Annotated in this window: 35 protein-coding genes and 1 riboswitch (1 of these 36 running past the window's edge); of the genes, 14 read left to right on the plus strand and 21 right to left on the minus strand. The window is 61.2% G+C overall.

Going from position 1 to position 57,671, the window contains the following annotated elements:
- Positions 1–132: 132 nt before the first annotated feature.
- Positions 133–2,043 (minus strand): carboxypeptidase-like regulatory domain-containing protein, encoded by a 1,911-nt coding sequence (locus LJ738_RS15010; RefSeq protein ID WP_227787211.1) that lies wholly within the window; start codon positions 2,041–2,043, stop codon positions 133–135.
- 194 nt (positions 2,044–2,237) lie between these two features.
- The gene (locus LJ738_RS15015) at positions 2,238–3,236 is read right to left on the minus strand and encodes an aspartate-semialdehyde dehydrogenase (RefSeq protein ID WP_227787212.1); all 999 of its coding nucleotides are present in this window, start codon (positions 3,234–3,236) and stop codon (positions 2,238–2,240) included.
- A 208-nt stretch (positions 3,237–3,444) separates the two neighbouring features.
- Here LJ738_RS15015 and LJ738_RS15020 point away from each other — a divergent pair, with 208 nt between their 5' ends.
- The 4 genes from LJ738_RS15020 (at position 3,445) to LJ738_RS15035 (ending at position 10,220) form a co-directional block, all read left to right on the plus strand.
- Positions 3,445–6,039 (plus strand): lamin tail domain-containing protein, encoded by a 2,595-nt coding sequence (locus LJ738_RS15020; protein ID WP_227787213.1) that lies wholly within the window; start codon positions 3,445–3,447, stop codon positions 6,037–6,039.
- Positions 6,040–6,338: 299 nt separating this feature from the next.
- Positions 6,339–7,880 (plus strand): DUF1800 domain-containing protein, encoded by a 1,542-nt coding sequence (locus tag LJ738_RS15025; RefSeq protein WP_227787214.1) that lies wholly within the window; start codon positions 6,339–6,341, stop codon positions 7,878–7,880.
- 227 nt (positions 7,881–8,107) lie between these two features.
- The gene (locus LJ738_RS15030) at positions 8,108–9,325 is read left to right on the plus strand and encodes a DUF1501 domain-containing protein (protein ID WP_227787215.1); all 1,218 of its coding nucleotides are present in this window, start codon (positions 8,108–8,110) and stop codon (positions 9,323–9,325) included.
- A gap of 79 nt (positions 9,326–9,404) precedes the next feature.
- Positions 9,405–10,220: an energy transducer TonB gene (locus tag LJ738_RS15035; RefSeq protein WP_227787216.1), complete on the plus strand. Its 816-nt coding sequence runs from the start codon at positions 9,405–9,407 to the stop codon at positions 10,218–10,220.
- Between the two features lie 12 nt (positions 10,221–10,232).
- Here the strand turns inward: LJ738_RS15035 and LJ738_RS15040 are convergent, their stop codons facing one another.
- Both LJ738_RS15040 and LJ738_RS15045 read right to left on the minus strand, forming a co-directional pair.
- On the minus strand, positions 10,233–11,000 hold the full coding sequence (locus LJ738_RS15040) for an alpha/beta fold hydrolase (protein WP_227787217.1): 768 nt from the start codon (positions 10,998–11,000) through the stop codon (positions 10,233–10,235).
- Positions 11,001–11,110: 110 nt separating this feature from the next.
- Entirely contained in the window at positions 11,111–12,178 is a 1,068-nt protein-coding gene (locus tag LJ738_RS15045; RefSeq protein ID WP_227787218.1) for a LacI family DNA-binding transcriptional regulator, read from the minus strand.
- 328 nt (positions 12,179–12,506) lie between these two features.
- On the opposite strand from LJ738_RS15045, the gene LJ738_RS15050 reads away from it, so the two are divergent.
- The 3 genes from LJ738_RS15050 to LJ738_RS15060 all read left to right on the plus strand — a co-directional run bounded on the left by LJ738_RS15050 (position 12,507) and on the right by LJ738_RS15060 (position 17,683).
- On the plus strand, positions 12,507–13,502 hold the full coding sequence (locus tag LJ738_RS15050) for an arabinan endo-1,5-alpha-L-arabinosidase (protein ID WP_227787219.1): 996 nt from the start codon (positions 12,507–12,509) through the stop codon (positions 13,500–13,502).
- 248 nt (positions 13,503–13,750) lie between these two features.
- Positions 13,751–16,573 carry a bifunctional transaldolase/phosoglucose isomerase gene (locus LJ738_RS15055; protein ID WP_227787220.1) on the plus strand — a complete coding sequence of 941 codons (2,823 nt, stop codon included), beginning with the start codon at positions 13,751–13,753 and terminating at the stop codon, positions 16,571–16,573.
- Positions 16,574–16,651: 78 nt separating this feature from the next.
- Positions 16,652–17,683: a glycoside hydrolase family 43 protein gene (locus LJ738_RS15060; RefSeq protein WP_227787221.1), complete on the plus strand. Its 1,032-nt coding sequence runs from the start codon at positions 16,652–16,654 to the stop codon at positions 17,681–17,683.
- 216 nt (positions 17,684–17,899) lie between these two features.
- Here LJ738_RS15060 and LJ738_RS15065 read toward each other — a convergent pair whose 3' ends face one another.
- The 13 genes from LJ738_RS15065 to LJ738_RS21520 all read right to left on the minus strand — a co-directional run bounded on the left by LJ738_RS15065 (position 17,900) and on the right by LJ738_RS21520 (position 41,057).
- Positions 17,900–20,056: an alpha-galactosidase gene (locus tag LJ738_RS15065; RefSeq protein ID WP_227787222.1), complete on the minus strand. Its 2,157-nt coding sequence runs from the start codon at positions 20,054–20,056 to the stop codon at positions 17,900–17,902.
- 234 nt (positions 20,057–20,290) lie between these two features.
- Positions 20,291–22,336, minus strand: a complete 2,046-nt coding sequence (locus tag LJ738_RS15070) for a glycoside hydrolase family 127 protein (RefSeq protein ID WP_227787223.1) — start codon at positions 22,334–22,336, stop codon at positions 20,291–20,293.
- A gap of 66 nt (positions 22,337–22,402) precedes the next feature.
- Positions 22,403–24,241 (minus strand): NPCBM/NEW2 domain-containing protein, encoded by a 1,839-nt coding sequence (locus LJ738_RS15075; protein WP_227787224.1) that lies wholly within the window; start codon positions 24,239–24,241, stop codon positions 22,403–22,405.
- 185 nt (positions 24,242–24,426) lie between these two features.
- On the minus strand, positions 24,427–26,514 hold the full coding sequence (locus LJ738_RS15080; RefSeq protein ID WP_227787225.1) for an alpha-L-arabinofuranosidase C-terminal domain-containing protein: 2,088 nt from the start codon (positions 26,512–26,514) through the stop codon (positions 24,427–24,429).
- Between the two features lie 162 nt (positions 26,515–26,676).
- Complete coding sequence (gene araA, locus LJ738_RS15085; RefSeq protein ID WP_227787226.1) at positions 26,677–28,164, minus strand: L-arabinose isomerase; 1,488 nt, start codon at positions 28,162–28,164, stop codon at positions 26,677–26,679.
- Between the two features lie 134 nt (positions 28,165–28,298).
- Positions 28,299–29,000: an L-ribulose-5-phosphate 4-epimerase gene (locus LJ738_RS15090; protein ID WP_227787227.1), complete on the minus strand. Its 702-nt coding sequence runs from the start codon at positions 28,998–29,000 to the stop codon at positions 28,299–28,301.
- Positions 28,997–30,724, minus strand: a complete 1,728-nt coding sequence (locus LJ738_RS15095) for a ribulokinase (protein WP_227787228.1) — start codon at positions 30,722–30,724, stop codon at positions 28,997–28,999. The genes LJ738_RS15090 and LJ738_RS15095 overlap by 4 nt, the downstream gene beginning before the upstream one ends.
- Before the next feature lie 157 nt (positions 30,725–30,881).
- A complete protein-coding gene (locus tag LJ738_RS15100; RefSeq protein ID WP_227787229.1) occupies positions 30,882–32,084 on the minus strand; it encodes an aldose epimerase family protein in 1,203 nt (400 codons plus the stop codon).
- Between the two features lie 57 nt (positions 32,085–32,141).
- Positions 32,142–33,884, minus strand: a complete 1,743-nt coding sequence (locus LJ738_RS15105) for a family 43 glycosylhydrolase (RefSeq protein WP_227787230.1) — start codon at positions 33,882–33,884, stop codon at positions 32,142–32,144.
- Positions 33,885–33,936: 52 nt separating this feature from the next.
- Entirely contained in the window at positions 33,937–35,019 is a 1,083-nt protein-coding gene (locus LJ738_RS15110; RefSeq protein WP_227787231.1) for a glycoside hydrolase family 43 protein, read from the minus strand.
- Between the two features lie 106 nt (positions 35,020–35,125).
- Positions 35,126–36,658 carry a RagB/SusD family nutrient uptake outer membrane protein gene (locus tag LJ738_RS15115; protein WP_227787232.1) on the minus strand — a complete coding sequence of 511 codons (1,533 nt, stop codon included), beginning with the start codon at positions 36,656–36,658 and terminating at the stop codon, positions 35,126–35,128.
- A 40-nt stretch (positions 36,659–36,698) separates the two neighbouring features.
- Positions 36,699–39,872, minus strand: a complete 3,174-nt coding sequence (locus LJ738_RS15120; protein ID WP_227787233.1) for a SusC/RagA family TonB-linked outer membrane protein — start codon at positions 39,870–39,872, stop codon at positions 36,699–36,701.
- A gap of 606 nt (positions 39,873–40,478) precedes the next feature.
- Positions 40,479–41,057: a T9SS type A sorting domain-containing protein gene (locus tag LJ738_RS21520; RefSeq protein WP_227787234.1), complete on the minus strand. Its 579-nt coding sequence runs from the start codon at positions 41,055–41,057 to the stop codon at positions 40,479–40,481.
- Between the two features lie 1,544 nt (positions 41,058–42,601).
- Here LJ738_RS21520 and LJ738_RS15130 point away from each other — a divergent pair.
- Both LJ738_RS15130 and LJ738_RS15135 read left to right on the plus strand, forming a co-directional pair.
- Entirely contained in the window at positions 42,602–44,032 is a 1,431-nt protein-coding gene (locus tag LJ738_RS15130) for an amidohydrolase family protein (RefSeq protein WP_227787235.1), read from the plus strand.
- A gap of 470 nt (positions 44,033–44,502) precedes the next feature.
- Positions 44,503–44,856, plus strand: a complete 354-nt coding sequence (locus LJ738_RS15135) for an ASCH/PUA domain-containing protein (RefSeq protein WP_227787236.1) — start codon at positions 44,503–44,505, stop codon at positions 44,854–44,856.
- 68 nt (positions 44,857–44,924) lie between these two features.
- Here the strand turns inward: LJ738_RS15135 and LJ738_RS15140 are convergent, their stop codons facing one another.
- Complete coding sequence (locus LJ738_RS15140; RefSeq protein WP_227787237.1) at positions 44,925–46,052, minus strand: alpha/beta fold hydrolase; 1,128 nt, start codon at positions 46,050–46,052, stop codon at positions 44,925–44,927.
- A gap of 226 nt (positions 46,053–46,278) precedes the next feature.
- Here LJ738_RS15140 and LJ738_RS15145 point away from each other — a divergent pair, with 226 nt between their 5' ends.
- On the plus strand, positions 46,279–47,406 hold the full coding sequence (locus tag LJ738_RS15145; protein ID WP_227787238.1) for a Gfo/Idh/MocA family protein: 1,128 nt from the start codon (positions 46,279–46,281) through the stop codon (positions 47,404–47,406).
- Between the two features lie 302 nt (positions 47,407–47,708).
- On the opposite strand, the gene LJ738_RS15150 is transcribed toward LJ738_RS15145, so the two are convergent.
- Together LJ738_RS15150 and dxs are read right to left on the minus strand one after the other, a co-directional pair.
- On the minus strand, positions 47,709–48,572 hold the full coding sequence (locus tag LJ738_RS15150; RefSeq protein ID WP_227787239.1) for an aldo/keto reductase: 864 nt from the start codon (positions 48,570–48,572) through the stop codon (positions 47,709–47,711).
- A gap of 113 nt (positions 48,573–48,685) precedes the next feature.
- Positions 48,686–50,632 carry a 1-deoxy-D-xylulose-5-phosphate synthase gene (gene dxs / locus LJ738_RS15155; RefSeq protein ID WP_227787240.1) on the minus strand — a complete coding sequence of 649 codons (1,947 nt, stop codon included), beginning with the start codon at positions 50,630–50,632 and terminating at the stop codon, positions 48,686–48,688.
- Between the two features lie 306 nt (positions 50,633–50,938).
- Here dxs and LJ738_RS15160 point away from each other — a divergent pair, with 306 nt between their 5' ends.
- A complete protein-coding gene (locus tag LJ738_RS15160; protein WP_227787241.1) occupies positions 50,939–53,875 on the plus strand; it encodes a TonB-dependent receptor in 2,937 nt (978 codons plus the stop codon).
- Positions 53,876–53,929: 54 nt separating this feature from the next.
- On the plus strand, positions 53,930–55,015 hold the full coding sequence (locus LJ738_RS15165; RefSeq protein ID WP_227787242.1) for a lysylphosphatidylglycerol synthase transmembrane domain-containing protein: 1,086 nt from the start codon (positions 53,930–53,932) through the stop codon (positions 55,013–55,015).
- 84 nt (positions 55,016–55,099) lie between these two features.
- On the opposite strand, the gene LJ738_RS15170 is transcribed toward LJ738_RS15165, so the two are convergent.
- Entirely contained in the window at positions 55,100–55,477 is a 378-nt protein-coding gene (locus tag LJ738_RS15170) for a hypothetical protein (RefSeq protein WP_227787243.1), read from the minus strand.
- 228 nt (positions 55,478–55,705) lie between these two features.
- Between LJ738_RS15170 and LJ738_RS15175 the strand changes: the two genes are divergently transcribed.
- Complete coding sequence (locus LJ738_RS15175; protein WP_068190818.1) at positions 55,706–55,996, plus strand: LysM peptidoglycan-binding domain-containing protein; 291 nt, start codon at positions 55,706–55,708, stop codon at positions 55,994–55,996.
- Between the two features lie 226 nt (positions 55,997–56,222).
- Positions 56,223–56,339, plus strand: a riboswitch (SAM riboswitch).
- Positions 56,340–56,726: 387 nt separating this feature from the next.
- Positions 56,727–57,671 carry the 5' portion of an O-acetylhomoserine aminocarboxypropyltransferase/cysteine synthase family protein gene (locus LJ738_RS15180; RefSeq protein ID WP_227787244.1) on the plus strand. Its footprint extends 435 nt past the window's final position, so only the first 945 of its 1,380 coding nucleotides appear in the window; it begins with the start codon at positions 56,727–56,729; its stop codon lies beyond the right edge, outside the window.

The following is a 57,671-nucleotide window of genomic DNA, read 5'->3' on the forward strand; positions in this document are numbered from 1 at the left end:
CCGCGCCCCCCCCCCTCCCGCCCTAAAGCGACGACGCCCAAACGCCCTACCGGCGCGGACGCCGAGACGCGAAGTGTCGCGTCTCTACACCGTGCTGTAGGCTGGCCTTCAACCCCATGTAACTGACAACATCTAACGCAACCGGTAGAGCAGCCCGAAGTTGAGCAGCCAGCGGTTGGGCTGCCACGGTACGGCGGAGGTCAGCTGCTCGTTTACTTGCAGGCTTACGTCGGAGTTAGGCAGGGTAATGGCGGCGGAGCTACGGGTCAGGAAGAAGCCGCTTTCCTCGTTCACTTGCAGTTGGGTGCGATTGTGGAGGGGCCACAAGTAGCCCAGGTCGGCCACCAGCTCAATTTTGTGACTTAACTCCAGGCCCAAACCCAACTTGGGCTGAATGGCATCGGCCACGGACTGCACCTGCAAGCTCAGCTCGCGGGCCGTGAGGGTGGCGCCGGCCACGGGCACGCCGCCAATGGCATTATCGAAACTGCCCAAAGTGCGGGCTACGGTTTGGCGCGTGTAGGCCAGACCCGCGCGGCCGTATAGGGGCCGGTGGCGGGGGTTGAGGTTGTGCTCGTAGCTCAAGCCGGCTTCCCAGCCCTCGCCGGTGAACTGCCGGAACACGTTCCTTGTAGCCAGGCGCACGGCCAGCGCAGGCGTTACATCAAACTGGTATTCGGCGCTCCACCAGCCGGTTAGGGCCTGCGCCGCTACGTTGGTGGTGGCCTGGGCCCGAAAGCTGGAGCCGGCCGGGGCAAAGCTTACGCCCAGGCCCGCAGCCGGCACCGCCAGCGGCCACGCCCCTGCCGAAGCGCCGTATCGAATGCGGCTGAGCCACTGCATGCCGCGCCGCGCGGGTGCCTGGGCGGCCGCGGCCGGCACCGCGGCAGGGTGGCGAAACAGCGAATCGGCCCGTTGCTGGCGCTGCTGGTCGAGCAGGGCTTGCTGCACAGCCTCGGGCGGCAGCAGGGTGGTGTGGCTTTGCCAGAACGCCGAGTCGTAGGGCACGGCATTGTTCAGAAACACGTCGTAGTACTGTGCCCGCTCCAGGTAAGGGGGCCGCGGGGCCTGGGCCGTGTCGATGGCCGTGGTCAGGAATTCGCCGAAATACTGGAGCGGCTCGCCCACCGGTGGGCGGTAGCGGGTTTGCCACCACACGGTTTTCAAATGCCAGCGCCCGGCGTAGGGCTGGTAAGCCACGCGCAGGGCCCGGGCATCGGCCCGGTGAATGCCGGCGCGCAGGCCGGCGGGCGTGTAGTGCCACTCGGCCCCCAGAAAGGCGTAGCTGTCCTGGTCGATGTACATGCGGCCGGCGAAATCGGCGCGGCGGTTGCCGGGCTTCGGTGCGAAGGTGACGACGTACACCGGCCGGTCGGCGTAGGTGCTGCCAGGGGCGAGGCGGTAGTCGTAGTCGCGGAAGTGGGCCGGGTCGATGAACTGCGCGCGGCGGTGCACAAAATCGGCTAGGTGCGCGATAAACGGCCCGCCGGCCCAGTCTATCTGCACCAGCGCGTGCGGGCGCAGGTCCACCTTGCGCGACTGCTGAATCTGCACTTCGCCGTCGTCGGCCCGCTGCTGGTAGGGCGCCTTAAACACCGTGAGCAAACCCTCGACGAGGTAGCGCGGCCGGCCGGCCGGGTCGTTGTCGGACTCGCGGTAGAAGCCCGTGAGGCGGGTGGGCCGCGTGGGGTAGTTGCGCGGAATGCGCGCCACGGCCTCCCGCACAATGCCCACCACCGACGCCGTGACCTGCACCTCGCCCAGCGCGGCCGGGCTGAGGCGCAGCTCAATGCGCAGCTCCGGGCCGGGCAGCGGCGGCAGCGCCTGGCTGAATTTGCGGTAGCCCAACAGTGCCACTTCCAGCTGCTCCTGCTGGTATTGGGCCGGAATGCTCAGGGCAAAGCGCCCTTCCTCGTTTGTGCTCGTGCCAATGCGGTTGCCGGCCACCCCCACCTGAGCGTTGGGAATGGGCTGGTGGGTTTCAGCGTCGAGCACCCGGCCACGCAGCACCACGGGCCCTTGCGCCCGGGCGGCGGAGGCCATCAGTACCAACCAAATACTCAGTAGCCACCGCATGCCTAGCGCTTGAAAATAGTCCGCAAAGAAAGAACGTCATGCTGAGCGAAGCCGAAGCATCTCTACCGGAGGAGTAAACCAATCACAAGGATTACTTACGCAGTAGAGATGCTTCGGCTTCGCTCAGCATGACGTTCTATGAAAACGTTTCGAACCAAAAATCAGCTCACCGGCTCCAGCTTGCCCACCAGGTACTCGGCAATCTGCACGGCGTTGGTGGCGGCGCCTTTGCGCAGGTTGTCGGCCACCACCCACATGTTGAGGGTGCGGGGCTGGGTTTCGTCGCGGCGCAGGCGGCCCACCAGCACGGCGTCTTTGCCGTGGCTGTCTTTGGGCATGGGGTATTGATTCTGGCTGGGGTCGTCCACTACCTCCACGCCGGGCGTGCGGGCCAGGATTTCGCGCACCTCGGCCAAGTCAAACTCCTTTTCAAACTCCACGTTCACGGCCTCGGAGTGGCCGCCCATCACGGGGATGCGCACGCAGGTGGCCGTCACGCGGATGTTGTCGTCGCCCATGATTTTCTTGGTCTCGTTCACCATTTTCAGCTCCTCCTTGGTGTAGCCGTTGGGCTCAAACACGTCGATGTGGGGCAGCACGTTCAGGTCGATGGGGTGCGGGTAGGCGGGGTTGCTGGCGGTTTGGCCGGCGCGCTCCTCCAGGAGTTGGTCCACGGCTTTTTTGCCGGTGCCGGTCACGCTCTGGTAGGTGCTCACCACAATGCGCTGCACGGTGTAGGCTTTGTGCAGTTCGTTGAGGGCCACCACCAACTGAATGGTGGAGCAGTTGGGGTTGGCAATGATTTTGTCGTCGGCCGTGAGGGTGTCGGCGTTCAGCTCGGGCACCACCAGCTTCTTGGTGGGGTCCATGCGCCAGGCCGAGGAATTGTCGATGACGGTGGTGCCCACGGCGGCAAAGCGCGGGGCGTGCTCCTTACTAACTGAGCCGCCCGCCGAGAAAATGGCAATGTCGGGCCGAGCCGCAATGGCGTCGTCCATGCTCACCACGGGGTATTTTTTACCTAGAAATTCAACCAGCTGGCCCACCGATTTGGCCGAAGCCACGGGCAATAATTCAGTTAAGGGAAACTGGCGCTCGGCCAGCACTTTCAGCAGCTCGGTACCAACCAGGCCGGTGGCACCCACAATTGCAAGTTTCATAGAATATCCAAAAAGGTAAAAAACCAGCGCCACCGCTGGGCGCAGGATTACAAATATCGCCACAATTGGGCTACTTTCGGCACCCTGTTCGCAGGTTTTGACGCTTACCCTGGTTGCCTAACCCGCAAACAGGCAGGCGCTAGGAGCGCACCTTCCCGCCCCGCCTGCCTTACCCGGGCCCCCGCTCTGTCCTTTTCTACCCCGTCGTTTGAAACACCTTTACCTGTTCCTCCTGCTTGTGCCGGCCTTGGCGCAGGCCCAGTTGCGCGACGACTTCGCCGACGGCAACTTCACCACCAACCCCGCCTGGAGCGGCGACGCCGCCAGTTTTCAGGTCACCGCCCAGCAGCTGCAGAGCAACGGCCCGGCCGTGACCGGGTCCCAGATTCAGCTCAGCACACCCAGCCGGGCCAGCACCGGCACAGTGTGGGAGTTTTGGGCCAATCTGCGGCTGGCCACCAGCTCCGGCAACCTCGCCGACGTGTGGCTCATGGCCTCCCAAACCGACCTGAAAAATCCCAACAACACCGGCTATTTCGTGCGCCTCGGCGGCACCGACGACGAAGTGAGTCTGTTTCGGAAAGACTCGACCCGCGCCGCCGTGCCGGTCATCGATGGCCTCAACGGCACCCTGGCCAGCACTACCAACAACCTGGTGCGCGTGCGCGTGACCCGCAGCCCAGCCAACCGCTGGACCCTGGAACGCGACCTCACCGGCGGCCGCACTTTCGTAACCGAAGCGGTCCAGCCCACCGACGCCACCTACCAGCGCAGCATTGCGTTCGGCGTGTCGCTGCTGTACTCCGCGGCCAACAACCGCAACTTCTACTTCGACGACTTTGCCGTGACCGACGCCACCGCGCCACTCCTGCTGCGGGCCGTGCCCCTGGATTCGCGCCAGCTCGATGTCGCCTTCAACGAAGCCGTGGCCCCAGTCAGCGCCACCACCCCGGCCAACTACCGCCTGCAAAGCGGCGCCGTGCCCACTTCGGCCACAGTTTTGCCCAACAACCCGGCCGTGGTTCGCCTCACCTTCGGCACCGACTTCGCGGCCCAAAACCTACTGGAAGTCCGCAACCTGGCCGACCTCTACGGCAATATGGCCAGCGGCCCGCTCACGGCCACGTTCGTAGGGCCGCCGGTGGCGCCACAAGTGGGCGAATTGATTATCAGCGAAATATTCGCCGATGAGACCCCGCAAGTGGGGCTGCCGCTTTCCGAGTACGTGGAGATTTACAACCGCAGCACCTCCCACGTGCTCAGCCTGGGCGGCGTGCGCCTGGGCAAGCCGGGCAGCACGGCCGCTATTTTTCCCGATACCGCCCGGCTGCTGCCCGGCCAGTACGCCGTGGTGTGCGGCAGCACCCGCACGCTGCAATTTGCCACCTACGGCAAGGTATATGGCCTCACCAACTTCCCCGCGCTCAACAACAGTGGCGACCAGCTGGTGCTGCGCGGGCGCGACGGGCGCACGCTGTTTGAGGTGACGTATGCTGATACCTGGTACCGCGACGCCCGCAAAAAAGACGGCGGCTGGAGCATGGAAATGATAGACGCCAACAACTACTGCGCCGGCGCCGACAACTGGTCCGCCAGCACCGACGCCAGCGGCGGCACACCCGGCCGGCTCAACTCCGTGCGCGCCGCCCACCCCGATGCCGTCGCCCCGGCCCTGCTGCGCGCCGCGGCCCTCACGCCCACCACCGTACGGGCCTACTTTTCGGAAAAGCTGGACAGCACCACGGCCGCCATTGTGAGCCGCTACTCGCTGGCGGCGCCTGGCCCAACCATTGTGCGAGCCGCGCCCGTGGGGCCCGATTTCCGGCAGGTAGACCTCACTCTGAGCGCACCGCTGCTGCCCAGCCGCCCCACCACCCTGTCCGTGCAATTGGCCACCGACTGCGCCGGCAACGCCAGCGGGCCGTTGCAGTCAGCCATGTTTGCCCTGCCCGAAGCGGCCGTGAGCGGCGACGTGGTGCTGAACGAGCTGCTGTTCAACCCGCGCGTGGGCGGCGTCCGGTTTGTGGAAATCCTGAATCGCAGCAACAAATTCATCGACCTGCAGGGCTGGCAGATTGGCAACCTCAAACCCGACGGCAGCGTCGATGCCGACGTACTCAGCGCCGGCCCGCTCCTGCTGGCACCGGGGCAGCTGCGGGCCTTCAGCACGAGCACCAGTATTCTACAAGCGCAGTACCCAACCGGCAGTGACGCCGCCAACCTGGTGCAGATGGCCCGCTTGCCCACCTTCCCGGACGTGGGCACGGTGTTGCTGTTCGACAGCCGCGGCCTGGAAATCGACCGGTTTGCTTACAATAAAAACCTGCACCTGAGTTTGCTGGCTTCTCAGGAGGGCGTGTCGCTGGAGCGCATCCGGGCAAACGGTCCAAGCCTGGGCAGCAACTTCCACTCGGCTGCCGGAGCCGTGGGCTACGCCACGCCCGGCCGGCCCAACTCGCAAGCCCAGGACACGCCCGGCGGCAACCAGGAACTCACCGTGGAGCCCGAAGTCTTCACCCCCGACGACGATGGCCAGCAGGATTTCGCCACCCTCACCTACCACCTCGACCAGCCCGGCTACGCTGCCTCCGTGACGGTGTACGATGCTCTGGGCCGCCTCACGCGCCGCCTCGTGCGCAACGAAACCCTGCCCACCACCGGTTTTCTGCAATGGGATGGCATTGATGACCACGGCCACAAAGCCGCCGTGGGCTACTACATTTTGTTGGTTGAGCTATTCAAAGCCAGCAGCGGTGAGAAGCGCGAATACAAGAAGACCGTAGTGCTCGGCGCCCGGTTTTGAGGAAGCTTGAACGCTGAAAGTTCAGCCCGTCATGCAGAGCGCAGCATCTCGCGTGGGGGTAGTAGCTCAATCGGCTGTCAACAATCGTCTGTCATGCAGAGCGCAGCGAAGCATCTTCTCAGGTAAGCGCGAGTCGTTCCGCCGTGATAAGATGCTTCGCTGCGCTCTGCATGACAAATGGCGCCAGCATGACAAAAGGCGCGGTAGAGATGCTTCGGCTCTGCTCAGCATAACGGTCACGTGCCTCCTCGCAATGACAGCGCGTTAAACTCCGTCATATTATTACCGTCTCAGAAGGCATGAACAGCACGCTGCAACTTCAGCATCTTTACTGGCGGGCGGGGTTTGGGCCGCGCCCGCAGGACCTGGCCGCTGGCCTCAGCCCCCGCAAAGCCCTGCGGCAGCTGCTGCACGATTCGGAGAAGTACGAGCCGCTGACCGGCCCCGGCCTGAGCTACACCGAGCCGCAGGGCATGGTGATGGCCGAACCTACGATGGCCAAAAAGCCGGTACCGGACGGCACCGTAACCACCCCGCCCGACCAGCCATTGGCGCCCATGCAGCCGCGTTCGGCGCTACGCGGTGGTATCGCGGCTGGCGTGCCCCGTCTGCGCCGCGCCGACCTCACCCCCGAACAGCGCAAAATGCAGAACATGGGCATCCGCGATGCCTTCGAGAACATGACCACGGCCTGGATGGACCGCATGGCCACCTCGCCGGCGCAGCTGCGCGAGAAAATGACGCTGTTCTGGCACGGGCACTTTGCATGCCGCGTGCGCCAGCCCAACGCCGCCCTCAGCCTACACAACACCACTCGCCGCTACGCGCTGGGCAAATTCCCGGACCTGCTGCTGGCCGTGAGCCAGGAGCCGGCCATGCTGCAGTTCCTCAACAACCAGCAGAACCGCAAGCAGCACCCCAACGAAAACTTCGCCCGCGAAGTGATGGAACTGTTTACCCTGGGCCGTGGCCACTACACCGAGCAGGACGTGAAAGAAGCCGCCCGCGCCTTCACCGGCTGGGGCTACGACTACGAGGGCAACTACAAATTCCGGGAGCGGGAGCACGACGCTGGCGCCAAAACCTTCCTGGGCAGCACGGGCAATTTCTCGGGCGAAGACGTGCTGCAGCTCATCCTGAAACAGCCGGCCGCGGCCACGTTCCTGGTCACGAAAATCTACCGCTTCTTTGTGAACGACGTGCCCAATGCGGCGCACATCGAGCCCCTGGCCGCTGCCTTCCGCAAAAGTGGCTACGACATTGCCGACCTGATGGAGCGGATGTTTTCGGCCGACTGGTTTTACGAGCCGGCCAATGTGGGCACGCACATCAAGTCGCCGGTGGAGCTGCTGGCGGGCATCCGCCGCACGCTGAACGTGCAAATCGACAACGACAAGCCGCTGCTGGGCTACCAGAAAGCCCTGGGCCAAACCCTGTTTCAGCCGCCCAACGTGGCCGGCTGGCCCGGCGGCCGCAACTGGATAGACTCGTCATCGCTGCTGCTGCGCCTGCAGCTGCCGGCTATCCTATTCAAAAACGCCGAGTTTGCCGTGGCCCTCAAGCAGGACGAAAACGACATTGCGCCCAACCTCAGCAAGGCCGAGCGCACTGTGCGGCCCGGCGCAGGCGCCCACCTGCCCCTGGCACCGCTCCAACAGCTGCTCGGCGCCACGCCCGCCCCGCAGCAGCCCGAGAAGCTGAGCGCCTTCCTGCTGCAAACCGCCATACGTCCCGAAAACCTACAGCTGGTGCAGCAAGCCGCGCAGCAAAAAGAGCCCGCCCAGGCCCTGCGCGCCACGCTAGTGAGCCTGTTGAGCCTGCCCGAATACCAATTGGCGTAAGTAAACAACTCCCCTCCTTGGATAAGGAGGGGATGTTCGAACCGCAGGTTCGGACGGGGGTGGTTGGATTCGTTGAACCGAAGGTCGGCGTAGCCAACGACACCCGAACGATTCCAGCGCGCGTCGTTCAACGATTCAACCACCCCAGTTTAAGCTGAAGCTTAAACGTCCCCTCCTTGGTAAGGAGGGGAGTTTGATGTTCATTCAACCTAATTGTTTCTATCAACATGTCCTCCACCCGCCGCGACTTCCTCCGCACCTCTGCTCTGGCCAGCTCACTGCTGCTGGTGCCTAAGTTTCTGCACGCGCTCGACCGGGGGCCGGGGCTGGCCCGGCTGGCCGATGCGCCGGGTGCGCGGCGCCTCATTGTGGTGCAGCTCAGCGGCGGCAACGACGGCTTGAATACGGTTATCCCTTTCCGGAACGACTTGTACTACAAGGCCCGGCCCACGCTCGGCATCAAGGAAACCGATGGGATTCTGGCGATGGAGAAGGACCTGGGCCTCCACCCGGCACTGAAGGGCCTGAAGGGCCTGTACGACCAGGGCCATTTGGCCGTGCTCAACTCGGTGGGCTACCCCAACCCGGACCGCTCGCACTTCCGCTCCATGGACATCTGGCAGAGCGGCTCCAGTGCCGACCAAGTGTTGAGCACTGGCTGGCTGGGCCGCTACCTCGACTCGAACTGCCCCGATTGCCAACGGCCCTACAATGCGCTGGAAGTAGACGACACCCTGAGCCTGGCGCTGAAGGGCAGCCAGCGCAAGGGCCTGGCCCTGAAGAACCCCGGCAAATTTCATCAGCTCAACCAGAACCGCTTGCTGGCCAAAGTGAGCCAGGAAACCACGCCCGTGCACCAGGAACAGGTAGATTACCTCTACAAGACCCTGGCCGAAACGGCTTCCTCGGCCGACTACCTGTACGACAAGTCGAAGATTTACAAGTCCAGCGTGGCTTACCCAAATTCCGACTTCGGCAAAAACCTGAAGACCACGGCCGAGCTGATTAACTCTGGCGTGGAGTCCCGGGTGTATTACCTGGCCTTATCCGGCTTCGACACCCACGTGCGGCAGCAGGAGCAGCAGCAGCGCCTCCTCACCGACCTCGGCGACGGCCTGGCGGCGCTGGCCGATGATTTGAAGCAGAACAACCAGTGGGCCAACACCCTCGTGCTGGTGTTCTCAGAATTCGGGCGCCGGGTGGGCCAGAACGCCAGCAACGGTACCGACCACGGCACCGCCAACAACGTGTTTCTGCTGGGCGGCGCCCTCCAGAAAAAAGGCGTGCTCAACAATGCCCCCGACCTGGCCAACCTCGACCAGGGCGACCTGCGCCACCAGGTGGACTTCCGCAGCATCTACGCTACCCTGCTCAAGGACTGGCTCGGGGCCGATGACGCGGCCATCCTCGGCACTGGCTTCGAGCGCCTGAGCGGGCTGGTATAAGGGTTGATGAAAGCGGAGCGCGCTTTTCTGTATCTGATTATACAGTAGCTTGCATGCTTCCGCCCCATTATCTACCCTAATGACAAACCCGTTTACCAAGCTTCTTACTGCCGTACTGCTGCTGGCCGTGGCTTCCACTGCCTCAGCCCAAGCGCCGGCGCCACCGGCTGCTTACCAAGGGCCACGCTATCCAGGCGGCCCCGATTCGTTGCGGGCCTTCGTGTACCGCAGCACGCGGTTACTTATGCCAGCCCCAGCCGGCCGCATGCTGGCGAAGTTTGAGCTGCAACCCGATGGACAGCCCCACCGCTTCAGCGTCGTGCGCCCGCCGGCTCCGCTGAATAAATCGTTAATCAAGGTGGCAGCATCCGTGCTGCCAGACCTGGAGGCGCGCATGCCGGCCTGGCAGCTTGGCACTCCTGCCCCCAAAGCTGCTCCTGGCACCGCGCCCAAAGTCACTCTGCTGCTGGACTTTAGTACTCCCCAGGCCGCGCAGCCCTACAGCTACGCTGACCAAATGCCTCAATTTGACCCGGCCATGAGCGTGTGGCTGGCCAAGCGCCTTGCCTACATCGACCGCAAACTAGAGAACCCGGCCCAGGCTGCGGCATTCGCTTCATCGCCCCAGGGCCTGGCGAGCTACATTCAAATGCAGGTTAGATACCCAGCCGAAGCGTTGCGCGCCGACCAGCAGGGCGAGGTAAACGCCTATTTTGAAGTGGCCGAAAACGGAGCCATTGAAAACGCCCAAATTCTGGGCACGGCGGGCCAGGCACTGGATGCTGAGGTATTGAGAGTGGTGCAGAGGCTCCCCGCCGCTACGGCGCCGGCCCTGCTGCGCGGGAAGCCGGCCCGGGTGTACTACGTACTGCCCGTCACGTTCAAAATCCAGTAAATCAATCGGCTATTATCGCCCAAACACGGCGCCGGCCAAGGCCAGCACGCTCCGGCGCGTTTGCTCCGGCTGCTCCAGATACGCCTGGTGCCCACTGCATTCCAGAAACAGCGCGTGGCCCTCGGCGGGCAGCGCGGCTTGGCGCACAGCGTCTTCGAAGTGCACGGCTACGTCGTGCTTGCCCGCTACCATCAGCACCGGGAATTTGGCGTTGCTGAGCACGGCCGTGCGGTCGGGGCGGGCGGCCATGCCGCGCAGGGCCCCGGTGATGGTGGTGGTCGGGGTTACCTTGCCAATCTCCTCCAGCAGGGCGCGGGCATCGGTGAGCTTGTCCCGATTGGTGGGCGCAAAGAGCGGGCGCACAAAGGATTCCATGAACTTGGCCACGCCATATTTTTCTACGAAGCCGATGTTTTTCTCGCGGTTCTGGCGCTTCTCGTCGGTGTCGGCCAGGGCCGAGGAATTGATGAGAGCCAGGCCGGCCACGCGCTGGGGCCAGCGCTCGGCCAGGGCCAGGGCCACGTAGCCGCCCATGCTGTGGCACACCAGCAGCACGGGCTCGGAGCAGCCTTTCTGGTTGAGGTAATCGATAACGTAGCGGGCCTGGGCCTCCATCGAGAAGTCGGGCACGGGCGCCAGGTTGGTGCCGTGGCCGGGCAGGTTGGGCGCCAGCAGCCGGTAGCCATCGGGAAAGGAGCGAGTGAAATCGGACCACACCTCCCGGCTTTCGGCAAAGCCGTGGAGAAACACGATGGTGGGCTGGTTGGGCGTAGCAGACATGAAGGCAAAAGTAGCGCCTCGCAGCAGCCAATAGCTATTGCGGGCAAGAAGTAGCAGCCCGGCGCTTCCGGCTGCAGCCTTTCACGCTGGTAATGAGGCTTACTGCCTCCTCAGGCGTGGTCGGTGCGCAACGACGAGGCCCGCACAAACAGCTGCGGCTGCAGCACCACTTGTCGCTGCGAAAACGCCGTTCCCTCGGCATCGACCAGGTCCTTAAACAACCGGAAGGCTGCCTGGCCCATTTCCTCGCAGCGCTGGTCCACGGAGGTGAGCATGGGCTCGGCCACGGAGGTCAGGGCCTCGTTGCTGAAACCAGCCAGGGCCACGTCCTGCGGCACGCGAATCCCGCGGCTCTTCAGCAGTTGCAGCGCCCCTAGGATGGCCGAGTCGCCGGCCGAGAACACGGCGTCGGGCGGGTTGGGCAGCTCCAGGAGTTGAGCCATGCAGGCGGCGCCGCCTTCCAGGGTCATGTCGCAGTCCACTATCAGGCTTTCGTCGGGCGCGATGCCAAAGCTTTCCAGGGCGTCGAGGTAGCCCTGACGGCGGTTTTTGTAGATGTTCAGGTGCAGCGGGCCGGCCAGGTGCGCAATCCGGCGGCAGCCCTGCTCCAGCAGGTGCAGGGTGGCTTGGTTGGCCCCGCCCCGGTCGTTGAGCACCACGGCGTTCACGTTGTCGCCCTCCAGAATGCGGTCGAAAAACACCAGCGGCACGCCGTGCTTGCGCACCTTCTCGAAATGCCGGAAGTCCAGCGTATTGCGCGACACCGACACCAGAATGCCGGCCACCTGCGCGCTCAGCAGCGTTTCCACGTTTTTGCGCTCCTGGACCACGTCTTCGCTCGACTGGCAGATAATCACGCTGTAGCCGGCCTTGCTGGCAGCGGTTTCGATGCCGTGCACCACGGAGGCAAAAAACCGCCCCTCGATGTATGGCACGATGACTCCCAGCAGCTTGCTCTTGCCTTTGCGCAGGGCCGCCGCCAGGTGGTTGGGCTGGTAATTGAGCTTTTTGGCTAGCTTGAGCACGGCCTGTTTGGTGGCCGGCCCAATGCTGTGGTGGTCGCTCAGCGCCCGCGAAATCGTGGTCATGGACACGCCCAGTTCCCGAGCCAAATCGGCCATAGAAACGGGGCTGCTGGCCGCGTCGGTTGGTTTCGGAAGGTTTTGGCGTGCTGCCATTTTGCTAGAGCAAAGAGGGTAAAAAGTCGTGTAAAGTTACTGGTCCTAATAGTAAAGTAAGCGCTACCGTAACGCACCGGCCATGGGGCCTGGGCCAAATTCTGCGCAGGCCGTTGGGCCGATGGAAAGCGGCTGTTGATGCGGTAAGGCCCGGCGCCTGGTTGTTTTTGGCGTAACACCGGTTTCCTCTTTTTTTCATCAGAAGAAACAGCAATTTAAAAAATATTTCACACAAACGATTGTGAAAAGATATAACTTTGGCTGGCTGGCAGATACTGCAAGCGCCTACAGGCTCTGCACAACCGCTAATCCATCTTACCGCTAGGTTATGCCCAAACTGCTTCTGCTTGCGCTGCTGCTAACCTGCCTCGGGGCCACTGCCCAAACTGCGCCCGCTACTACGGGAGCCATTCCGGCCCACGACCCGGTCATGATTCGGCAGGAGGGCACGTATTATTTGTTTTGCACGGGCATGGGCATCGCGGTGTGGTCGTCGGCCGACCGCAAAACCTGGAAGGCTGAGAAACCGGTGTTTGCTGCGCCACCGACCTGGGCCGTGGCGGCCGTGCCGGGCTTTAAAGGCCACGTGTGGGCACCGGATATTTCCTTCGCCAACGGGCAATACAGTCTGTTCTACTCGGTATCGGCTTTCGGCAAGAATACCTCGTGTATTGGGCTGGTCACCAACAAAACGCTGAATCCAGCCTCGCCCGACTTTAAGTGGGTCGACCACGGCCGGGTCATTCAGTCGGTGCCGGGCCGCGATATGTGGAACGCCATCGACCCCAACCTGGCCCGCGACGCGGCCGGCGCGCCCTGGCTTACGTTCGGCTCGTTTTGGGACGGCATCAAGCTCGTGAAGCTGCGGCCCGACCTCACCGCCCCCGCCCAGCCCGAGCAGTGGCGCACCATCGCCCACCGCCCGCGCGACCCCAAGCTCAACGACTCGCTGCCCGGCGATGGCGCCATCGAAGGCCCGTTCATCTTCAAAAAAGGCGGTTTCTACTACCTCTTCACCTCATTCGATTACTGCTGCCGCGGGCCCCAAAGCACTTACAAAATGATGGTGGGCCGCGCCGCCAGCATCACTGGCCCGTACGTAGACCGCGCCGGCTTGGCGCTGGACCAGGGCGGCGGCACGGTGGTGCTGGCCGGCGACAGCAAGTGGTACGGCGTGGGCCACAACGCCGTCTGCACGTTCGACAACGTGGACTACCTGGTTTTCCACGGCTACGATGCCTCTGACCGGGGCCGCCCCAAACTGCGCATCGAAAAATTGAGCTGGGATAAGGACGGTTGGCCCGCCGTGGCCGTCGGGCAATAACCGATTGGCATGGCTTGCGTCTGCCCGTCGTCTGTCATGCAGAGCGCAGCGAAGCATCTTCTCACGCCTCAACGACTTGCGCTAATCTGAGAAGATGCTTCCTTCGTCAGCATGACAGACGGCGCGAGAAGCCTCGGTAGTCTCGGCATGATGGGCTTATCGCAGCTTCTTTCCACAATTCCACCAACCGTAATTGAAAACAAAGCGGTTCTTTCCGGACCTTTGGCGCACTTACTAACTGAAATTCTATGAACCCTCTCGTTGCCATTCGCGAGTTTGACCAGAGCCTCTGGTTGGACTTTATCAGTCGTCCCATCCTGATTGACGGCAAGTTGCAGCGCCGCATCACCGACGAAGCCCTGCGCGGGGTGACGTCGAACCCGGCCATTTTTGCCAAATCCATCGGCGACAGCACCGACTACGATTCGGCCATCAAGGCGCTGGCCCTGCAAGGCAAAACGACCGACGAAATCTATACCAGCCTAGCCGTGGCCGACGTGCAGCAGGCCTGCGACCTGTTTCGCCCGCTGTACGACCGCGAGCACACCAGCAGCGACGGCTACGTGAGCCTGGAAGTATCGCCGACGCTGGTAAACGACACGGAAGGCACCATCGAGGAGGGCCTGCGCCTGTGGAAAACCGTGGACCGTCCCAACGTGATGATAAAAGTGCCGGCCACGCTGGAAGGCCTGCCCGCCATCCGCCGCCTCATTGCCGAGGGTGTGAACGTGAACGTGACCCTGATTTTTGGGCTCGAGCGCTACCGCTTGGTAACCGAAGCCTTCTTGGCCGGCCTGGAAGACCGCGCGAAAGCCGGCTTGCCGCTGGCCCGCATCGACTCGGTGGCCAGCTTCTTCCTGAGCCGCATCGACGTGCTGATTGACCCCATGCTGGAAAAAATCGCGGCCGAGGGCGGCGAAAAAGGCGCCCTAGCGCAAAGCCTGGTGGGCGAAGTGGCCCTGGCCAGCGCCAAGCTGGCTTACCAGATGTACAAGGAGATTTTCTCAGGCCCACGCTGGGAGGCGCTGCAGGCCCAGGGTGCCGAAACCCAGCGCTTGCTGTGGGCCAGCACCGGCAACAAAAACCCGAAATACGACGACCTGAAGTATGTCGAAAACCTCATCGGCCCGAAGACGGTGAACACCGTGCCGGTGGAAACGCTCGACATTTTCCGCGAACGCGGCCAGCCCGCCGTGCGCCTCGAAGAAGGCATCGACAAGGCCCGCGAAGTGCTGCGCCGCCTGCCCGAATTGGGCATCAACCTGGAAGAGCAAACCAACTTCCTGGAAGTGGACGGCGCCAAGAAATTCAACGAGCCCTTCGGCAAGCTGATGGAGTCGATTGAGAAGAAGCGCGTAGCGGCCATGACCCAGACTGTGGTTGCACAGGACCTGCAGTTGGGCCAGTACCAGGCCGCCGTGGATGCGAAGGTTCAAGAGTTAAACGACAAGAATTTCACCGCCGGTTTCTGGGACAAAAAAGCCGACCTCTGGGTGCAGGACGAAGCCGGGCAGCACAGCATCCGCAGCTACATGGGCTGGCTGCGCGTGGCCGAGACGATGGTGGGCCGCGTGCCCGAAATTGAGCAGTTTGTACACGAGATAAAGGCCGCCGGCTTCAAGCACGTGGTGGTGATGGGCATGGGCGGCAGCACCATGGCGCCCATTGTCTTCAAAGCCGCGTTTGAGCAGGGCCCGAACGGCCTGCCGATGTCGGTGCTCGACACCACAGACCCCGGCACGGTGCGCCAGATTGAAGCGTCGGTGCCGCTGGCCGAGACGCTGTTTATCGTGGCCAGCAAATCCGGCACCACGGCCGAGCCGCTGGCTTTCGGCGACTATTTCTACGCCAAGCTGAAGGAGCTGAAGGGCGACAAGGCTGGCGAAAACTTCGTGGCCATCACCGACCCGGGCTCCAAGTTCGTGACCGATGCCACGGCCGCCGGCTACCGCCGCATCTTCCTGAACTTCCCGGAAGTGGGCGGGCGCTTCTCGGCCCTCTCCTACTTCGGGCTGGTGCCGGCCGCGCTGTACGGCCTGCCCATCGGCGAGCTGCTGGAGCGCGCCATTCTGATGATGCGCGCCTGCGGCGCTTATGGTGCGGTAGAAACCAACCCCGGCCTGGAGCTGGGCGCTGCACTGGGCGTACTGGCCGAGCAGGGCCGCGACAAGCTCACGCTCGTCGTGCCCGATTCTTTGGCCGACCTGGGCCTGTGGCTGGAGCAGCTCATCGCCGAAAGCACCGGCAAGGAGGGCAAAGGCATTCTGCCGGTGGCCGGCGAGCCGCTCGGCGACGTAAGCATTTACGGCAACGACCGGGTGTTTGTGTACGTGGGCTACGAGGGCCAAGCGGATGCCGACAACACGGCCCGGCTGCAGCAATTGCAGCAGGCCGGCCACCCGGTCATCACCATCCTGATGAAGGACGCGCTGGACCTGGGCCAGGAGTTTTACCGCTGGGAAGTGGCCACGGCCGTAGCCAGCGCCGTCTTCGGCATCAACCCCTTCGACCAGCCCAACGTGCAAGCCGCTAAAACCGCCACCGACGGCCTAATGAAGGTGGTGGAAGAGCAGGGCAGCCTGCCCGAGAAGAGCCAGCCCGTTGCCAGCGAAAACGGCGTGTCTTACTACTCGGCCGTGAGCGGCAGCAATGCTTCTGAAGTATTGAAGGCCTTTTTTGCCCAAGTCCGCCCCGGCGACTTCCTCTGCTTGCAGGCCTACCTGACCGAAACACCCGCCGTGAGCGAGTGCCTGCAGGAGCTGCGCCGCCGCGTGCAGCAGGCCCTGCACATTGCCACCACCTCGGGCTACGGTCCGCGCTTTCTGCACAGCACCGGCCAGTACCATAAGGGCGGCCCCGACACCGGCCTGTTTGTGCAGTTCACCGACGACAACCCGCAGGACCTGGCGCTGCCCGGTCGCTCCTACACCTTCGGCACTTTCAAGAATGCCCAGGCCCTGGGCGACCTGGAGGCGCTGCAGAGCTACAACCGCCGCACTCTACGCGTGCACTTGGGCAAGGATGCCGAAGCCGGGCTGAAAGCGATGCTGGCGGCACTGCCAATGGCGTAAAGATTAATTGAAAAAGGCGGCGGAGCATAGAGCCCGCCGCCTTTTTCAGCCCAATTTACACAATCGATAATCTAACGAATGCAGGCTCCTCAGATTACTCACAAACCGGCTGTTCGCTCGGTATTTGGCCTTCGGCTGACCGGCTTGCTTGGCCTTGCCCTGGCAGCATCGGCCGCGGTGGCGCAAACCGTGCCAGCGGCCCCTGCTACGCTGGGCGCGACGGTGGGCGGCAACCCCATCATCAAGAGCAAATACACCGCCGACCCCAGCGCCATGGTGCAGAAGGGCACCGTGTACCTATACACCGGCCACGACGAAGCCCCCGCCCGCCAGGAGCGCTACGTGATGCACGAATGGCTCTGCTTCTCCTCGACCGATATGGTGAACTGGACTGAGCACCCGGTGCCACTCAAGGTGTCGGATTTTGCCTGGGCCAAGGACGACGCCTGGGCCTCGCAAGTGATTGCGCGCAACGGCAAGTTCTACTGGTACGCGGCCGTTGAGCACGGCAGCATTCACGGCAAGGCTATTGGCGTAGCCGTAGCCGACAGCCCAACTGGGCCATTCAAAGACGCCAAGGGCTCGGCTCTGGTGAGCAGCGACATGACGCCCGACGACAAGATTAGCTGGGCCGATATTGACCCTACTGTTTTCATCGACAGCAAAGGCCAGGGTTACCTATTCTGGGGCAATACCACCTGCTACTACGCCAAGCTCAAGCCGAACATGATTGAGCTGGACGGCCCCATCAAGCCCATCAAGCTGCCACAATACACCGAGGCGCCGTGGGTGCACGAGCACAATGGCTGGTACTACCTGAGCTACGCCTCGCAGTTCCCTGAGAAAATCGTGTACGCCATGAGCCGCAGCCTTGAGGGACCGTGGGAATACAAGGGCATTCTAAACGAGCTGGCCGGCAATTCCAACACCAACCACCAAGCCATCATCGACTTCAAAGGCCAATCGTACTTCATCTACCACAACGGCGGTATTAACCCGGACGGCGGCAGCTTCCGCCGCTCGGTGTGCATTGACAACCTGTATTACAACAAGGACGGCACGATGAAGCGCGTGGTGATGACCACGGAGGGCGTGAAGGCGGTGAAGTAAGCTTTACTCCGGAACGTCATGCCGAGCGCAGCGACGCATCTCGCGTGTGGTAGCAATCAAAATTGTCTGTCATGCTGAGCTTGTGAAGCATCTTCTCACGCATCAACGATTCGTTCTAACCTGATAAGATGCTTCGTGCCTCAGCATGACAAATGGCGCGAAATGGCGCGAGCGAGATGCGTCGCTGCGCTCGGAATGAAGTTCTTTTTTCAAATCCTACTGCGCCGTGAGCTCCAGCACGTGGCTGGTCAGCGGCTTGGCTTCTCCGTCGCTGAGTAACACGCCTACTTTCATCAGATAGTCGCCGGAGTAGGTTTGGCCGTGGGCGGGGAGCTGCGACTTCTGGCCGGGCATGAGGTTGATTTCGGCCACCTTGTAGCGCTTGGTGGGGTCAAGGCCCTGGAGCTTCACCGGCAGCACGGTTTCGAGGAAGCGAGTGTGCAGGTTGTAGCCGAAAACTACGGCCTGGCGCTGGGCTTCATCCACATACATCAGCGAGGCCTGGTTGCCCTCGTAGGGCGAGCGCAGGCGGAACAGGTCGCCTTGCCAGATGACGGGGCTCAGGCGCTTGTAGTCCTTCACGGCCTGTTGGCTGAACTTGAGCTCGTCGGGGGTCATTTTTTCCACCTCGATGTCGTAGCCCAATTTGCCCATCATGGCCACGTCGGTGCGGAATTTCAGGGTGTGCTGGCGGTTCCAGTTGGTGACGTGACTGGCGATGGTATTCGAGGGGAAAAACTGCGAGAAGCCCCACTGAATGAAAATACGCTCGAAGGCATCAGTGTTGTCGGAGGGCCAGAACTCGGTGAAGTATTTCAGCCCACCGTACTCGGCGCGGGCGCCGCCGCCGGAGCAGAGCATCATGGGCAGGTGCGGGTACTGCTGGCGCACGCGCTCGAGCACCTTGTACAGGCCGAGCACGTAGTCGACGTATAGATGCGACTGGTCTTTGCCCAAGTACTGCGAGTATCCGCTGCTAATCATGCGGTTGCAGTCCCATTTTACGTAGGCAACACCTTTGCTCAACTGCTCGGTCACGGTGTTGAACACGAAGTCCTGCACCTTGGGGTTGTTCAGGTCGAGCACCAGCTGGTGGCGGTAGAGGTCGTCGGGGCGGTTGGGCAGTTTGAGCAGCCAGTCGGGGTGTCTTTCGGCCAGCTCACTCTTGGGGTTTACCATTTCGGGCTCCAGCCAGATGCCGAATTTGATGCCCTCCTTGCTGGCGGTTTTCACGAGGTGACCCACGCCGTTGGGCAGCTTGGTTTTGGTAGGCTGCCAGTCGCCGAGGCCCTGCGTGTCGCCATTGCGCGGGTACTTGTTGCCAAACCAGCCATCATCGAGCAGAAACAAGTCGACGCCGAGCTTGGCCGCGTCGGCCATGATGCCATCGAGCTTGGCTTCGTTAAAATCAAAAAACGTGGATTCCCAGTTGTTGAGCAGCGTGAGGCGCGGCTGGGTACCGTCGAGGGTGCCGCCGTGCTGGCGGGCCCAGCGGTGCAGGTTGCGCGAGGCCTGGCCCTTGCCGGTGGTGCTGTAAGTGAAGATGAATTCGGGGGTAACGAACGGCTGGTTGGCCGGCAGCGTGTACTCCGACGCGTAGGGATTGATGCCGGCCGACACGCGCAGCGAGTTCTGATTATCCAGCTCAAACGCCAGCCGGAAGTTGCCGGTCCAGGCCAGGGAGCCGGCCAGCACCTCGCCGGTGGTTTCCTCGGCGGGCTTGTCGAGGCCCAGGAAGAAGCTGGGCGTCTGGTACCAGCCGGCGCGGGTGCCCAGCTTGGTGTCGATGACTTTGGTGCCGCTGGTGAGGCGGCTTTCCTCCTGCTTGGCTTCTTCGGCCCAGTCGCCGTGGAACTGGGTTAGCCAGTATTGCCGGGCATCGAAATGCAGCATGGCCGAGGCGTAGCTGGTGAGCACCACCGGCCGGTTTTCGCGGTGCGTGATTTCCGTCCAGGTTTTGATGACGTCCTCTTTGTAGTAGGCCGTGAAGTGCAGCCGCACGTCCACTGGGTAGCTGGGGTCGCGCAGGTGGATGGTCGTGGTGGTGACATCGTCGCCGGTTTTGCTGGTTTGCACATCGGCAAATGCCAGCGCCATCGACGGATTGCCATCGGCATGCACCACGCGCAGGGCGGGCTCAAACAGGTTGTCGGTGCCAGCGGGCACGTAAGCTTCGTGGCGGTTGGGCAGCAGCTTGTGGTCGGTGGCGGCCAGCCTGGGCCCGAGGTAGGTCTGGAAAATGCGCTGCTTATCGCCCACGGCCAGCACCAGGCTCACGTGCTCGGTTTCGACGGAAATGGGAGGCGTGGATTGCGCTATGGCGGGCACGAGACGGGTGAGCAACAGGAAGCAGCAGAGGTAGCGAAGGGCCATGTTGTACGTAGGAAGCCGGCAGGTATGCAGAGTGGTTTTGGATGAGGTTTTCTTAGCCCAACACGTTCCTGTCATGCTGACGAAGGAAGCATCTTATCACGTTTCAACGAGTCGTGCCGACTTGATAAGATGCTTCGCTCCGCTCAGCATGACAGACGCTTGGGATTAGTATTGAGGTAGAGATGCTTCGGCTGCGCTCAGCATGACGCGCATTTTCGGATTGATAAAGCCTGTCTACTTCGCCTGCGTCACTTCCGCCACTTTACGCGTCACCAGGTCTACATCGGTCACCTGCTGTGGAAACCAGACGGTCATTTCGCCCTTGCCGCGGTTGGCCCAGGCGTAGTATGGGATGGCCGTCAGCGTCTGGCGCACGGTGCTGATACTGTTATTCGCCGCGTCGATTTTCACAACGGGTACCGTGGCCGTGAGCTCCGTGATGCCGTTCAGCACGTCGGGCTTGGCAGTGGCGGTGAAGGTGGTGCCGGCGGGCACGATGATGTTGCTGGCTTTGCCGTCGTTGTCCGTCCACTCGGCGCAGTAGATGACCGGGCCGCGCTGCAGTGCCACTTTGCCGGCATCGTCCTGCACCTTGGGGTTGGCCACCACGGTGCGTACCTCCATGGGCAAGTTCACTTCCACCACGTCGTTCTTTTTCCACTTGCGGGCCAGCACGGCGTAGCCATTTTTCAGCTGGTAGTCCACCGGCTTGCCGTTCACTTTGATGACAACTTTCTCGGCCGAAGGCGTGGCAAACGTGTATAAATCCGACGGCATGGCCTCGTTGCGCGCCCAGCCCGGAATGCGCACCAGCAGATTAAAATCGGACGTCGAAGCTTGATTCACGGTGAATTTCAGGTCGCCGCTCCAAGGGTAATTATTCTGCTGGGTAAGGCGCACGGCCTTGTTCTTCACCGCCAAATCGGTGCTACCGCTCACGAAGAGGTTCACGTAAATATCCCGGCCGTTCTGGCCGTACACGTAGCCGGGCAGCGACGGAAACAGCCGCGCCAGATTGGTGGGGCAGCACGAGCACTCAAACCAACCCGCCCGAGCCGGCTCGGTCTGCGGGAAGCTGGCACTACTCTTAATCTGCATGGCGTTGGAGTAGAAAAACGACTTACCATCCAGCCCAACCCCAGAGAGCAGGCCGTTGTAAAGCACCTTCTCCATGATATCGGCGTACTTGGCCTCGCCGTGGAGCTGGAACATGCGCTGATTCCAGTAGATGTCGGCCACCGAGGCGCAGGTTTCGTTGTAGGCCGTGGCGTTGGGCAGCTCGTAATTCCTGCCAAACCGCTCGCCACCGGGCACGGCGCCGGTGCCGCCGGTCACGTAGAACTTCTTGCTCACCATGTTCTGCCAGATGGTGTCCACGGCGGCCAGCAGCTGCTTGTCGCCGGTGAGAGCGGCCACGTCGGCCATGGCCGAGTACAGGTATTCGGCGCGCACGGCGTGGCCGCCGGCTTCTTTCTGGGCTACCACGGGCTTGTCGTCCTGCCAGTACTGGCCGTTGCGCCACACGTCGTTGCTTTTGGGATCGTAACCGGGGTAGTGACCGCGCTGGTCGATGAAGAACTTGGCCGTCTGTAAGTATTCCGGCTTGCCCGTCACGCGGTAGAGCTTCACGAGGCCCATTTCCACGATTTCGTGGCCGGGGGCCACAGCCCGCTTGCCGGGCCCGAAGGTGGCGCACACGAGGTCGGCGTTTTTCAGGGCGATGTTGAGCAGGGTTTTCTTGCCGGTGGCCTGGCAGTGGGCCACGGCCGCTTCGTAGAGGTGGCCGGAGTTGTAGAGCTCGTGGCTCAACTCGCGCTCCTTTTCCCACCGTTCCTGGCCGGCCCAGGCGTGCGGGTGGGCCGGGTCGATGGTGCGGGCCGTGTAGAGGTAGCCGTCGGGCTCCTGGGCCGCCCCGACTTTGGCAATCAGCGCATCCATGTAGGCCGATAACTCCTTGTCCGGGTACAGGCTAAGCGAGTACGCCGCCCCTTCCAACGTCTTGTAAATGTCGGTGTCGTCAAAGGGAAATGTGGTGGCGAATTTGCCCGAATGCGCTGCCGCCATCTCGAAATTCTTTACCCGATTCGTGGCTTCGCAGCGCTGGAACGAGGCCGGAATGGTGACGGTAGTATTCGTTTTGAGCCGCGGCTGCCAGAAGTTATCCGTTAGCTTCACCTTGGTGAACGGCACGGCCTGAATGGGGTAGTCGGCGCGTTGGGCCAGGGCGGGCAGCGCGCCGCTCAGGCCCAGCACCAGCAGGAAAGTTTTCGGAGATATCATGGCAGTCCGTAGTTATGAATCCGGGGTAGAGACGCGAAGCTTCGCGTCTCTACAAGGTTCTAAGAGTTACTTTTTGACTTTCACAATGCGGTACAGCTTAGCGCCGTGCCGCCGGACATAGGGCGCAAAATCGCCTGTCATTGGGCCCAGGCTTTTACCAGTCCACAAGTCCTGGATACTACCGCCGCTGGCCAACCCTAGTTCCGCCAGTGTCACCGGCACGCGCACCGAATCGGCGGGGACGGGCCGGTAGGGGTTCTTGGTAAACACCAGAAAGCTGAGCGTGCCGCCGGTGTTCTGCGCCGCGCCGGCCTGGTCCAGGCCCACGGTGGCTGAGAAGCGCGTGTAGCCGGCCGGCAAGTCGTATTCGATAATGGAATTGGCGTGCGTGCCGATGCCGGTTTCATACCGCTTCCCTCCCACCATCAGGTCGGCGCCCGATACGCTTTTGTTGACGGTGGCCTTGCCCCAGCCGACGGTAGCCGCTTTCCAGGGCAGCGTGCTCAGAGGCGTGCTTTTGCCGCTGCCGCTGAGCACCGGGTTGAGCCAGTCGGCGTGGTCCCAGGCGATGTCGTCGCCGCCGTTGCGCACGTTCAGGTAGAGCTTGGTGGCGCCGGTGATGTCGACGTCGGCAGCTTTGCTTTGGCCCGGGGTTTGGCGGGTGATGGGGCCGCTAGCCCAGGCGGCTTCGGTTTCGGGGGCCAGCTCCTGGTCCTGGGCATTGAAGAGGGCCAGGAATTTGGCGCCGGTAGCGGGGTCGTCGGCGGTCCAGGCCACCAGGTTATCTCGGCGAAACAGCTGGCGGTTGTGGGTGCTGCGGCGGTGCACAGCCAGCACGTGTTGGTTGGTGAGCAAGCTCAGGGTGAAGGCGTCGTTGCTGGGCAAGTCGCCGCCGAACATGAGCGGCGAGCGGAAGATGCTCCACAGCGTCATCAGCGTAAACTGCTCGTCGCGGGTGAAGCGAGTCATGCGGTCGTCACCCCGCTCGGCGCGGATGCCCAGGCGGCCCAACGGCAGCATGTCGGCATCGGGCCAGGCACCGGGCGCGATGTGCGGCGCCCACCGCTCGCACACGTCGAAGTGCTCCTTGAGCTGCTCCCAGCTGTCCCAGAAGTCGCCCACGGTGCGCCACATGTTGGCATTCGCCGCCACGTGCTTGGCTTCGGCAATCGGCGTTTCGCCCGGCGACGTGCTGAACACAATCTTGCGCCCGGAGCGGTCGATGGCCCGCCGAATCATCTCCACTTCGGGCTTGTGGTAGGGCTCCGTAAGGTCGTCGACTTTCACAAAATCCAGCCCCCACGAGGCGTAGAGCTTGAACAGCGAATCGTAGTATTCCTGTGCGCCGGGCCCGGCTTTCACCGTGTACATGTCGTGCAACCAGCGGGCCTGCCCCTCCTTACTGTAGATGTCGGCCGCCGTGAGCTTGGTGCCGAGGATGGGCAGCTCGCGCTGCACCGCCACCACCGGCACGCCGCGCATAATGTGAATGCCGAATTTTAGCCCCTTGGCGTGCAGGTAATCGGCCAGCGGCCGGAAGCCCTTCCCGCCCGCGGCCGAGGGAAACCGGTTCACGGCCGGGATGAAACGGCCGTAGGCATCAAGGTTCCACTCGGGATTTTTCTCATTGTAGCCATGGGCCGTGTCGTTGCCCACGTACCAGCGGATGTCCACCACCACGTATTCCCAGCCGCTGCTCTTCAGGTTTTTGGCCATGTAGTCGGCGTTGGCTTTCACCTCGGCCTCGGTCACGGTGGGGCCGTAGCAGTCCCAGCTGTTCCAGCCCATGGGCGGCGTAGCGGCCCACTGGTGGAAGTCGGTTTTGGGAGCGGCTCTCTGGGCTTGTACCGGAGCAATGCTTCCCACGAAAGCCGCCAATGCAAGCAGTTGTTGGGCTGGTTTCATGGGGTGCGTTGCTGCTTCTTAGAAGAAGTTTCAAACCAAAACGTCATGCTGAGCGCAGTCGAAGCATCTCGCTCGGGGGCAGTAATTCAATCGTTCAATCGAAAGGATTACCACCACACGCGAGATGCTTCGACTGCGCTCAGCATGACGTTCATTTAGCGTGCTAGGTAGCGGGGCTATACCCCCTACTTCTTGCCCGGAATGCGCAGCACCGTGAAGGAATTTGGCGCCAGCGTGTAGCTCACCGTAGAGCCGGACACGCTGAACTTCTCTTCCTTGGGCGTGAGCTTCTTGGGCTCCTGAATGGTGTTTTGGGTGTTCAGGTCGTCGCTGGCCATCACGAAGGCGGTGCCGGCTTTACCCACTTTCTTGGCACCGGCCAGGTTCACTTTCACGGCGCGGGGCGTGGTGGAGTAGTTCACCAGCTTCACGATGACGTCGCCGGTCGGGGCATCGGCCACGGCGCTGGCGAAGAGGTTATCGGTGCCGTTTTTGGCATTGCCGGGCAGCTGCACGGGCAGCACGCTGGTGCCTTTGTTGAGGGAGTACAGCTTCTGCACGTAGTAGTTCACCGTGCCGTAGGAGGTCAGATTGTCAAACCAAATCATGTTCGGCGTCCACTGCCAGGCATCTACGTGAGCCAGCATGGGCGCGTAGGAGGCCATGGCCACCACGTCGGCGTTGCGCTCCAGGCCGGTCATGAAGGCAGCTTCGGAAATGGCGCAATCCCAGTTGTTCTTGTTGTTCTCGCTGGCGATGCCCACGCTCTGGGCGGCGTACTCGCCGGCGAAGATTTTGGGACCTGTGCGGGGGTAGTTGTCGTAGCGGCCCACGTTTTGGCGGAACCAGTCGGGCTTGGCGTAGTAGTGCTCGTCGATGAACTCGGCCTTGAGCTCGCGCAGCTTCAGCGTGGCTTTGTCGAACAACTCTCCTTCGGGCGCCGGGCCGGCGCTGCTCACGATTTGCATGTTGGGGTACTTGGCCTTCACGGCCTTGGCAAACGGCTCGTAGCGCTCCAGGTACTGCGGGCCCCACTGCTCGTTGCCGATGCCAATCATCTTCAGGTTGAAGGGCGCGGGGTGGCCCATGGCCACGCGCTTGGCACCCCAGGTACTGCTGGCCGGGCCGTTGGCGAATTCAATCAAATCGATGGCGTCCTGAATGAAGGTATCCAGCGTGGGCTCGTCGCCCTGGCCGGCCGCGTTCGGGCCCTTTGCCGCGCTGCTGGTGATGGGCGCCAGCTCGGCCGAGTTGAACTGGCAGGCCATGCCCACGTTCAGGATGGGCAGCGGCTCGGCGCCGATGTCTTCCGACAGCTGGAAATACTCGAAGAAGCCCAGGCCAAACGACTGGTAATAGTCGGGCGTGTAGCGGTGCTTGAATTCCTTGTTCCAGCGGTTTATCATGGGCTTGCGCGAAGCCACGTCGCCGATGGTTTCTTTCCACTGGTAGCGGTTGTCGAGCGTGATGCCCTCCACGATGCAGCCGCCGGGGAAGCGCAGGAAGCCGGGCTTCATGTCCTTGAGCAGCTGCACGAGGTCGGGCCGCAGGCCGTTTTCGCGCTTCATCCACGTGTCTTTCGGGAAGAGCGATACCACGTCGAGGTCCACGGTGCCGGCGCCTTCCAGCGTCAGCTTAAGCCGGGCGTGGGCGGCCGTGGCCGAGGGCTTCATCACCACGGTGTACTTCTTCCACTCGTTGGTCAGGCCCGTGATTTGAGCTTGAGCTAACGCCTGGCCCGAGGGTGGGGTTTCGGGCCCAGCTCCGGGGCGGCGCGTTTCTTCCAGCGTCACGTTGAGGCCGCTCACGCTGCCGGGCCCTTTGCGGGCATAAATCGAAAACGTGTACTCGGCGCCCTGCTTCACGCCCATGCCCCGGAAGCCTTCGTTCACGAAACCGGCATCGGGACCGGCCGTCCGGGCGCTCATCCGCAGGAAGTGGTTGTTGCTGTTGCTGATGGGCTTGTCGCTGGAGATGATGTAGCTCTCCAAGCCCGCCGCGCCCCGGATGGCCTTCCAGCCGATGAGGTGGTCGTCGGTTTCAAACGACTTGTTCTTCACCAGTTCGGGGTACAAGCCGCCGTCGGCCGCGAAGTTGATGTCTTCGAAAAACAGGCCGTACATGTTCTTCGATACCGCCGCGCCCGGCTTGTTCACCTGCACGGTGAGGGTGGCCGGAGCGGCGCCTTGGGCGCGGGCCGCGTGGCCCGGCAGCAAGCCGGCCAGGGCCAGCCCCGCCGCGCTTAGCAAAAATCGGGAATTAGAGAAAGTCATGGTTGGTGGGAATTAGTTGATTTGTGCGTCAGCGCTTACCAGGCCGTCATGCTGAGCGCAGCCGAAGCATCTCGCTCGTTTCGTTGCAATCATCTGGATTACTGCTGCACGCGAGATGCTTCGGCTGCGCTCAGCATGACCATTTTTTATAATTCATTCGGCTTAGCCGCGGAAGGCCACTTCGTTGTAGCGCAGCTCGTTTTTGAAGGTGCGCAGCTTGGTGTCGGCGTCGATAATGACGAACTCGATGCCGGCCATTTCGGCGAAATCTTCCAGGTATTCGGCGGTCAGGTTCTGGCTGTAGCCAGTGTGGTGGGCGCCGCCGGCCAAAATCCAGGCGGCCGCGCCGGTAGCGAGGTCGGGCTTCACTTTCCAGAGCACGCGGGCCACGGGCAGTTTGGGCAGGTCCTGCTCGGGCGCCACGGCTTCTACTTCGTTCACAATCATGCGGAAGCGGTTGCCTAAGTCCACGATGGTCGCGTTCAGGGCCGGGCCTGCCGGGCAGTTGAACACCAGGCGGGCCGGGTCAGCCTTGCCGCCGATGCCCAGCGGGTGCACTTCTACTTTCACCTTGCCTTCCGAAATGGTCGGGCAGATTTCGAGCATGTGCGAGCCCAGCACCTGCTCGTTGCCGGGCGCGAAGTGGTAGGTGTAATCTTCCATGAAGGAGTTGCCGCCGGGCAGGCCGGCGCCCATCACCTTCATGGCGCGCACCAGGGCCGAGGTTTTCCAGTCGCCTTCGCCGCCGAAGCCGTAGCCTTCGGCCATGAGCCGCTGCGTGGCGATGCCGGGCAGTTGGGCCATGCCGTGCAGGTCCTCGAAGGTGTCGGTGAAGCCTTTGGCGTTGTTATCCTGCAGGAACTTGCGCATGCCGGCTTCGATACGGGCCGCTTCGCGCAAGCTCTCGCGCTTCGCGCCGCCGTCTTTCAGGTCGTCGCCCAACTCGTACTCCTGCTCGTAGATGCTCAGCAGCTCGTTCACCTGCTCGTCGCTCACTTGGTTAATAACCGCTACCAAGTCGCCGATGCCGTAGGTGTTCACCGAGTAGCCAAACTTGATTTCGGCTTCCACTTTGTCGCCTTCGGTCACGGCTACGTAGCGCATGTTGTCGCCGAAGCGCACGAACTTGGCGCCCTGCCAGTCGGCCCAGGCCGAAGCCACGCGGCTCCAGACGCTGAGGCTGTTGTGCACCGCCGCGCTCTGCCAGTGTCCGACTACCACCTTGCGGTTGAGCCGCATGCGCGTGCCGATGAAGCCAAACTCCCGGTCGCCGTGCGCCGATTGGTTGGTGTTCATGAAGTCCATGTCGATGTCGGCCCACGGAATGTCGCGGTTGAACTGCGTGTGCAGGTGCGCCAGCGGCTTCTGCAGAATCTTCAGGCCGTTTATCCACATCTTGGCCGGAGAAAAGGTGTGCATCCAGGCAATCAGGCCCACGCAGTTTTCGGTGGTGTTGGCCTCCTGCATGAGCTTGTAAATCTCCTGCGGGCCGGTTAGCACCGGCTTGTACACAATCTTGATGGGCAGCTTGGTGCCGAGCTCGGCGGCAATCTGCTGCGAGTGTTGGGCTACCTGCTCGAGGGTTTCGGGGCCGTAGAGGTGCTGGCTGCCGGTGATGAACCAGGCTTCGTAGTGCGAAATATCAATCATGGAGGGGTGGAATTAAGAGGAAGCCGAAGCTTACACAATCGTTAATCTAAGTTGGTCAAAAAGTAGCGCGGACTTTTAGTCCGCGCCTAAATCATTAGGTGTTGTTCCGGCGCGGACTAAAAGTCCGCGCTACACTACGACTGACCGTAGTAGGAATTCACGCCGTGCTTGCGCTCGTAGTGCTTGCGGATGAGGGCGTCCTTTAAGCGCGGCACGTTGGGCCGCAGTGTGCAGCTGAGGTAGGCCATGCGGGCTACTTCTTCGAGGACGGCGCTGTTGTACACGGCTTTTTCCACGGTTTTGCCCCAGGTAAAGGGCGCGTGGTTGGCCAGCAGCACCATTTCCACTTCCGAGGGCGAGAGGCCGCGGCGCTGGAATTCGTTCAGGATTTGCCAGCCGGTCTGGTGCTCGTAGTCGCCGGCTATCATGGCGTCGTCCATGGGCGGGGCGCAGGGAATGTCGGCGGTGAGGTGGTCGGCGTGGGTGGTGCCCAGAATCGGAATATCGAGCTGAGCCTGGGCCCACGACGTGGCGTAGGTGCTGTGCGTGTGCACGATGCCGCCAATGTGCTCCCAGTGGCTGTAAAGCACGGCGTGGGTTTTGGTGTCCGACGAAGGCCGCTTCTCTCCTTCCAGCACCTTGTTGGCGAAGTCGAGAATGACAATGTCCTCGGCCTTGAGCGTGTCGTAGGGCACACCGCTGGGCTTGATGGCGAACACGCCCTGCTCGCGGTCGACCACGCTGGCGTTGCCGAAGGTGAAGAGCACCAGCCCGAGCTTGGGCAGTTGCATGTTGGCGTCGTAGCACGCCTGTTTCAGGTCTTGGTACTGGCTCATGCGGTCGTGATGGCGGGCGTTTCGGGTTCCATTACCGGCTCGGGCTGGCCGATGGTCGTGGCTTCCACAAACTGTCCAAAGGCTTGGTATTGCTTGTAGCGGGCCTGGTAGTCGGCCACGCGGGCGGGGTTGGGCTGGTAGGTTTCGGCAAAGCCGCTGCCCATGGCCTTCTGGGCCGTGAGCACGTCGGGGTAAAGGCCGGCGGCCACGGCCGCGTACATGGCCGAGCCCAGGGCCGGCGCCTGCTCCGACACCGCAATTTTGATGGGCCGGTTGAGCACGTCGGCCAGGGTCTGCATCACAAACTGCGACTTCTTGGCCACGCCGCCGATGCCAATCACCTGCTTGATGGCAATGCCTTCTTGCTCAAACCGCTCCACGATTTGCTTGGAGCCGTAGCAGATGGCCTCCACCAGCGCCCGGAAAATCTGGGGGGCGTTGCTGCCCATGGTCAGGTTCATGATGGCGCCTTTCAGGGCTTGGTTGGCGTCGGGCGTGCGGCGGCCGTTCACCCAGTCGAGGGCCAGCACGTGCGATTCGGCCGGGTCGACGGCCGCGGCGGCCGCACTCAGCTGCACGAGCAGCGTGTCGCTCATCTCGTCGCGCAGGGCGGCTTGCAGCTCCGGCGTGAGCACCTTCGAGCTGCTCAGCACGTTGTGCAGGGGCCACTCCAGAATCTGGCGGAACCAGGCCAGCAAGTCGCCAAAAGCCGATTGCCCGGCTTCCAGGCCCAGCATGCCCGGTATCACGGAGCCGTCCACCTGCCCGCAGATGCCGGCCACGAGGTGGCTGCCTACTTCGGCGGTGGGCGCCACCACGATGTCGCAGGTACTGGTGCCCATCACCTTCACCATCGAATAGGCTTCGATTTCGCCCGCCACCGCGCCGGCGTGGGCATCAAATGAACCCACGGCCACCACGGTATCGGTGGTCAGGCCGAGGCGTTGGGCCCACTCCTCGGAGAGGCGGCCGGCTACTTCGTCGGCGGTGTAGGTTTCGGTGAAGAGGCGGTCGCGCAGTCCGGCCAGCTTGGGCTCAAGGTGCGTGAGGAATGCTTCGGAGGGCAGGCCGCCCCAGCTCTCGTGCCACATGGCCTTGTGGCCGGCGGCGCAGCGGCTGCGCTTGAAGCTGGCCAGGTCGCCGCCGGTGAGCAGCAGGGTTATCCAGTCGCAGTGCTCCATCCAGGAATATGCGGCTTGGGCCACGGCGGCGTCTTCGCGCAGCACGTGCATGATTTTAGCCCAGAACCACTCCGAAGAGTAGATGCCGCCCTCAAACTTGGTATAGTCCTCACCGCCCCAGGTGCGGGCCTTGTGGTTAATTTCGGCGGCTTCGTCCAGGGCCGTGTGGTCTTTCCAGAGCACGAACTGGGCGTTGGGGTTTTCGGCAAACTCGGGTAGCAAGCCCAGGGCCACGCCCTGCGCGTTTACTGGGCCGGGCGTTGAGCCAGTGGTGTCCACTGCCAGGCCCGCGATTTGAGCAGCGGGCACCTGCTGGGCCACGCGGCGCACCACGGCCTCCAGCCCTTCAATGTAGTCGAGCGGGTGCTGGCGAAACTGGTTGCGGGCGGGGTTGCAGTATTGCAGGGTTTTCCAGCGGGCATAGTGGTGCACGGCCTGGGCTTTTTCGGCACCCGTGCGGGCGTCGATGAGCACGGCGCGGACGGAGTCGGTGCCGTAGTCGACACCGATGACGTAGGCGGGAGTGGCAGCTTGTTGTTCCACAGTTATCAATAGATAAGTTTTAGTTCTTGGCTGTCATGCTGAGCGTAGCCGAAGCATCTCGCCCGCTTCGTTGAGCTAGCTTGATTACTGCTGCACGCGAGATATCTCGGCTACGCTCGGCATGACGGGCTTATATTTCTACAGGCTTGCTACTTCCCTATTTCCGCACACCGAACTTGTAGGTGCTCACGGAGTGGAAGGTCTCGCCCGGCTTGAGCACCGTGCTGGGGAACTTGGGCTGGTTGGGCGAGTCGGGGAAGTGCTGGGTTTCGAGGCAGAAGCCGGCGTGCTTGCCGTACACGGTGCCGCCCTTGCCTTTTAGGGTGCCGTCGAGGAAGTTGCCGGTGTAGAACTGAATGCCGGGCTCGTCGGTGGTCACTTCCAGGGTGCGGCCGGTGACGGGCTCGTACACGGTGGCAGCGGCGTGCTGCGGCGTGGCAGCGTTGTTCAGCACCCAGTTGTGGTCGTAGCCGCCGGGCACCTGCGCGATGCGCTCGCCGATGGCGTGGGGCGTGGTGAAGTCAAAAGGCGTGCCCTTCACGGGGCGCAGCTCTCCGGTCGGAATCAGAGTGGCGTCTACTACCGTGTAGCGGTCGGCGGGGATGGTCACTTCGTGGCCCAGGATGTCCTTGCCGGCGCCGTGATTCAGGTTGAAGTAGGCGTGGTTGGTGAGATTGATGGGCGTGGCTTTATCAGTTGTGGCCGTGTAGTCGATGCGTAGGGCGTTGTCGTTGGTGAGGGTGTACACCACGGCCACGTTTAGATTGCCGGGGTAGCCTTCTTCGCCGTCCTTGCTCAGGTAGCTCAATTTCAGAGTTTGGCCATCGGCCGAGGTGCCGGGCTCGGCCTTCCACACCACTTTATCAAAGCCCACTTTGCCGCCGTGCAGGGTGTTCGGGCCATTATTCGTGGCTAGGGTATAGGTCTTGCCGTCGAGGGCGAATTTACCGCCTTTGATGCGGTTGCCGTAGCGCCCAATCAGGGCGCCGAAGTACGGGCCCGACTTGAGGAACTCGGGGCTCTGGTAGCCGCTCACGTTGTCGAAGCCGAGAATGACGTCGCCCATCTTGCCGTTTTTATCGGGCACGATGAGGCTGGTGAGCGTGCCACCAAAATTGGTAATGGTGGCCTTGGCCCCGCTGGCGTTGGTGAGGGTGAAAAGCTGCACTTCGGTGCCATCGTTGGTTTTGCCAAAGGATGCGGAGGTGGGCATGGCGGTAGATTTCGTTTGGGTGGAATCGGCAGCGGCCGGGGCCGAGGCCGTGGTTTGGTCCGCGGTTTTATTGGAGCCGCAGGCTGCCAGCAACAGCAGGCTAGAGAAGGGTACGGCCAAACGCACGGCACGGAAGGAGTGAGTCATAAAATTGAGCAAGGAAAGAATGGGGTGAGTGGGATTTTGGCAAAAGCAAAAACAAGGTTACAACACGGTCAGCTTCTGGGTAAACAGCCCCGTTCCCTGGCGCACCTGCACCAGAAAAAGCCCCGGCCACAGGGCCGGCGCCACGGCCTGCCGGGCCTGCGGGTGCTCAATTACCTGGCGATAAACCGAACGGCCCTGCAGGTCGAGCACTTCCACCGTCACGGCTTCCGTCGATTTCCGCGCGCTTAGGTCGAGCGTGAAGTTACCCCGCACCGCCGGTATGGGGTAAATGCTCACGCCCGTCAGGGCCGCAGCTGGCGTGGAGGCGGTAACGCTCGAGGCCGTCAGAAACCAGTGCTGGCAGGTGCAGCCGTTGTAGTCGAATATGCCCAGCTGCGCGCCGGGGGAGGTAGATGCATATGGCACTTCCACCACGCGGTTGCTATTCAGCGTCGCAAACACCAAGCTGCCGTCGCTGGCCTGGTCCAAGTGAAACTGCTGGCAATCCTGATTGGCGTAAGCCCCAAGCTGCAGCAGCGCGAAGTTGGCATCGGAGCAGCTGGCCACGCTGGCGGCCAGGCCGCCTTGTGCGCTGGTGATTTTGTAGTCGCCGTTGCCCAGGGCCGTGAAGTCCCACTGCTGGCAAGTGCTGCCCGTGCGGGTGTCCTGCGTAATGCCCTGGCCGGCCGCGCCGGTGCAGCCCTGCGACTGCCAGACCAAGCTGTTGGCCGCCGAAGAAGTGGCGATGGTGTAGCGGCTGGGGGCGCCCGCCACGGCGGCCGGGGCCAGCCAGTCGCGGCTCACCACGGGCCAGCCTGCTGCGTCCCAGGTTAGCTTGGCGAGGCCGAGTTTGGGGGCGCCGTTGTCGTAAGAGTCGTAGTAGTGGTGCGAGAAATAGGACGTGCCGTTTTCCTCGAAAATGCCGGTGTGGCCGGGCCCCACGTAGCGGCCGGCCGTGTTCAGCAGCATGGTGCCGCCGTTGTTGTTGAGGTCGGTGCCGCTCTGGTCCAGAAAAGGGCCGGTGGGCGAGGCCGAACGACCCACCAGAATGTGGTAGGTGCTGTTGATGCCGTTGCAGCAGGCGCCGCGGTTGATGAAGAGGTAGTAGAAGTTGTCGTGCTTTTTCAGGTAGGAGGCTTCTACCCCGCCGTTGGCCACAGCGTAGCTGGTACCGCCCAGGGGCTTGCCGGTGGCCGCGTTGAGCTGGGTAATGCGGATGCCCCCGAAAAACGAGCCGTATGTGAACCACACGTCGTTGTTGGTGTCCTTGAACACGGCCGGGTCAATGGCATTGACGGTGCTGTTGGCGTTGGTGGAGATTACCTCGCCCTCGTCTACCCAGTTGTAGTTGGGGCTGGCGGGGTCCAGCGTCACGTTGGTAGCCAGCCCAATAGCCGATACTTTGGAGCCAAACGTGGAGCAGGAATAGTACAGGTAAAACTTGCCGTTCATAAATACGCACTCCGGCGCCCAGAAATTACCCTGGAAGCCAGGCACCTTGGTGTTAATCCAGCCCGGATAGGCATTATTAACAAACACCGCGCGCGGCCCCGGCGTCCATTTCACCAGGTCGGTCGAATACATGCTGTAGATGCCCTGGCCGGTAGCAAAAACCCAGTACTTGTTGCCGTCTTTCACAAGGGTGGACGGGTCGTGGGCGCCTATCGGGCCTTGCAGCGCCTGCGCCTGGGGGCCGGCCCAGCCCAGGAGCAGCAACAGCAACGCCCCCACCCGCCACCACCGCCCATGGGAGTGCGCTGTAGTAGGTCGGGAAAGAGCAAATAGAAGTAAAATCGGCATCAGAGGGTGGGATTTTTAAGTCGAAAAGGAGGGCCGAGTAAGTGGCTGGGGGCTACTCCCCGCCGGGTTTGGCGATGGGCGTGCTGATGGCCACGGGCACCCCAAAACTGGGCGTGCCGTCGGCGTTCCAGGTGAACTTTTGCATTCGGGGGTTGCGCTTTTCGACGCAGCCTTCGCTGGGGTTCGAGTTGGCGTGGTAGATAATCCAGTCTTCCTGGCCGTCTTTGGACTTGAAGAAGGCATTGTGGCCGGTAGCGTAGGCCCGGTTGGCGGGGCTCTGCGAGAAAACGGGTTGAGCTGATTTCGTCCAGGAAGCCGGCAGCATGGGGTCGGCGGTGGTGCTGGCGGTGAGCAGGCCCAGCGCGTACTGGTCGGTGCCGCAGAAGCTGGCCGAGTACACGAGGAAGGTTTTGCCGCCGTGCTTGATGGTTTCGGGGCCCTCGTTCACGAAGGGCGGGCCCACGTTTTCCCAGCTGTATTCCGGGTGCGAGAGCTCTACCCGCGGACCGGTGAGAGTCCAGGGGTTGCTCATCTGCGAGATGTAGAGGCGCTGAATGGCGTCGATGCCATTGTGCCCCGACCAGATGAAGTAGCGGTTGCCGTTTTGCTCCAGCACCGTGCCGTCGATGGCCCAATAGTCGGCCGTCGAGTTGTACAGGCGGCCTTTGTCAACCCAGCTGCCCGCAGTGGGGTCGGCGGAGGTGTTTTCCAGCACCCAGGTGCGCTGCTGGCCCAGGTTGGTGCCTTCGGGGCCGGCCGAGTAGTAGATGTACCACTTGCCATCCAGAAAATACAGCTCCGGCGCCCACAGGTTGCCCGAGGCCGGGCCGGTAACCGGCGGCGTCCAGGCCACCACGCTGGAGGTCTGCGACAGGTCCGACATGTTCGCGGTTTTCCAGATGCGCAGGTTGGTGTTGGTCGTGTGCATGTAGTAGTAATAGCCGTCCTTCTGGTACACCCACGGGTCGGGCCCGGAGGCCAGCAGCGGGTTGGTGAAGGTGGCCGTGCTCGTGGGCGGCATCACCGGCGGAGCCGGCGCCACCGCCGCCTCGCCGCCGCTTTTGCAGCTGAGCACGCCCAGCAGGAGCAGCAGCGGCAGGTGCCGGCGCATCAGAACGAAGAGGGATTGACTCATGTAAAAAGCGGGACAAGCACCTAGTAGCGGACGGAAATACTTATTGAGCTGAGAGCGATAAAGCCGCCCCGGGTTGCAGCCCAGGACGGCCTTCTCACCACCTCACTTAGTACCCAGGATTTTGCTTCACGCCCGGGTCGATGTCGATGTCGCGCTGGGGGATGGGCAGCAGCTTCGAGATGCCCAGGCGGAAGTTGGCAAAGTCGGAGTCGCGGGTTTTCAGCTCGTCGATGCCGGCCTGGTTGTCCATCAGGCCCCAGCGCAGGATGTCGAACCAGCGCGTGCCTTCGCCGGCCAGCTCCTTGGCTCGCTCGCTGCGGATAAGCAGACGCAACGCGTTCTGCGTGTAGGTGCCCGTGAGGGGCGCCAGGTTCACGGAAGGGCGCTGGCGCACCAGGTTGATGAGCGGCAGGGCGGCGCTCATCTGGTTGAGTTCCGTCAGGGCTTCGGCCTGCATCAGGAGCACGTCGGCGTAGCGAATCACGCGGTGGTTGATGCCGGAGGTGAAGTTCTCGTCCGTGCGGGTCCGGTCATTCAGGTACTTGCGCCAGTACTGCTGGTTGGGGTTCCAGTTCCACTGGGCAAAGGTTTTGCCGTAGAACTTGTCGGGGTTGCCGACGTGGATGATGCTGATGTCGCGGCGGGGGTCAATCAGGTGCTTTTTGGTGCTGTTGGGCGCAAAGTTCACGGTCGAATCCTTGTACTCGTCCAGCAGCCAGCGGCGGGGCTGCACGTCGGCAAACGTGGGGCCGGGAGGGCCGAAGAAGTTGGGCCGGTCGTGGCTTTCCGACGACGACGCATTGTCCTGCCCCTGGCCTACTTCCAGCACCGCGCCGGTAAACTGCACCTCAAACACCGATTCCTGGTTGTTCTCGTTGGCATCGGTGAAGTTGTCCAGGTAGTTGTTCACCAGCGAGTACTGCTTGGAGTCGATAATGGTAGTGAAGAGCGCCGAGGCCTCGGCCCACTTGCGCTGCTGCATGTACACCTTGGCCAGCAAGGCCTGGGCCGACCCCTTGGTGGCGCGCCCCTTCTCGGCGTCGGGGTACGACAGCGGCAGGTCCGGGATGGCCGACTGCAGGTCGGCGATGATTTGCGCTTCGGTCTCGGCCGGCGTGGCCTGCTTGACACGGGTGGTCACGATGGGCTCCTCCACAATCAGCGGCACGTTGCCGAACAGGTACACCAGGTCGAAGTACGACAGGGCCCGCACGAACTTGGCTTCGGCTATCAGGCGCTTCTTCAGCGTGCCGTCCATCGAAATCTCGGGCACGTGGGTTACCACCTGGTTGGTCCGGAAAATGGTCCGGTAGTAGTCGTTCCAGGCGAAAGACGAGATGAAGAAGTTGTTGTCCGGCGTCACAAAGCGCGTGAAGTTGGCCAGCTCCACGAAGGGGCTTTGGCTGTAGGACTCGTCGGAGCGGTGCACCATAAAGTGCCAGCTGCGGTAGTAGCAGGCAAACTGCTGCAGGCCGGAGTAGCAGGCGTACACCCCTTTCACGGCGTCGTCCTGGGTTTTCCAGAATTGAGCCGTCGAGGGCGCGTTGGGGTTGGTTTTATCCAGCAAATCTTTTTCGCAGCCCGTGGTCAGCAACAAGCTGCCGGCTAGCAACAAAGCGGGAATTTTAGGGAATTTCATGGGGAGGCGATGAATAAGAATGGGGCTAAGCACCAGCGGCTTAGAAGTTGACTTGCAGGCCCCCAATGAAGCTGCGCACATTGGGGTAAGCGCTGTTATCGACACCACGGCTGTAGAAGCCCGTGCCCGTAATTTCCGGGTCGAAGCCCGTGTACTTCGTGAAGGTCACCACGTTGCGGCCCGTCACGTACACCCGCACGCTGCCCAGGCTGGGCATGAAGCTGGTCATGTTCTGGGGGAAGGTGTAGCCCAACTGCACGTTTTTCAGGCGCAGGTAGCTGCCATCTTCCAGCCACCGCGTCGAGTTGAACCGGGCATTGGAAGCGGCCGCGGCAATCAGGTCGGGCGTGGCGCCACCGCCCTGCAGCAGGCGCGGCGTGGTGGTCGACGGGTTGGTCGACGACCAGGGCGTTACGTCGGCGTTGTAGTTGTTGGGGCCGTTGTAGCTCTCCAGCGCCACCCGCGCCGTGTTGTAAATCTTGTTGCCGGTGGCCGACTGCAGAAACAGCGAGAAGTCGAAGCCCTTGTAGGCGGCGTTCAGGTTCAGGCCCAGTTGCAGCTTCGGAATGGCGCTGCCCGAGTACACTCGGTCGGCGTTGTCAATCTTGCCGTCGCCGTTCACGTCGGTGTAGCGCACATCGCCAGCCGAAGCGTAGGGCTGAATAACGGTGCCCGCCGCGTTCTTGTAAGCCAGCACTTCCTCTTTCGACTGGAATATGCCCGCGAAGGGAATCAGGTAAAACTCGCCCAGGCCGGTGCCCAGCTCCGAACGGGTCACGCCCTCGCCGCCCTCAAACGCCTGCCCTTTCACGGGCAGTGCCGTTATCTTGTTTTTGATGGTAGTCAGCGTGAAGTCGGCGCCGTAGGTGAACTCCTTCTTGCCGGCGTGGTAGCCCAACGCCAGTTCAAAGCCCCGGTTTTCGATGTTGCCGGCGTTCTGGTACAGCACGTCGCCAAAGTGGCCCAGGTACGTGGGCACCTGCACCGGCGCCAGGGCCTTGCGGGTCTCGGCGATGTAATAGTCGGCCGACAAGGTGAGGCGGTTGTCAAGGACACTCAGGTCCAGGCCGCCGTTTTTGGTAAACCGCTCCTCCCACTGCAGGTCGGGGCTGCTCAGGGCCAGCTGCGTTGAGCCGTTCACAATGGTTTGGCCGGTGCCAATCACGTAGTTCACGTTCTGGCCGATGATGGGCGTGGTGAGGTAGTTGCCGCCGTAGCGGCCGGCCAGGCCGTCGTTGCCGTTGCCGCCGTAGCTCACGCGCAGCTTCAGGTTGTTGACCTGGGGCAGGGCATTTTTGAAGAAGTCTTCTTCGCTAATGCGCCAGCCCAACGAGGCGGCACCGAAATTAGCCCAACGGTTTTGCGGGGCAAATTTGGAAGAGCCGTCGCGGCGGAAGCTGCCCGAAATCAGGTAGCGGTTTTTGTAGTCGTAGGTAGCCTGGCTGAAGAAGGAGCGTTTGGCATTTTCCGTGGTGGAACCGCCGATTACACCTTTCGTTGAGCCGGCATCCAGCTCAAAGTAGTACTGGGGCAGGCTGGTGAAGCCCTGCGTGCCGGCCTGCACGTTGTGCTGCCGGTAGCGCTGCTCCGAGTAGCCCCCGAGCACGTTTACGTGGTGGTCGCCGAAGCTCTTGGTGAAGTTCAGCGTGTTTTCGGCCAGCAGGAACACGTCGTAGCCCAGGAATTCATTCAGCGACGACGTGTTGATGCGCGTGTTTTGGCGCAGGATGCCCGATTTCTGCGCATCGGCGTTGCTGTACATGTGCCCGTCGATGGCCGCGTTGAGCCGGTAGCTCAGGAAGTCGAACAGGGCCACGTCCATGCTCGCGTTGCCCGCCAGGCGGTTATCAGCCTGGGTGCGCCGCAGCAGCTCCTGCGCCCCAATGGGGTTGGTAGCAAAGGTGTTGAGTATCGGCGAGCCCGTACCAAACCCGCCTTCATTGGCTGGGTCATGCACCGGAATGGTTGGGATGATGGTCAGCACATCAATGAACGAGCCGCCGTTGAGCAGCGTCGCATCGATGTGGGTAAGCTGGGCGTTCTGCTGGAACTTAAACCGCCCCCGGGTCAGGCCCGAATTAAGGCGCAGGCTGAAGCGCTGGAAGTCCGGGCCCTTCACGATGCCCTGCTGGTGAAAGTAATCGCCGGAAATCAGGAAGTTGCTGGCGCTCTTCTCGCCGATGTTGCCGCCCGAAAACGCCACGTTGTAATCTTCCAGCGTGCCCGTCTGGAAGAACTCCTTCTGCCAGTCCGTGTCAATAGTGGGATTGAAGGCTCCGCCCGGCCCTTTCACGGCCCCAGCGAGGCCATTTTGGCCGTTATTTAGCGGGTTGAGCCCGGCGTTGCTGTAGGCAATAACGGCCCGGTCGGCCCATTGGCTAGCATTAGTCAGGTTGTAGCGCTTGTGCAACTGGTCAAACCCCCGGTAGCCATTGAAGCTAACTGACGGACGGCCCGCTTTGCCCTTTTTCGTGGTAATGAGCACCACTCCGTTAGCGCCGCTCGATCCGTAAACCGCCGTCGAAGAGGCGTCTTTCAGCACCGTGAGCGACTCAATATCGTTGGGGTTTAAGTCCCGGATGTTGAAGGTCCACAGCCCGTCAATCACATACAGCGGCGAGCTCCCGGCCGCACCCAGCGTACCGATGCCCCGAATGGTGACCACCGGCGCGTCGCCCGGGCCGCCCGAGCCCTGCACCTGCACACCGGGCAAGCGGCCCTGCAATGCTTGTGTCACGGTGGGCACGGGCGCCTTGGTAGCCTCCTTCACGTCGAGGCTGCTCACGGCGCTGCTCACGTTTTGGCGGTTCTGGGTCAGGTACCCCACCACCACCACTTCCGACAAGCCCTGGGCGTCTACCGCCAGCTTGGCGTCGATGCTGGTGCGGCCGCCCACGGCTACTTCCTGTGAGGCATAGCCCACAAAGGAGAACACCAACGTGGCCCCGGCGGGCGCCACAATGCTGTAGCGGCCGTCGGCGTCGGTTTGCGTGGCCGTACTGGTGCCTTTCACCAGCACCGTAACGCCGGGAATGCCCGCGCCGCTCTCATCGGTAATCCGCCCGGTAACGGGCGCATCAGCCGCCTGAAATAAGGCTGCCGATAGGCTTTCCGGTGTCAGGGAGGTTGCCTGGCCAACGGCAGGCAGCAGCAGCAAGCCTCCGAGCAAGGCTGGCACTGCTAACCCATTTAATTTGGGTACTGACTTTTTCATAAAAAAACTTGGTGGGAATTGGTGAGAACAAACACAATCGATTGTGTAATGAGAGGCCAAAATTGGCGGTGTCATTAGACGTGAGAGATAATTCCGGGAAACACAAGCTTATGCTTACTGCTGAGCTAGAGCAAGCCAAAAAAGCTGTTTGGAGCTAAAATAAGAGCTTTTTGTCTTTATTTCTACCACCCATCACTATGGCGATGTTTCGTTCCAAACTGCCAGAAGGCTGACAATGTTAATGCAAATTGGTGGAATTATCAATTTATCGATTGTTTTTTCTTCGCAATGCTCAAGTTTTTATTTATAACCTTAAGTATGGCAATGTTTCGCGGACAGTGGGATTCCGCGCCCATCATCCAGACGTGAGACTGCGGCCAACCACGGGCTGTTGCGGGCTGTGCAACCGCTGCCGCGTTAGCTGCTCACTTACCATTGGCTGGCCCTAGCTGCTGGTCCGGTTTAAGCATGCCCAGATTGCGGTTCACAGATTGTAAGACTCCGGCGGTGCCAGTTGCCAGGCCTGGCAGCAAAGCCAACAAAAAACCCAGGGCCTTCAATGGTCCTGGGTTTTTTGTCAACAACAGGTTGTCGAGAGAAGAAATGCTACTGGCGGCTAATCCGCACTACTTGCTGCTGATTGCCTTGACGAATGGTCAGATAATACATTCCGCGGGTCAAGGAAGCAGCGTCCGATAGTTTGATTTCCTGTACGCCCTCGGCGGTTGAAGCCGTCTGGGTGAGGACCGTCTGACCGAGCACGTTGCGCACGGTAAGCGTTACTGCGTCGGTGCCCAACGAGTAATACTGCACTGCTACGGTCTTATCGAAAGGGTTCGGGAATACTTCTGCCTTGATAGCACGAGCCGTTGCAGAAGACTGCAAAGCGCGAACCGGCGAGTAGTTGGTCTCCCCCGTTACGTCTACCTGACGCAGGCGGTAGTACACGGTGCCGGCAGTTTGGGCAAGACGAGTATCAACGAATTGGTAGTTGGTACGGGCACTGGTCGTACCCGCGCCAGCACGTTGGCCCACCGACTCAAAGCTTTTGCCGTCGAAGCTGCGCTCGATGTCAAAGTAAGCACTGTTCTTTTCGGAAGCAGTAGTCCAGGTAAGAACTGCTACTTTATCATTCCGCACTGCTTCGAAGCTGATGAGTTCTACTGGCAGAGGAGCGCTATTCACTCTAACAATAAGCGAAACAGTGCTCGGGCAATTGCCTGCCGAAGTTGTTCCCGAAACTCTGTACTCTGTTGTTCTAGCAGGAGCACGAGTTATTGTTGACGTTGTTTCACCACTAATGAGCGTAAAATTGCTGCTGGCATTGGTCCTTTCATACCATGTATATGGGGTACCAGCAGCACCACCAGTAGCGGTAAGCGTAACTGAACCGCCCTGGGTGATATTGGACACATTTGAAGTCAACGTTAAATTGATGGCATTGATTGTAATGTTTTGAGAAACCACAGTACTACCACATGTAGGAGTGTTCGTACTGACCGTATAAGTAGTTGACGCATTAGGATACACCAGAAAGTCACCCGTTAAATTACTCTGAGTTGCTGTACCGTTAGCAACCAAAGTATACGTAGAACCAGTAGATGCGCCCCTTGCCTTGATGGTAACTGGTGTTCCAGGGCACACGGTCGGATTGGTACTAGTTATGCCATTAGCAGTGGCAGTAATTGTCAGTGAAGGTGCAATCGTAAGCTCAACAGTAATATCCTTAGCCGACTGACAAGTAGTTGTAACTGAGTAGATACGATAAGTCTCTGACTGTAGAGTACCTGGCAAGAAGACTGCCTTGATAGTATTAGAAGCTACCTCTGAAGCGATGAAAGTAAGTCTACTAATTACCGCTCCGTCACTTAGTCGGGTTACCGTTATGTTCTCAGGAGAGTCTGCTTGCAGTGATATTTCGCCTCCCGCACCGTTAGTGGGGCAATATATAGCAGGAACAGTATTCTTATCGCCGTTATTAAGAGATTCACTTTTATTTCCTGATGCCGTAGGGTAAGTCAAAGTAAACTGCCCAGAACAACCGCCACCAGGCTGGCTATATCCAACCATTGCGGACCCGCACACCAGCAGAATAATGCAACTTAAAAAAGTGTAGATACTTTTCATATTTATGTTTTATTTGAATCTTGAAAGGTTTATTTTTTTCGGAATATTACAAATATATAATCCCTTAAGCTCATCCTCAAGCTTTATCAAGATTATTTTTTTAATAAACCATAGAATATTAGCTATTATTCCATTATTGGGCTAAAGGGGGAAAGCCTCAGTTTCGCTCAAATCCGCTTAAATAAGCCAAATAAGCTCATCAGTCAGGCGAGTTTGATTTCAGAGCGAGTTTGGTTCTTTCACTTGCAAGTTCTTGATATCTTTTTGGCCTGCGGCTGTCCTTGTGCCTAACATGCGACTGATTCCTTCTAACCAAAAGCGGGCTGTAAGAATGAGGGAGTTCTAAGCTTTTGCATAAATGCCAATCCGCAGCTTCTTACCAATGTCTATTATTCAGAGTTGGGAAGACTTACTACTTTTAAGCGTCTGTAGCTCAGCAGATACGACTGATAGTAATTATCGGGACAAGTTAAATTTTAGGATGGGAGGACGGCTGCTGTTTTCAGCTGGTCCGCAGTTGATTCGCTTATTTTGGACACTCGTCAATGCATTAGTCGAATGCCGCTGCTCAAAGAGCGCTGTCTGTAGCCTGCCCTTCACACATGAAATCCCCTAGCTTCAAACGCCAACTTCTAGCATCTCTCCTCCTTAGCACAGCGAGGTTTGGCCAAGCCCAGCAGTTCACCCCGCAGGTGCAGGAATACATCAAGGTGAATGCACCGACGGTGGCCCTCATCGATGCCAAAGTGATAGATGGTACCGGTAAGCCAGCCCAACTTCACCAGACCGTGCTGCTGCAGAAGGGCCGCATTGTGCAGGTGGGCTCCGCGAAGAAAGTGAAGGTGCCGGCCGATGCGCAGGTTATCAACTGCGCGGGCAAGACGCTGATTCCGGGCCTGGTGATGCTGCACGAGCACCTGTACTACACCATGCCGGTGGGCGGCTACTTCAACATTGCCCAGATGCCGTACTCCTTCCCACGGCTGTACCTGGCCGGGGGCGCCACCACCATCCGCACGGCCGGCAGCATCGAGCCGCAAACCGACCTGGCCATTAAGCGCATGATAGACGAAGGCAAGCTCATCGGGCCCGACATGGACGTAACCGCGCCCTACATGGAAGAGCCCAGCATGGACATTCCGGCCCTGAACACGATACACGGCCCCGAAGAAGCGGCGGCAGCCACGAAGTTTTGGGCCGACAAAGGCTGCACGTCCTTCAAAATGTACATGCACGCCACCCGCGCCGACCTCGCGGCCGTGGTGCGGGAAGCCCACCAGCGCCACCTGAAGGTAACCGGGCACCTCTGCTCCATCACGTACCGGGAAGCCGCCGAGATTGGCATCGACAACCTGGAGCACGGCTTCATGGCCAGCTCCGATTTCGTGCCCAACAAAGCCCCCGATGTGTGCGACAACGCGACGCGCCAGTCGCTGCTGCGGCTGCCCCAAAACAGCCCCGAGATGAAAAGTCTCATCAGCTTCTTGGTGAGCAAGAAAGTGGCGCTTACCTCCACCCTGCCGGTGTTCGAGCCCTACACCAACCGCGAAGTGGTGCTGGGCGGCGGGCTCGATGCCCTGCTGCCGCAGTTGCAGGAGCGCGAAACGGCCACCTGGAAACAAAACCAGCTCAAGGACACCGCCAGCGTGCGGCTGTTTAAGAAGGAAATGGCCTGGGAAAAGCAGTTTTACGACGCCGGTGGCCTGCTGGTGGCCGGCACCGACCCTACGGGCGCGGGCCGCACCATTGCCGGCTACTCCAATCGCCGACAAATTGAGCTGCTGGTCGAGGCGGGTTTCACGCCCGTGCAGGCCATCAAAATCAGCACGCTCAACGGCGCTGTTTACCTGGGCCGGGAGCGGGAGATTGGCACCATCGAAGCGGGCAAGCACGCCGACTTAATCCTTATCAACGGGGACCCGGATAAGGACATCAAGCAGGTGCGCCAGATGGAAATCGTGTTCAAAAACGGCGTGGGTTTCGACTCGGCAAAGCTTTTTGAGTCGATGAAAGGGAAGGTAGGCTTGAATTAAGCGGTGCCCGCTCGGCTGGTGTGTTTCCACGATTCAGGAGTGAGCAGTTATCGGCCGCCCAATGGCCGGGATGAGGGAAGAATGTGCCCGAGAGCCTGAAGAAACGGCCAAAGCTACCCCTGTTTCTATTTTTTTATTCCCTGCGAATAGTGGCTAGGACCGGGGTACAAGCCAGAATGCAAACGCTTGCACTCAGCCCAATTTGCCGCAAGGTTGGCTGCGAAATCGTTTTAGATAAGGATAGAAACGATTGAAGCTCGTCCGGTATGGCCAAAACGCACCGCGGCATTTACCCGATGAACCATCCTGATTTGCTTGCTGTTAAACACCCTTGAGCTATTTTATTTTCCTATCTTTTCGCTATCTTAAGAACATACTTGTGTAGCCACTTAAGCCCATGCCGCCACGTTAAGCCAGCACAGTGAGCGCCTTAACGAGCGGTGGGCTTTATCCTAATTATGCCCCTTGCCATGAACACCAATATTGTATTCCCCGAGCAGTTCGTTCCCCAGTTTCAGATTTCTAACCCCGCCCAGCGCCAAACGCACGACCTCAAAGTCTGGCCCTCCTGCTTTGCCGCCATGAAAGCCGGCAACAAGCCCTTCGATGTGCGCGAAAACGACCGCAACTTCCAGGTGGGCGACATGCTGCTGCTCCATGAAGTGGAGCCGGAAAACGAGCACGACACCGGCCAAATCATTACCCGCTGGGTGAGCTACGTGCTGCAGGGCGGCGCCTTCGGCATCCAGCCCAACTGGTGTGTGCTGGGCTTCAGCGACCTCCCGCCCATCCCCACGGGCATTACCGATATCCGGCTTTGGTGAACCCGGCCCGCCCCTGAGCAGAGCAACCCCAGCCCCTCCTGATACGAAGAGCCTGAGGTTCGAAATAACTATCGCCCCTTCGCGGCCAGAAAGCTGCGGATGTTGTCGTTCAGAAACTTCGCATCGGCGGGGTTGGGCGCAGCGCCCGCGGTGTGGCCCCACAACGACGGAATCGGCTTCAGCACCACCCCGGGGATGAAGGCAGCTTCGTAGCGCGCATCGGTGAGCGGGAAGTACAAATCCGTTTCCGAAGGCATGTACAGAATGGGCGCCTGGATGGAGCGCAGGGCCTTTTCTACGTTGCCGCCAAAGGCGGGCGTGGTGCCCACGTCGTGCCGCTCCCAGGTGCGCATCTGCAGAATCAGGTCGTTGGCATCGGCGCCGGGAATGAAGTGGGTGCGGTACTCGTGCAGTACCTGCTCAAACGTGGTGCCGGGCTTGGCGCCGGCGCGCCAGAGCTCGCGCCGCCACCATTCCTGCGAGTATAGCCAGCCGGTCCAGACCATGGCAAAGGCCTCCAGTCCTTTGGTGGGCGGAGCCGTGTAGTCGCCGTTGTTGAAGGCGGCATCGGCGGTGAGGGCGGCTATTTGCCCTTCGAGGCGTACCACGCCGTGGGGATAGGTTTTGGCGGTGCCCGAAGTGGCCACCAAGCGGTCGGCGAAGTGGGGGTAGCTCACGGCCCACTGAAACGCCTGCTGGGCGCCCATCGAAAAGCCAATGATGGCCTTGAGGTGGGTGATTTTCAGGTCCTGGCCCAACAGCTGGTGCACGGCCTCCACGTTGTCGCGAATGGTCATGACCGGGAAGCGCGGGCCGTGGTAGGGCTCGGGCGTGTTGCTGGGCGACGACGACTTGCCGTTGCCGAACAGCTCGGTAGCCACCAAAAACACCTTGGCGGTATCGAGCGCCTTGCCCGGGCCAATGAGCCACTCGTAGCCGTGGTGATTGGCCATGTAGTGCGAAGGCAGCAGAATGGCGTTGTCGCGGGCGGCGTTGAGGTGGCCGTAGGTGCCGTACACCACGCGGGCCTGCGGCAAGGTCACGCCGCTTTCGGTCCGGAAATTATTGATAACAAAGACGTGGTGCTGGGCACGGTCCGGGCGCTTGGTGGCGGGCGCATCCTGAGCGGGTACGCGACTGCTGGCCCCGGCGATGAGGGCCGCAGCCAACGAAAAACAGCGTAAAAATGAAGACATTGCGGGAAGTAAAAAGTGCGCTTGGTGCAGTGGCAAACTTAACCGGTGAGGCTACTACAAGCCAACGCCGAAAACGTTGTAAAGCGGCCCGCTAAGCCGCACAAAACCAGCTGTTCCAGTTAGCTCAACCATAACCCGCGGTTGCCCCAGGAGGTACGCTTGTTTATCGCCAACGGCCTGCCCCATGAAAGCTTCAGCTGACCACCTACCTTCCCGCCGCCATTTTATGCGCCTGCTCTCGCTGGGCGCGGGCGCCACCATCGCCGGCCCGGCGGCCCTGGCCGGTCCGCTGCGCACGCTGGCCGATGGCCTTACCGCCGACCGCAAGCTGGGTGTGGCGCTGGTGGGGCTGGGCAAGTACAGCACCGGCGAGCTGGCCCCGGCCCTGCAGCAAACCAAGCTGTGCCGGCTGGCGGGCATTGTGACCGGCTCCCCGGCCAAAGCGGCGCGGTGGAAGCAGCAGTACAACCTTCCCGATAACAGCATTTACGATTACAAGACCTTCGACCGGATAATCGACAACCCCGACATCGACATTGTGTACGTGGTGCTGCCCAATGCCCTGCATGCCGAGTACGTGGTGCGGGCGGCGCAGGCCGGCAAGCACGTCATCTGCGAGAAGCCCATGGCCACGTCGGTGGCCGATGCGCGCCGCATGATTGCGGCCATGCAGCAGGCAGGCAAGAAACTGAGCATCGGCTACCGGCTGCACTTCGAGCCCCACCACCGCGAAATGATGCGCTTGGGCCAGCAACAGGTGTTTGGCCCGGTGCAGCACCTGCTGGCCGACAACGGCTTTCGCTTTAACAACGACACGCCCTGGCGCGTGAACAAGGCCCTGAGTGGCGGCGGCCCGCTCATGGACATGGGCATCTACTGCCTGCAGGGCTGTATTTACACCAAGGGGCAGGTGCCGGTATCGGTCACGGCGAAGTTTACCCCGAAGACGGACCCCGTGCTGTTCAGGGAAGTAGAAGCCGGCGTGAACTGGCAGCTGCAATTCGCCGATGGCGCCACCGCCGACTGCCGCACCACCTACGCCGAAAACATGGCCAGCCGCCTGCGCGCCGAAGCCACCAAGGGTTGGGCTGAATTGGCCCCGGCATTCGGCTATGGGGGCCTACAGGGCCGCACCAGCCAAAGCGCCATGAACATTCCCAACGTCAACCAGCAAGCCGCTCAGATGGACGACTTTGCCGACTGCGTGCTCCACAACAAACTTACCCGCGTGCCCGGCGAAATGGGCCTGCGCGACGTGCAGTTGCTCGAAGCCATCTACCGCGCCGCTGAGACTGGCCAGAAGGTTTCAACCAAAGACGTAGCGGCGGTGCTGGATAAAGTGGGCAAGAAGTAAGTCTGTGTCATGCAGAGCAAAGCGAAGCATCTTTACCGCGTAACTAATCCACAATCGTCTGTCGTGCAGAGCGCAGCGAAGCATCTTATCACGTTCGAACGATTCGTTCAGCGGCGATAAGATGCTTCGCTGCGCTCTGCATGACAAATGGCGCGAGCGTAGCGAGATACTTAAATGTGCCGACCTCCAGTTCGATGAACACAGCATGACCGTTCTTACAAGAAACACGGCGGCTCGCACAAAAAGCCCTCGCAATCAATGTTGCGAGGGCTTTTTGGTATTTATAGCTAAATCAGATCCAGCTATGCGCCGATGCGGTCCAAAATTGCCATGTCCTCGGCCGACAGCTGGATATCCGCCGTTTTCATGTTCTCTTCCAGGTGTTTCACTTTGGAAGTGCCGGGAATGAGCAGGATGTTGGGCGAGTGGTGGAGCAGCCAGCTCAACGCAATCTGCGGCGATGTGGCCTGGTGCTTCCGGGCCAGCTGGCCCAGCGCCGCCAGTGCCTCCGAGTTGCCGCCAGCCAACGGGTACCACGGAATGAAGGCCATGCCTTGCTGGCGGGTATACGTCAGCTCAGCTTCCCACTTCCGGTTTTCGATGCTGTACATATTCTGCACAGCCACCACTTTCACGTATTGCTGGGCTTTCTTAATCTGCTCAACGGTGACTTCCGACAGGCCAATGTGCTTTACTAGGCCTTCTTCCTGCGCTTTTTGCAGAAACTCCAGGGTCTTTTCAAAGGGTACTTCCGGGTCGACGCGGTGGAGCTGGTAGAGGTCAATCTGGTCGAGCTTCAGGCGCTTCAGGCTGCCGTGCAGGACTTCTTCCAGGTGCTTGGGGCTGGCGTCGATGGGCCACTCGTTGGGGCCGGTGCGCAGCAGGCCGCCTTTGGTGGCAATGACCAGGCCCGGCTTGTACGGGTACAGCGCCTCGGCAATCAACTCTTCCGAAACGTTGGGTCCGTAGCTGTCGGCCGTGTCAATGAAGTTCACGCCCAGCTCCACGGCCCGCTGCAGCACGCGGATGCATTCGTCGTGGTCAGCCGGCGGGCCCCAGATGCCCTGGCCGGTGATGCGCATGGCCCCGTAGCCGAGGCGGTTAATGGTGAGGTCGCCGCCGAGGGCGAAGGTGGTGGGGTATGTTGACGTGGTGGTAGTTGCCATGAGTTGAATTGCTTTAAATGAAAACACCACCGACCAGGATTTCCCAGCCGGTGGTGTTTCAAAAGTCAATTCGCAGCTTTATTGTTTACTGACGAACTTACTAAACCCTGAGCCTACCGCAGCACCGTAGCCAGGGCATTGGTCGCCACTTTCTCGCTCATCTCGCGCACGGCGGCGGCAATGCCGGCGGCATCAAAACCGCACTCTTTGTACAACTCGTCCTGGGTGCCGTGTTCCACCACCCGGTCGGGGATGCCGAGGCGCCGCACGGGCAGGTGGAAGCCGTGGTCCGTGAGGAATTCGAGCACGGCCGAGCCGAAGCCGCCAGGCAGGCAGCCGTCTTCCACCGTCACGATGGCGCGGTAGCGGCGGGCAATGTCGCGCAGCATTTCCTCGTCCAGCGGCTTGCAGAAGCGCATGTCGTAGTGGCCCGCGTCGAGGCCTTCGGCCCGCAGCGTTTCGGTGGCTTTCACGGCGTAGTTGCCGATGTGGCCGATGCTGAGGATGGCCACGCCACCCTCCTCACCCTCGCGCACCACGCGGCCCGTGCCGATGGCGATGCGCTGCAGCGGCGTGCGCCACTGCGGCATCACGCCCTCGCCGCGCGGGTAGCGAATGCTAAACGGGCCGGCGTTTTCGGGCAGGGTGGCGGTGTACATCAGGTTGCGCAGCTCCTGCTCGTTCATCGGGGCCGATACCACGATGTTGGGGATGCAGCGCATGTAGGCCAGGTCGTAGCAGCCGTGGTGGGTGGGGCCGTCGGCGCCGGCAAAACCGGCGCGGTCGAGGCAGAACACCACGTGCAGATTTTGCAGGGCCACGTCGTGCACCACTTGGTCGTAGCCTCGCTGCATAAACGAGGAGTAGATGTTGCAGAACGGCACCAGCCCTTGCGTAGCCAGGCCGGCCGAGAACGTGACGGCGTGCTGCTCGGCAATGCCCACGTCGAAGGCACGGTCGGGCATGGCGGCCATCATGATGTTCAGCGACGAGCCCGAGGGCATGGCCGGCGTCACGCCCATGACTTTGGGATTGGCCTCGGCCAGCTCCACCATGGTGTGGCCGAACACGTCCTGGTACTTGGGCGGCTGCGGCTTGTCGGGAGTCTTTTTGTAAATCTCCCCGGTGATTTTATCGAACAAGCCCGGCGCGTGCCACAGCGTCTGGTCTTTTTCGGCCAGCGCGTAGCCCTTGCCTTTCACCGTCACGCAGTGCAGGATTTTGGGGCCGGGAATGGTCTTCAAATCATTGAGCACCGCTACCAGGTGCTGCACGTCGTGGCCGTCTACAGGGCCGAAATATCGGAATTTCAGCGCCTCAAACAGGTTGCTTTGCTTGAGCAGGGTGGCCTTCATGGCCGCTTCTACTTTGCGGGCAATGTGCTGGGGGTTGGGCCCGAACTTGCTGAGCTTGCCCAACACGTTCCAGAGTTCGTCGCGCACCTTGTTGTAGGTGCGGGAGGTGGTGATGTCGGTGAGGTATTCCTTGAGCGCGCCCACGTTGGGGTCGATGCTCATGCAGTTGTCGTTGAGGATAACCAGCAGGTTGGAGTTGGCCACGCCGGCGTGGTTCAGGGCCTCGAAGGCCATGCCCGCCGTCATGGCGCCGTCGCCGATTACGGCAATATGCTGCCGGTCCTTCTCGCCCTTGTAGTCCGAAGCCACGGCCATGCCCAGCGCCGCCCCGATGCTGGTGCTGCTGTGGCCCACGCCGAAGGCGTCATACTCGCTTTCGCTGCGCTTTGGAAAGCCCGACATGCCGTGGTAGCGGCGGTTGGTGGGAAATTTATCGCGGCGGCCGGTGAGAATTTTGTGGCCGTAGGCCTGGTGGCCCACGTCCCACACCAGCTGGTCGTAGGGAGTTTTGAATACGTAGTGCAGGGCCACCGTCAGCTCCACTACGCCCAGCGAGGCGCCGAAGTGCCCGCCGTAAATGCTCACGGAGTCGATAATAAACTCGCGCAGTTCGGTGCTAAGTTGGACTAATTGCTCAGGAGCAAGCTTCTTAAGGTCGTCGGGCGAGTCAATCGCCGCCAGGAGCGGGCCGGGTTCAACTATCATCAGGGCAGGCGTGGTGGGAATGGGTGACGGGGATGTAACCGCCTGACCCGCTAAAAGATTATCGGGCTGGCACAAAGGTACGATACCGAGCTAACAGCGGTTGTTGGGCACCGGCAGAATCGGGGCGTTTGTCGGGGTTTAACCATTGGTAATCTAGTTTATGCCCAAGCCCGCGGCTTTCGTGAGGACCTTTGTGTATCGGCAAGCCGATTGAGCCGGCAAGCTGTTGCTAAGTTTTATTATCTAAAAAAGACGCCGGATGCAACCTCCGGCTCCAATTGTGGCACTTTGGCCGCTATGCACTGTATGATACAAAAATTACCGGCCGCTGCCGTTCTGTTCACTGCCCTGCTGGGCATCACCCTTTCGGCTTCGGCTCAACAAAGCCCCGGCGGGCGTCCTACGGCGCCGGCCACCTTGGCACCGGCCCCCGCACGCACGGCGACCGGCCGCATCACTGGTACTGTGACCGATGCTGCTACGGGCAAGCCGGTTTCTTACGCCACGGTGGCCGTGCTCGACGGCGCCACTGGCAGTGTGGTGAACGGCGGCGTGTGCGGCGACGACGGCAAGTTTGTGCTGCCGGGCATTCCGGCAGGCAGCTATACCGTACAAGTAAGCTTCCTGGGTTACAAGAACGAAGAGCGCACCGGTGTGCTCGTGTCGGCCGGCAGCCCCACCGACTTGGGCCCGATAACGCTGGCCGCCTCGGCCCAAAAGCTGGGCGAAGTGGTAGTAACCGGCCAGAAGGCCATCATCGAGGAGCGGGTGGACCGCACGGTGTACAACGCCGAAAACGACCAGACCACCCGCGGTGGCGACGCCACCGACGTGCTCAAGCGCGTGCCCCTGCTGAGCGTGGACCTCGACGGCAACGTGAGCCTGCGCGGCTCCAGCAACATCAAGGTACTCATCAACAACAAGCCCTCGACCATTGCCGCCAGCAGCATTGCCGACGCGCTGAAGCAGATTCCGGCCGACCAGATTAAGACCGTGGAGGTTATTACCTCGCCCTCGGCCAAGTACGACGCCGAAGGCTCCGGCGGCATCATCAACATCATCACCAAAACCAACAACCTGCGCGGCGCCACGCTGGGCCTGGATTTGAGCGCCGGCCTGCGCAGCACCAACCTGGGCCTGAACGGTAGCCTGCGCACTGGCAAAATGGGCTTCTCACTGGGCGGCTTCGGGCGGGGCTCCTACAACGTTCCGGGCGAGTTCTCGAACGTGCAGACTACCCGCAGCCTAAGCGGCGGCACACCCGTGACCACCATTCAGTCGGCCGATACCCGTCTGCAGCAGATTTTTGGGCGCTATACCCTAGGCTGGGACTACGACCTCAATAAGTTTAACTCCCTGCAGGCCTCGGTTAGCTACGGCACCCGCAACAGCCGCAACTACCAGGACGGCCTGACCTCGGCTACCTACCTGGGACTAACCCCGACGGGCACTCCGCTCTCGTCCTCGCAGCGCGACGTGGCCGTGAAAGACGTTTCGGGCACCGTGGACGCCAGCCTGAACTACACGCACAGCTTCGAGAAGCCGCAGCACGAGTTCAGCATCCTCACGCTGTTCAGTCGGAACGACCGCAGCAATACCTTTACTAACAACATCTTCAATGCGACATTGGGTAGCCCAAGCCGCATTATGAACGATAACCCGAGCTACAACGCGGAGTACACCATTCAGCTCGACTACCAGAACCCCATCAGCAAAACCCAGATTCTGGAAATGGGGGTAAAGGATATTTTGCGCCGCGTGAACTCCGACTACAGCACGGCCTACTTTGGGGCCGGCGGCGAGTCGCTGTCCGCGCCGTCCATCCTCTCGGCCAACAACGTGTTTACCTACCGCCAAAACGTGACAGCGGGCTACACGGCCTATACCCTGAGCCTGCCCAAAGGCATCACAGTGAAGCCCGGCTTGCGCTACGAGTACACCACCATCGACGCCAACTTTGCCAACTTCGCGGCGGCCAACATTCCCAACTACGGCGTGCTGGTGCCCAGCCTCAACCTCTCGCGCCGCCTCGCCAACAGCAACGTGCTCAAGTTGGCTTACAACCGCCGCATTCAGCGCCCTTCGCTGCAGTTCCTGAACCCGAACCTCAACGCGTCGAACCCGAAGAACGTGAGCCAGGGCAACCCCTACCTCTCGCCTGAATACACCAACAACTACGAGTTGGGCTACAGTACTGCCATCAAGCGCTTAAACCTTAATTTCAGCTCGTTCATCCGCAATACCACCGGCTCAATTGAGGCCCTGCGCACGGTGCGTGGCGTCGACACGGTATCGACCACCTACGCCAACATTGGCCAGCAGAACGCCTACGGCGGCAGCGTGTTTGCCAACATGTCGAGCGGCAAGTTTAACCTGAACGCAGGAACCGATTTCTACTACACCACCCTCACCAACAACGTACCCGACCGCAACTTCAACGCTGCCAACGAGGGCTGGGTAATGAGCGGCCGCGTGGGCGGCTCCTACAACTTTACCCCGGTGTGGGGCGTGCAGGCATTTGCCTTTTACCGCGGCCGGCAGGTGCAGCTGCAAGGCAACCAGAGCGGCCAGGGGTTCTACACCGTGGGCGTGAAGCGCGATTTTGCCGAGAAGCGCGGCAGCCTCGGCTTTGGGTTTGATAACTTCTTTACCCCTAGCATTACCGTGCGCAACACGGTGGTGTCGCCCCTTATCGACCAGGCCAGCAGCAACGTATTGCACACCCTGGGCTTCCGGGTGAGCCTCAACTACCGCATCGGCAAGCTCACGGTAGCGCCCCCGCGCCGCGGCAAGAGCATCAACAACGACGACCTGAAGGGCGAAGGCGGCGGTGGCGGCGACGCCGGTGCCGGCGGCGTTACCCCCGCCGCCGGTGGTGGCGGAGCAGCACCAGCAGGTGGCGGCGGTCAGCGCCCAGCCGGAATGCCCGGTACGCGCCCAGCTGGTGCTCCTGGTGTTCGCCCCACCGGCGCACCGGCTGGCGCTACTCCCACGGCCGCGCCCGGCGCCCAGCCCGCCACCGCTACCGACAGCACCACCACTGATGCCACCAAGACGCTACCCGGTACCATTCCGGGCCAGGCCCGTCCCACAGCGCAGCCGCAAGATTCTACGCAGCGCCGGCCCGCCAGCCTGCCTACTGCGCCCGCTAATCCTATCAATGCGCCGGCCAATGCGCCGTCGCCCGGCACCACCACGCCGGCCGGCACCACGCCCGCGGGCAGCCCCGGCGGCCGGCCCTAGCGGCGGGCTGCCGGGCTAGGCCCTACTTTTGCCCGGCTGCCGTACTCCCCCTCAATGCCCTACAAGCTGCTCCCTGCTCAACCCGAACACGACGCGCATTTTCTGCATCGGTTGCGGCCCTCGCGCCTCATCCTGCCCGTCGTCATTGGCATGGGCGTGGTTGCCTTCCTGTTTTACAAAAGCTACCAGCCCGGCGACCTCGCACCCCTGCGCAACGCCGACTGGCGCTGGCTGCTGGCCGCGCTGCTCGTGCTGGTAGCCCGCGACTTTGGCTACATCTACCGCATCCGCCACATTGCCGAGGACGAGCTGACCTACCGGCAGGCGCTGGACGTGATTATGATTTGGGAGTTTGCCTCCTGTGTGCTGCCCTCGGGGCAAGGTGGCACGGGAGTAGCGCCGTTTATTCTGGAAAAAGAAGGCATTCCGTTGGGCAAGGGCCTGGCCTACATCATGGTCACGGCCCTGCTCGACAACCTGTACTACGTGCTCATGGTACCGCTGGTGGTGCTGGTGGCCGGGGCCGGGCTCTACCCGCACGAAGCCCTGCAAACCAACTTCGTGGCCACGCTGCGGATAGCCTTTGGGTTGAGCTACTTCTTTGTGTTGCTCTACGCCGGGCTCATGCTCTACGCCATTTTTGTCAACCCGCGCTCGGTGCGCCGGCTGCTGGTGCGGCTGTTCTCTTTCCGGCTGCTGCGGCGCTGGCGGCGCAAAGCCTACCGCCACGGTCAGGAAATGGTGCTGGCTTCGGTACAGCTGCGCGGCAACGGGCCGCGCTACTGGTGGCACGCATCGGTGAGCACGGTCTTTGTCTGGACGGCCCGCTACGCCATCATTGGCTGCCTCATTGCGGCCTTTGTGCCCATGGATGCGGGCACGTTCCTATTCATCTTCGCCCGCAACATTACCTACAAGGTCATCCTGCTGATAGCCATCACGCCCGGCGGCGCGGGCATCGCGGAGGGTGCCTTCCCTACGTTCTTCGGCAAATTCATTGGCACGGCCACCATGACTAGCTTCATGGTGCTGCTGTACCGCGTGTTCACCTACTACCTCTACCTGGTGCTGGGCATGGTGTTTTTGCCGCGCTGGGTGGCGCGGGTATTCCTGCGGCACCCAACTATGCCCGAGCAATAAGCCCCGGAAAACCAGCCGCCAGTAAACAAGAAAAGGCCCCGAACCACAGTGGTTCGGGGCCTTTTCCAAATCAGCAAGAGGCTATTATTCGGCTTCCAGCATCAAGGCAGCGCCATCGGCCGACTTCAGCGTGAGCTTCTTGTCGGTGAGGGTTTCCACGGTGAACGTGTTGCTGGTGGTAGCGTTATCGGGGGTCATCGTGAGGGTTTTGCCCGCCTGGTCAAACGTGTACTTGCCCGATACGGCGCCATTGGCCCCAGTCATGTTGTAGGTGCCGTTGGCAAAAATGCGCAGCTCCTCTTGCTTTTGTGCATCGGTCTGCTTCACTTTGTCGCCGCTGGCATCGGTTTCTTTAGCAGTTTTCCACACCTTACTGTCGGTGCCGTACAGCATATTCACACCCTCAACTTTACCTTTGTCGTTGCTGCAGGCCGTAACAAACAGCGATAGCAAGAGCAACAAGCTGGCGAAATAACGAAGCGAAAAAAGCGACTGGGTTTTCATGGGAACAGAGGTGTTGGTGAAAGGAATAAGATGGCTAACCCGGCAAAGCGGGCTCGTCGGCTTACGGCCCACACGCAAAAGGGTTTAGGACGAAACCTCGTCCGGCTTCCTCCGTATAGTAGCTTCGTTGGACCAACCAATGGCATTCCGGTCCTGCTGATTTTTCCATATTAACCGACCGAACTCATGGGACTCTTTGATTTTCTTAGCGACAAAGGCGAGCAAAAGCCCGCAGAGCCGGCAGCAAAACCAGCCGCTGGCGGCACCGATTTTTTCGGGAATAACAACGCAGCCAATCCAGCTACCACCGGTGAGTCGTATACCGTAGTGAGCGGTGACTCGCTTTCCAAAATTGCCAAACACCACTACGGCGACGCTGCCAAGTGGCACCAGATATACGAGGCCAACAAGGCCCTCATCGGCAACAACCCTGACCACATTGAAGTGGGCCAGGTGTTGACCCTACCTAGTCTCTAGGTACTTTTTTGCAGAAAAAAGGTGAGAAAAGCCACTCTGTTTCAGGGTGGCTTTTTTGTGTTTTATTGAGCCGCTAAACGGCGGCTGCCCAGCCCAACTAACACGCGGTGAAGCTGGGCTGCAAGAATTTTTTTTCTGTGCAATAGTTGGACATAAAAAAATTCCTTCCGTACATTTGGCTCACCACCATCACGGTACTCCCCTGCTCGCGGCAGGGTAGTTTCAAGTTTTATAGAGAAGCGGCGAGAGACTAGGCTCTGTGACCCGCTGGCAACCTTCGACCGCGCGAAAGGTGCCAAGTCCTACCCACCATCGGCGCAAGCCGGGGCGGGGCATATGAATCGAGTACCATGGAAAATCCCGCTGTTTCCTTCTTTGTTGCCCCGAATGCTCCGGCTGCTTTGTGCGCCGCAGGTTCGGGCTTTTCCGTTGTGGCCCCAGGCGGCCAGAACGCCGCGTTGCGCCAAGAGCGAATGCGAATGTGTTGTTGCCCGTGTTGTTGCTAAGCTGATTTCGGCTTAGGCAACCCCTCCCCTTCTTTCTGGATTTTTTTGGCGGCCCTCGGTGCCCGCCGCTGGCCCTTTCGGCGCGCAGTGGCCGGACCAATCGGGCCACATCTTCAGCACGGGCTTGTGGGGGTTCCGCTGCGCTTAAAAACCGTCTTTTCAGACCGTTGCGCGCTTTTTTCTTGTTTTATTCAGGTTTTTTCAACTCCAAACATACCGCCATCATGTCCGCTTCGCCCCTGCACTTCGAAACCCTCCAACTCCACGCCGGCCAGCAGCCCGACCCCACCACCGGGGCCCGCGCCGTGCCACTGTTCCAAACCACCTCCTACGTGTTTAAAAGCGCCGAACACGGCGCCAACCTGTTTGCCCTGAAGGAGTTCGGCAACATCTACACCCGCCTGATGAACCCCACCACCGACGTGTTTGAGCAGCGCGTGGCGGCCCTGGAAGGCGGCGTGGCGGCCCTGGCCACGGCGTCGGGTCAGGCAGCCCAATTTATTGCCCTAAATAACATCCTGCAGGCCGGCGACAACTTCGTGAGCTCTGCGTTTATCTACGGCGGCACTTACAACCAGTTCAAAGTGGCGTTCAAGCGCTTGGGCATCGAGGTGCGCTTCGCCGACGGCGACAATCCCGCCAGCTTCGAGGCCCTGATTGACGACAAGACCAAGGCCATTTACCTGGAAACCATTGGCAACCCTAGCTACAGCATTCCGGACTTTGAGGCCATTGCTGCCATTGCCAACAAGCACGACCTGCCGCTGATTGTGGACAACACCTTCGGCGCGGGCGGCTACCTGTTCCGGCCCCTGGAGCACGGCGCGCACATCGTGGTGGAATCGGCTACGAAATGGATTGGCGGCCACGGCACCAGCATCGGCGGCGTGATTGTGGACGGCGGCACCTACGACTTCGGCAACGGCAAATTTCCGCAGTTCACTGAGCCCAGCGAAGGCTACCATGGTCTGGTATTCAACGACGTATTTGGCAAGGGTGGGCCGTTTGGCAACATCGCCTTCATCATCCGGGCCCGGGTAGAAGGCCTGCGCGACTTTGGCCCGGCCATCAGCCCGTTCAACTCCTGGCAGCTGCTCATCGGCCTCGAAACACTGAGCCTGCGCGTGGACCGCACGGTAGAAAATGCCCTGAAAATCGCCAACTGGCTC

It is taken from the genome of Hymenobacter plasmatis, from assembly GCF_020711255.1.
Taxonomy (GTDB): Bacteria; Bacteroidota; Bacteroidia; order Cytophagales; family Hymenobacteraceae; genus Hymenobacter.

Coding starts and splice junctions, on each gene's coding strand:
- LJ738_RS15150 (WP_227787239.1), bottom strand. CDS start 48,572: ATGGCAACTACCACCACGTCAACATACCCCACCACCTTCGCCCTCGGC.
- dxs (WP_227787240.1), bottom strand. CDS start 50,632: ATGATAGTTGAACCCGGCCCGCTCCTGGCGGCGATTGACTCGCCCGAC.
- LJ738_RS15090 (WP_227787227.1), bottom strand. CDS start 29,000: ATGAGCCAGTACCAAGACCTGAAACAGGCGTGCTACGACGCCAACATG.
- LJ738_RS15100 (WP_227787229.1), bottom strand. CDS start 32,084: ATGACTCACTCCTTCCGTGCCGTGCGTTTGGCCGTACCCTTCTCTAGC.
- LJ738_RS15060 (WP_227787221.1), top strand. CDS start 16,652: ATGCAGGCTCCTCAGATTACTCACAAACCGGCTGTTCGCTCGGTATTT.
- LJ738_RS15015 (WP_227787212.1), bottom strand. CDS start 3,236: ATGAAACTTGCAATTGTGGGTGCCACCGGCCTGGTTGGTACCGAGCTG.
- LJ738_RS15105 (WP_227787230.1), bottom strand. CDS start 33,884: ATGCCGATTTTACTTCTATTTGCTCTTTCCCGACCTACTACAGCGCAC.
- LJ738_RS15130 (WP_227787235.1), top strand. CDS start 42,602: ATGAAATCCCCTAGCTTCAAACGCCAACTTCTAGCATCTCTCCTCCTT.
- LJ738_RS15110 (WP_227787231.1), bottom strand. CDS start 35,019: ATGAGTCAATCCCTCTTCGTTCTGATGCGCCGGCACCTGCCGCTGCTG.
- LJ738_RS15050 (WP_227787219.1), top strand. CDS start 12,507: ATGCCCAAACTGCTTCTGCTTGCGCTGCTGCTAACCTGCCTCGGGGCC.
- LJ738_RS15145 (WP_227787238.1), top strand. CDS start 46,279: ATGCGCCTGCTCTCGCTGGGCGCGGGCGCCACCATCGCCGGCCCGGCG.
- LJ738_RS15115 (WP_227787232.1), bottom strand. CDS start 36,658: ATGAAATTCCCTAAAATTCCCGCTTTGTTGCTAGCCGGCAGCTTGTTG.
- LJ738_RS15045 (WP_227787218.1), bottom strand. CDS start 12,178: ATGGCAGCACGCCAAAACCTTCCGAAACCAACCGACGCGGCCAGCAGC.
- LJ738_RS15010 (WP_227787211.1), bottom strand. CDS start 2,043: ATGGCCTCCGCCGCCCGGGCGCAAGGGCCCGTGGTGCTGCGTGGCCGG.
- LJ738_RS15175 (WP_068190818.1), top strand. CDS start 55,706: ATGGGACTCTTTGATTTTCTTAGCGACAAAGGCGAGCAAAAGCCCGCA.
- LJ738_RS15165 (WP_227787242.1), top strand. CDS start 53,930: ATGCCCTACAAGCTGCTCCCTGCTCAACCCGAACACGACGCGCATTTT.
- LJ738_RS15075 (WP_227787224.1), bottom strand. CDS start 24,241: ATGAAACCAGCCCAACAACTGCTTGCATTGGCGGCTTTCGTGGGAAGC.
- LJ738_RS15160 (WP_227787241.1), top strand. CDS start 50,939: ATGATACAAAAATTACCGGCCGCTGCCGTTCTGTTCACTGCCCTGCTG.
- LJ738_RS15055 (WP_227787220.1), top strand. CDS start 13,751: ATGAACCCTCTCGTTGCCATTCGCGAGTTTGACCAGAGCCTCTGGTTG.
- LJ738_RS15040 (WP_227787217.1), bottom strand. CDS start 11,000: ATGTCTGCTACGCCCAACCAGCCCACCATCGTGTTTCTCCACGGCTTT.
- LJ738_RS15070 (WP_227787223.1), bottom strand. CDS start 22,336: ATGATATCTCCGAAAACTTTCCTGCTGGTGCTGGGCCTGAGCGGCGCG.
- LJ738_RS15135 (WP_227787236.1), top strand. CDS start 44,503: ATGAACACCAATATTGTATTCCCCGAGCAGTTCGTTCCCCAGTTTCAG.
- LJ738_RS15120 (WP_227787233.1), bottom strand. CDS start 39,872: ATGAAAAAGTCAGTACCCAAATTAAATGGGTTAGCAGTGCCAGCCTTG.
- LJ738_RS15025 (WP_227787214.1), top strand. CDS start 6,339: ATGAACAGCACGCTGCAACTTCAGCATCTTTACTGGCGGGCGGGGTTT.
- LJ738_RS15065 (WP_227787222.1), bottom strand. CDS start 20,056: ATGGCCCTTCGCTACCTCTGCTGCTTCCTGTTGCTCACCCGTCTCGTG.
- LJ738_RS15035 (WP_227787216.1), top strand. CDS start 9,405: ATGACAAACCCGTTTACCAAGCTTCTTACTGCCGTACTGCTGCTGGCC.
- LJ738_RS15140 (WP_227787237.1), bottom strand. CDS start 46,052: ATGTCTTCATTTTTACGCTGTTTTTCGTTGGCTGCGGCCCTCATCGCC.
- LJ738_RS15080 (WP_227787225.1), bottom strand. CDS start 26,514: ATGACTTTCTCTAATTCCCGATTTTTGCTAAGCGCGGCGGGGCTGGCC.
- araA (WP_227787226.1), bottom strand. CDS start 28,164: ATGATTGATATTTCGCACTACGAAGCCTGGTTCATCACCGGCAGCCAG.
- LJ738_RS15030 (WP_227787215.1), top strand. CDS start 8,108: ATGTCCTCCACCCGCCGCGACTTCCTCCGCACCTCTGCTCTGGCCAGC.